65 protein-coding genes (2 of these 65 running past the window's edge) are annotated in these 56,714 nt (G+C 39.1%); 48 read left to right on the top strand and 17 right to left on the bottom strand.

Features of this window, described 5'->3' with window-relative positions; all coding sequences use genetic code 11:
- Positions 1-72 carry the 3' end of a dihydrolipoamide acetyltransferase family protein gene (locus ACFS5O_RS16290; RefSeq protein WP_205726001.1) on the top strand. It extends 1,242 nt beyond the left edge of the window, so 72 of the gene's 1,314 nt are visible here — the last part of the coding sequence; the start codon falls outside the window, past its left edge; it ends in the stop codon at positions 70-72.
- Positions 73-76: 4 nt separating this feature from the next.
- On the top strand, positions 77-1,489 hold the full coding sequence (gene lpdA, locus ACFS5O_RS16285; RefSeq protein ID WP_205726002.1) for a dihydrolipoyl dehydrogenase: 1,413 nt from the start codon (positions 77-79) through the stop codon (positions 1,487-1,489).
- A gap of 656 nt (positions 1,490-2,145) precedes the next feature.
- Here the strand turns inward: lpdA and ACFS5O_RS16280 are convergent.
- Together ACFS5O_RS16280 and ACFS5O_RS16275 are read right to left on the bottom strand one after the other, a co-directional pair.
- Complete coding sequence (locus ACFS5O_RS16280) at positions 2,146-3,639, bottom strand: glycine betaine uptake BCCT transporter (protein ID WP_205726003.1); 1,494 nt, start codon at positions 3,637-3,639, stop codon at positions 2,146-2,148.
- A 135-nt stretch (positions 3,640-3,774) separates the two neighbouring features.
- The gene (locus tag ACFS5O_RS16275; protein ID WP_205726004.1) at positions 3,775-4,197 is read right to left on the bottom strand and encodes a DUF1885 family protein; all 423 of its coding nucleotides are present in this window, start codon (positions 4,195-4,197) and stop codon (positions 3,775-3,777) included.
- Positions 4,198-4,408: 211 nt separating this feature from the next.
- Between ACFS5O_RS16275 and ACFS5O_RS16270 the strand changes: the two genes are divergently transcribed.
- Positions 4,409-4,708: a DUF3055 domain-containing protein gene (locus ACFS5O_RS16270; RefSeq protein WP_066393310.1), complete on the top strand. Its 300-nt coding sequence runs from the start codon at positions 4,409-4,411 to the stop codon at positions 4,706-4,708.
- 113 nt (positions 4,709-4,821) lie between these two features.
- A complete protein-coding gene (locus tag ACFS5O_RS16265) occupies positions 4,822-4,944 on the top strand; it encodes a GapA-binding peptide SR1P (RefSeq protein WP_082861350.1) in 123 nt (40 codons plus the stop codon).
- A 41-nt stretch (positions 4,945-4,985) separates the two neighbouring features.
- Here ACFS5O_RS16265 and ACFS5O_RS16260 read toward each other — a convergent pair whose 3' ends face one another.
- Positions 4,986-6,461, bottom strand: coding sequence for an aminotransferase class I/II-fold pyridoxal phosphate-dependent enzyme (locus ACFS5O_RS16260; protein ID WP_066393313.1), 1,476 nt, complete (start codon positions 6,459-6,461; stop codon positions 4,986-4,988).
- Between the two features lie 118 nt (positions 6,462-6,579).
- On the opposite strand from ACFS5O_RS16260, the gene ACFS5O_RS16255 reads away from it, so the two are divergent.
- Positions 6,580-7,545 (top strand): NAD(P)H-dependent flavin oxidoreductase, encoded by a 966-nt coding sequence (locus ACFS5O_RS16255; protein WP_205727252.1) that lies wholly within the window; start codon positions 6,580-6,582, stop codon positions 7,543-7,545.
- A gap of 104 nt (positions 7,546-7,649) precedes the next feature.
- Here the strand turns inward: ACFS5O_RS16255 and ACFS5O_RS16250 are convergent, their stop codons facing one another.
- Positions 7,650-8,279 carry a YktB family protein gene (locus ACFS5O_RS16250; protein ID WP_205726005.1) on the bottom strand — a complete coding sequence of 210 codons (630 nt, stop codon included), beginning with the start codon at positions 8,277-8,279 and terminating at the stop codon, positions 7,650-7,652.
- Between the two features lie 167 nt (positions 8,280-8,446).
- Here ACFS5O_RS16250 and ACFS5O_RS16245 point away from each other — a divergent pair, with 167 nt between their 5' ends.
- The gene (locus ACFS5O_RS16245; protein WP_066393326.1) at positions 8,447-8,635 is read left to right on the top strand and encodes a hypothetical protein; all 189 of its coding nucleotides are present in this window, start codon (positions 8,447-8,449) and stop codon (positions 8,633-8,635) included.
- Positions 8,636-8,745: 110 nt separating this feature from the next.
- Entirely contained in the window at positions 8,746-9,540 is a 795-nt protein-coding gene (locus tag ACFS5O_RS16240) for an inositol monophosphatase family protein (protein ID WP_205726006.1), read from the top strand.
- A 26-nt stretch (positions 9,541-9,566) separates the two neighbouring features.
- Here ACFS5O_RS16240 and ACFS5O_RS16235 read toward each other — a convergent pair whose 3' ends face one another.
- The gene (locus ACFS5O_RS16235; RefSeq protein WP_318300201.1) at positions 9,567-9,737 is read right to left on the bottom strand and encodes a DUF5325 family protein; all 171 of its coding nucleotides are present in this window, start codon (positions 9,735-9,737) and stop codon (positions 9,567-9,569) included.
- 152 nt (positions 9,738-9,889) lie between these two features.
- Here ACFS5O_RS16235 and typA point away from each other — a divergent pair, with 152 nt between their 5' ends.
- The 3 genes from typA (at position 9,890) to ACFS5O_RS16220 (ending at position 12,382) form a co-directional block, all read left to right on the top strand.
- The gene (gene typA / locus ACFS5O_RS16230; protein WP_205726007.1) at positions 9,890-11,725 is read left to right on the top strand and encodes a translational GTPase TypA; all 1,836 of its coding nucleotides are present in this window, start codon (positions 9,890-9,892) and stop codon (positions 11,723-11,725) included.
- An 84-nt stretch (positions 11,726-11,809) separates the two neighbouring features.
- A complete protein-coding gene (locus ACFS5O_RS16225; protein ID WP_228116289.1) occupies positions 11,810-12,088 on the top strand; it encodes a YlaH-like family protein in 279 nt (92 codons plus the stop codon).
- A 15-nt stretch (positions 12,089-12,103) separates the two neighbouring features.
- Positions 12,104-12,382, top strand: a complete 279-nt coding sequence (locus tag ACFS5O_RS16220; RefSeq protein WP_205726008.1) for a hypothetical protein — start codon at positions 12,104-12,106, stop codon at positions 12,380-12,382.
- Here the strand turns inward: ACFS5O_RS16220 and ACFS5O_RS16215 are convergent, their stop codons facing one another.
- The 3 genes from ACFS5O_RS16215 to ACFS5O_RS16205 form a co-directional block, all read right to left on the bottom strand.
- Positions 12,383-12,829, bottom strand: a complete 447-nt coding sequence (locus ACFS5O_RS16215) for a hypothetical protein (protein ID WP_205726009.1) — start codon at positions 12,827-12,829, stop codon at positions 12,383-12,385.
- Positions 12,819-13,019 (bottom strand): YlaI family protein, encoded by a 201-nt coding sequence (locus ACFS5O_RS16210; protein ID WP_082861351.1) that lies wholly within the window; start codon positions 13,017-13,019, stop codon positions 12,819-12,821. Before ACFS5O_RS16210 ends, ACFS5O_RS16215 begins: the two co-directional genes overlap by 11 nt.
- 307 nt (positions 13,020-13,326) lie before the next feature.
- Positions 13,327-13,956, bottom strand: a complete 630-nt coding sequence (locus ACFS5O_RS16205) for a YhcN/YlaJ family sporulation lipoprotein (RefSeq protein ID WP_205726010.1) — start codon at positions 13,954-13,956, stop codon at positions 13,327-13,329.
- 142 nt (positions 13,957-14,098) lie between these two features.
- On the opposite strand from ACFS5O_RS16205, the gene ACFS5O_RS16200 reads away from it, so the two are divergent.
- Positions 14,099-15,433, top strand: coding sequence for a PhoH family protein (locus ACFS5O_RS16200; RefSeq protein WP_205726011.1), 1,335 nt, complete (start codon positions 14,099-14,101; stop codon positions 15,431-15,433).
- Positions 15,434-15,493: 60 nt separating this feature from the next.
- Here ACFS5O_RS16200 and ACFS5O_RS16195 read toward each other — a convergent pair whose 3' ends face one another.
- Complete coding sequence (locus ACFS5O_RS16195; protein ID WP_205726012.1) at positions 15,494-15,997, bottom strand: peptidyl-prolyl cis-trans isomerase; 504 nt, start codon at positions 15,995-15,997, stop codon at positions 15,494-15,496.
- 143 nt (positions 15,998-16,140) lie between these two features.
- On the opposite strand from ACFS5O_RS16195, the gene ACFS5O_RS16190 reads away from it, so the two are divergent.
- The 4 genes from ACFS5O_RS16190 to ACFS5O_RS16175 all read left to right on the top strand — a co-directional run bounded on the left by ACFS5O_RS16190 (position 16,141) and on the right by ACFS5O_RS16175 (position 21,543).
- Positions 16,141-16,410, top strand: a complete 270-nt coding sequence (locus tag ACFS5O_RS16190) for an Fpa/YlaN family protein (protein ID WP_370630111.1) — start codon at positions 16,141-16,143, stop codon at positions 16,408-16,410.
- A gap of 289 nt (positions 16,411-16,699) precedes the next feature.
- Positions 16,700-17,857, top strand: a complete 1,158-nt coding sequence (gene ftsW / locus ACFS5O_RS16185) for a putative lipid II flippase FtsW (RefSeq protein WP_205726013.1) — start codon at positions 16,700-16,702, stop codon at positions 17,855-17,857.
- A gap of 22 nt (positions 17,858-17,879) precedes the next feature.
- A complete protein-coding gene (gene pyc / locus ACFS5O_RS16180) occupies positions 17,880-21,323 on the top strand; it encodes a pyruvate carboxylase (protein WP_205726014.1) in 3,444 nt (1,147 codons plus the stop codon).
- 73 nt (positions 21,324-21,396) lie between these two features.
- Positions 21,397-21,543 (top strand): hypothetical protein, encoded by a 147-nt coding sequence (locus ACFS5O_RS16175; protein WP_205726015.1) that lies wholly within the window; start codon positions 21,397-21,399, stop codon positions 21,541-21,543.
- A 40-nt stretch (positions 21,544-21,583) separates the two neighbouring features.
- On the opposite strand, the gene ACFS5O_RS16170 is transcribed toward ACFS5O_RS16175, so the two are convergent.
- Positions 21,584-22,471, bottom strand: a complete 888-nt coding sequence (locus ACFS5O_RS16170; protein WP_205726016.1) for a COX15/CtaA family protein — start codon at positions 22,469-22,471, stop codon at positions 21,584-21,586.
- A gap of 390 nt (positions 22,472-22,861) precedes the next feature.
- On the opposite strand from ACFS5O_RS16170, the gene cyoE reads away from it, so the two are divergent.
- The 7 genes from cyoE (at position 22,862) to ACFS5O_RS16135 (ending at position 29,779) form a co-directional block, all read left to right on the top strand.
- Positions 22,862-23,755, top strand: coding sequence for a heme o synthase (cyoE, locus tag ACFS5O_RS16165; protein WP_066399927.1), 894 nt, complete (start codon positions 22,862-22,864; stop codon positions 23,753-23,755).
- A 263-nt stretch (positions 23,756-24,018) separates the two neighbouring features.
- Positions 24,019-25,038 carry a cytochrome c oxidase subunit II gene (coxB, locus tag ACFS5O_RS16160; protein WP_066393351.1) on the top strand — a complete coding sequence of 340 codons (1,020 nt, stop codon included), beginning with the start codon at positions 24,019-24,021 and terminating at the stop codon, positions 25,036-25,038.
- Between the two features lie 31 nt (positions 25,039-25,069).
- Positions 25,070-26,914 carry a cytochrome c oxidase subunit I gene (gene ctaD / locus ACFS5O_RS16155; protein ID WP_066393353.1) on the top strand — a complete coding sequence of 615 codons (1,845 nt, stop codon included), beginning with the start codon at positions 25,070-25,072 and terminating at the stop codon, positions 26,912-26,914.
- Positions 26,914-27,534 (top strand): cytochrome c oxidase subunit 3, encoded by a 621-nt coding sequence (locus ACFS5O_RS16150; RefSeq protein WP_066393359.1) that lies wholly within the window; start codon positions 26,914-26,916, stop codon positions 27,532-27,534. Before ctaD ends, ACFS5O_RS16150 begins: the two co-directional genes overlap by 1 nt.
- Positions 27,535-27,538: 4 nt before the next feature.
- Positions 27,539-27,883: a cytochrome C oxidase subunit IV family protein gene (locus ACFS5O_RS16145; RefSeq protein ID WP_066393364.1), complete on the top strand. Its 345-nt coding sequence runs from the start codon at positions 27,539-27,541 to the stop codon at positions 27,881-27,883.
- 135 nt (positions 27,884-28,018) lie between these two features.
- Positions 28,019-28,891 (top strand): cytochrome c oxidase assembly protein, encoded by an 873-nt coding sequence (locus tag ACFS5O_RS16140; RefSeq protein WP_205726017.1) that lies wholly within the window; start codon positions 28,019-28,021, stop codon positions 28,889-28,891.
- A gap of 171 nt (positions 28,892-29,062) precedes the next feature.
- On the top strand, positions 29,063-29,779 hold the full coding sequence (locus ACFS5O_RS16135; RefSeq protein ID WP_205727254.1) for a nucleotidyltransferase domain-containing protein: 717 nt from the start codon (positions 29,063-29,065) through the stop codon (positions 29,777-29,779).
- Positions 29,780-29,808: 29 nt separating this feature from the next.
- Here ACFS5O_RS16135 and ACFS5O_RS16130 read toward each other — a convergent pair whose 3' ends face one another.
- Positions 29,809-30,159 carry a YugN family protein gene (locus ACFS5O_RS16130; protein WP_066393368.1) on the bottom strand — a complete coding sequence of 117 codons (351 nt, stop codon included), beginning with the start codon at positions 30,157-30,159 and terminating at the stop codon, positions 29,809-29,811.
- Between the two features lie 159 nt (positions 30,160-30,318).
- On the opposite strand from ACFS5O_RS16130, the gene ACFS5O_RS16125 reads away from it, so the two are divergent.
- Together ACFS5O_RS16125 and ACFS5O_RS16120 are read left to right on the top strand one after the other, a co-directional pair.
- On the top strand, positions 30,319-30,747 hold the full coding sequence (locus tag ACFS5O_RS16125; protein WP_205726018.1) for a CBS domain-containing protein: 429 nt from the start codon (positions 30,319-30,321) through the stop codon (positions 30,745-30,747).
- 121 nt (positions 30,748-30,868) lie between these two features.
- The gene (locus ACFS5O_RS16120; RefSeq protein ID WP_205726019.1) at positions 30,869-31,900 is read left to right on the top strand and encodes a CAP domain-containing protein; all 1,032 of its coding nucleotides are present in this window, start codon (positions 30,869-30,871) and stop codon (positions 31,898-31,900) included.
- A 60-nt stretch (positions 31,901-31,960) separates the two neighbouring features.
- Here ACFS5O_RS16120 and ACFS5O_RS16115 read toward each other — a convergent pair whose 3' ends face one another.
- On the bottom strand, positions 31,961-32,440 hold the full coding sequence (locus ACFS5O_RS16115; RefSeq protein ID WP_205726020.1) for a PaaI family thioesterase: 480 nt from the start codon (positions 32,438-32,440) through the stop codon (positions 31,961-31,963).
- A 172-nt stretch (positions 32,441-32,612) separates the two neighbouring features.
- Between ACFS5O_RS16115 and ylbD the strand changes: the two genes are divergently transcribed.
- The 4 genes from ylbD (at position 32,613) to ACFS5O_RS16095 (ending at position 34,369) form a co-directional block, all read left to right on the top strand.
- Entirely contained in the window at positions 32,613-33,011 is a 399-nt protein-coding gene (gene ylbD / locus ACFS5O_RS16110) for a YlbD family protein (protein ID WP_205726021.1), read from the top strand.
- A gap of 15 nt (positions 33,012-33,026) precedes the next feature.
- Positions 33,027-33,329 carry a YlbE-like family protein gene (locus ACFS5O_RS16105; protein WP_066393380.1) on the top strand — a complete coding sequence of 101 codons (303 nt, stop codon included), beginning with the start codon at positions 33,027-33,029 and terminating at the stop codon, positions 33,327-33,329.
- Between the two features lie 60 nt (positions 33,330-33,389).
- Positions 33,390-33,821, top strand: a complete 432-nt coding sequence (locus tag ACFS5O_RS16100; RefSeq protein ID WP_205726022.1) for a hypothetical protein — start codon at positions 33,390-33,392, stop codon at positions 33,819-33,821.
- 113 nt (positions 33,822-33,934) lie between these two features.
- Positions 33,935-34,369 carry a YlbF/YmcA family competence regulator gene (locus ACFS5O_RS16095; RefSeq protein WP_205726023.1) on the top strand — a complete coding sequence of 145 codons (435 nt, stop codon included), beginning with the start codon at positions 33,935-33,937 and terminating at the stop codon, positions 34,367-34,369.
- A 2-nt stretch (positions 34,370-34,371) separates the two neighbouring features.
- Here ACFS5O_RS16095 and ACFS5O_RS16090 read toward each other — a convergent pair whose 3' ends face one another.
- Entirely contained in the window at positions 34,372-34,692 is a 321-nt protein-coding gene (locus ACFS5O_RS16090; protein ID WP_205726024.1) for a hypothetical protein, read from the bottom strand.
- Between the two features lie 69 nt (positions 34,693-34,761).
- On the opposite strand from ACFS5O_RS16090, the gene ACFS5O_RS16085 reads away from it, so the two are divergent.
- Positions 34,762-35,037: a YlbG family protein gene (locus tag ACFS5O_RS16085; protein ID WP_066393389.1), complete on the top strand. Its 276-nt coding sequence runs from the start codon at positions 34,762-34,764 to the stop codon at positions 35,035-35,037.
- A 55-nt stretch (positions 35,038-35,092) separates the two neighbouring features.
- Here the strand turns inward: ACFS5O_RS16085 and ACFS5O_RS16080 are convergent, their stop codons facing one another.
- Positions 35,093-35,470 carry a DUF7147 family protein gene (locus ACFS5O_RS16080; protein ID WP_205726025.1) on the bottom strand — a complete coding sequence of 126 codons (378 nt, stop codon included), beginning with the start codon at positions 35,468-35,470 and terminating at the stop codon, positions 35,093-35,095.
- Between the two features lie 338 nt (positions 35,471-35,808).
- Here ACFS5O_RS16080 and rsmD point away from each other — a divergent pair, with 338 nt between their 5' ends.
- Positions 35,809-36,363, top strand: a complete 555-nt coding sequence (rsmD, locus tag ACFS5O_RS16075; RefSeq protein ID WP_066393392.1) for a 16S rRNA (guanine(966)-N(2))-methyltransferase RsmD — start codon at positions 35,809-35,811, stop codon at positions 36,361-36,363.
- Between the two features lie 22 nt (positions 36,364-36,385).
- On the top strand, positions 36,386-36,874 hold the full coding sequence (coaD, locus tag ACFS5O_RS16070; protein ID WP_205726026.1) for a pantetheine-phosphate adenylyltransferase: 489 nt from the start codon (positions 36,386-36,388) through the stop codon (positions 36,872-36,874).
- On the opposite strand, the gene ylbJ is transcribed toward coaD, so the two are convergent.
- Positions 36,871-38,088, bottom strand: a complete 1,218-nt coding sequence (ylbJ, locus tag ACFS5O_RS16065; protein WP_205726027.1) for a sporulation integral membrane protein YlbJ — start codon at positions 38,086-38,088, stop codon at positions 36,871-36,873. The two genes, coaD and ylbJ, sit on opposite strands and share 4 nt — an antisense overlap.
- A gap of 123 nt (positions 38,089-38,211) precedes the next feature.
- Between ylbJ and ACFS5O_RS16060 the strand changes: the two genes are divergently transcribed.
- Entirely contained in the window at positions 38,212-39,006 is a 795-nt protein-coding gene (locus ACFS5O_RS16060) for a patatin-like phospholipase family protein (protein ID WP_205726028.1), read from the top strand.
- Positions 38,996-40,039 (top strand): SepM family pheromone-processing serine protease, encoded by a 1,044-nt coding sequence (locus ACFS5O_RS16055; protein ID WP_205726029.1) that lies wholly within the window; start codon positions 38,996-38,998, stop codon positions 40,037-40,039. Before ACFS5O_RS16060 ends, ACFS5O_RS16055 begins: the two co-directional genes overlap by 11 nt.
- A 95-nt stretch (positions 40,040-40,134) precedes the next feature.
- On the opposite strand, the gene ACFS5O_RS16050 is transcribed toward ACFS5O_RS16055, so the two are convergent.
- Entirely contained in the window at positions 40,135-41,337 is a 1,203-nt protein-coding gene (locus ACFS5O_RS16050; protein ID WP_205726030.1) for a nucleotidyltransferase, read from the bottom strand.
- A 149-nt stretch (positions 41,338-41,486) separates the two neighbouring features.
- Here ACFS5O_RS16050 and ACFS5O_RS16045 point away from each other — a divergent pair, with 149 nt between their 5' ends.
- From ACFS5O_RS16045 to ACFS5O_RS16030, 4 genes are all read left to right on the top strand, one after another.
- Complete coding sequence (locus tag ACFS5O_RS16045; RefSeq protein WP_066393415.1) at positions 41,487-42,005, top strand: YceD family protein; 519 nt, start codon at positions 41,487-41,489, stop codon at positions 42,003-42,005.
- 51 nt (positions 42,006-42,056) lie between these two features.
- The gene (gene rpmF, locus ACFS5O_RS16040; protein WP_066240492.1) at positions 42,057-42,230 is read left to right on the top strand and encodes a 50S ribosomal protein L32; all 174 of its coding nucleotides are present in this window, start codon (positions 42,057-42,059) and stop codon (positions 42,228-42,230) included.
- Between the two features lie 79 nt (positions 42,231-42,309).
- Positions 42,310-43,071 carry an enoyl-CoA hydratase/isomerase family protein gene (locus ACFS5O_RS16035; RefSeq protein WP_205726031.1) on the top strand — a complete coding sequence of 254 codons (762 nt, stop codon included), beginning with the start codon at positions 42,310-42,312 and terminating at the stop codon, positions 43,069-43,071.
- 87 nt (positions 43,072-43,158) lie between these two features.
- Positions 43,159-43,731, top strand: coding sequence for an RsfA family transcriptional regulator (locus ACFS5O_RS16030; protein ID WP_205726032.1), 573 nt, complete (start codon positions 43,159-43,161; stop codon positions 43,729-43,731).
- Between the two features lie 32 nt (positions 43,732-43,763).
- Here the strand turns inward: ACFS5O_RS16030 and ACFS5O_RS16025 are convergent, their stop codons facing one another.
- Positions 43,764-44,243 (bottom strand): N-acetyltransferase, encoded by a 480-nt coding sequence (locus tag ACFS5O_RS16025; protein ID WP_066393419.1) that lies wholly within the window; start codon positions 44,241-44,243, stop codon positions 43,764-43,766.
- Between the two features lie 165 nt (positions 44,244-44,408).
- Here ACFS5O_RS16025 and ACFS5O_RS16020 point away from each other — a divergent pair, with 165 nt between their 5' ends.
- From ACFS5O_RS16020 to ACFS5O_RS15970, 11 genes are all read left to right on the top strand, one after another.
- Entirely contained in the window at positions 44,409-45,752 is a 1,344-nt protein-coding gene (locus ACFS5O_RS16020; RefSeq protein WP_205726033.1) for an acetyl-CoA carboxylase biotin carboxylase subunit, read from the top strand.
- 22 nt (positions 45,753-45,774) lie between these two features.
- Positions 45,775-45,987, top strand: a complete 213-nt coding sequence (locus ACFS5O_RS16015) for an acetyl-CoA carboxylase biotin carboxyl carrier protein subunit (RefSeq protein WP_144700945.1) — start codon at positions 45,775-45,777, stop codon at positions 45,985-45,987.
- A gap of 54 nt (positions 45,988-46,041) precedes the next feature.
- Positions 46,042-47,580 carry an acyl-CoA carboxylase subunit beta gene (locus tag ACFS5O_RS16010; protein WP_205726034.1) on the top strand — a complete coding sequence of 513 codons (1,539 nt, stop codon included), beginning with the start codon at positions 46,042-46,044 and terminating at the stop codon, positions 47,578-47,580.
- Positions 47,581-47,669: 89 nt separating this feature from the next.
- Positions 47,670-48,557, top strand: a complete 888-nt coding sequence (locus tag ACFS5O_RS16005) for a ketopantoate reductase family protein (protein WP_205726035.1) — start codon at positions 47,670-47,672, stop codon at positions 48,555-48,557.
- Positions 48,558-48,561: 4 nt separating this feature from the next.
- The gene (locus tag ACFS5O_RS16000) at positions 48,562-48,945 is read left to right on the top strand and encodes a DUF3397 domain-containing protein (protein ID WP_205726036.1); all 384 of its coding nucleotides are present in this window, start codon (positions 48,562-48,564) and stop codon (positions 48,943-48,945) included.
- A gap of 80 nt (positions 48,946-49,025) precedes the next feature.
- Entirely contained in the window at positions 49,026-50,648 is a 1,623-nt protein-coding gene (bshC, locus tag ACFS5O_RS15995; RefSeq protein WP_205726037.1) for a bacillithiol biosynthesis cysteine-adding enzyme BshC, read from the top strand.
- Positions 50,649-50,775: 127 nt separating this feature from the next.
- Positions 50,776-51,207, top strand: coding sequence for a division/cell wall cluster transcriptional repressor MraZ (gene mraZ / locus ACFS5O_RS15990; protein WP_066393436.1), 432 nt, complete (start codon positions 50,776-50,778; stop codon positions 51,205-51,207).
- A gap of 31 nt (positions 51,208-51,238) precedes the next feature.
- Positions 51,239-52,171 (top strand): 16S rRNA (cytosine(1402)-N(4))-methyltransferase RsmH, encoded by a 933-nt coding sequence (rsmH, locus tag ACFS5O_RS15985; RefSeq protein ID WP_066393439.1) that lies wholly within the window; start codon positions 51,239-51,241, stop codon positions 52,169-52,171.
- A 14-nt stretch (positions 52,172-52,185) separates the two neighbouring features.
- Entirely contained in the window at positions 52,186-52,551 is a 366-nt protein-coding gene (gene ftsL / locus ACFS5O_RS15980; RefSeq protein WP_066393441.1) for a cell division protein FtsL, read from the top strand.
- A gap of 15 nt (positions 52,552-52,566) precedes the next feature.
- A complete protein-coding gene (locus tag ACFS5O_RS15975) occupies positions 52,567-54,780 on the top strand; it encodes a penicillin-binding protein (protein WP_205726038.1) in 2,214 nt (737 codons plus the stop codon).
- Between the two features lie 63 nt (positions 54,781-54,843).
- Positions 54,844-56,714 carry the 5' portion of a stage V sporulation protein D gene (locus ACFS5O_RS15970; RefSeq protein ID WP_205726039.1) on the top strand. Its footprint extends 64 nt past the window's final position, so only the first 1,871 of its 1,935 coding nucleotides appear in the window; it begins with the start codon at positions 54,844-54,846; the stop codon falls past the right edge of the window.

Here is a 56,714-nt window from a genome sequence, read left to right as displayed (position 1 = left end):
ACAGCTCAAAATGCATTGAATCACATTAAGCGTTTATTGAACGATCCACAACTATTAGTAATGGAGGCGTAATTCGATGGTAGTAGGAGATTTTCCAATTGAGTTAGACACACTTGTCATAGGTTCAGGTCCTGGGGGATATGTTGCAGCAATTCGTGCAGCACAATTAGGACAAAAAGTGGCTATTGCGGAAAAGGCAGAAATGGGCGGCGTTTGTTTGAACGTTGGTTGTATTCCATCAAAGGCTTTGATTAATGCAGGTCACCGTGTAGAACATGCTAATCACTCTGAAGATATGGGGATTACTGTTGATAACGTAACAGTTGATTTCAGCAAAGTTCAAGACTGGAAAGCAGGCATCGTTAAGAAGCTTACTGGCGGAGTTGAAGGACTTTTAAAAGGAAATAAAGTTGAAATCATTCGTGGTGAAGCTTATTTCGTAAACGAAAACACTGTACGTATCATGGATGAGAAGAACTCTCAAACATACACGTTCAAAAATGCGATCATCGCTACTGGCTCACGTCCTATTGAAATCCCAGGTTTTAAATGGAGTGACCGTATTATCTCTTCTACAGGAGCTCTTGCTCTTAAAGAGATTCCTAAGAAGATGGTAGTGATCGGTGGCGGTTATATCGGTATGGAGCTTGGAACAGCATATGCGAACTTCGGTACAGAAGTAACAATCCTTGAAGGAAGCAAACAAATCCTTCCTGGTTTTGAAAAGCAAATGAGCCAAGTCGTTTCTAAACGCTTAAAGAAAAAAGGCAATGTAGAAGTATTTACAGAAGCTATGGCTAAAGGCGTTGAAGAAACGAAAGACGGTGTTACTGTAACAGCTGAGATCAAAGGTGAGTCTAAGACTTTTGAAGCTGACTATGTTCTCGTAACGGTTGGTCGTCGTCCAAATACTGAAGAACTTGGTCTTGAGCAAGTTGGTGTTGAAATGACTGAACGCGGTCTGATCAAGATCAACAAAAAAGCACAAACAAACATTAGCGGTATCTACGCGATCGGTGATGTAGTTGAAGGTCCAGCTCTTGCTCACAAAGCTTCTTACGAAGGTAAGGTAGCTGCGGAAGTAATCTCAGGACATGCTGCAGAGATCGATTACATGGCTATCCCTGCTGTAGTGTTTACAGATCCGGAACTTGCTACAGTTGGTTACGACGAAAAATCTGCTAAAGAAGCAGGATTTGATGTGAAAGCATCTAAATTCCCGTTCGCAGCAAATGGTCGTGCTCTATCTATGAACGAGACAGATGGTTTCATGAAACTGATCACTCGTAAAGAAGATGGACTTGTACTAGGAGCTCAAATTGCTGGTGGAAATGCATCTGATATGATTGCAGAACTAGGATTGGCAATTGAAGCGGGTATGACTGCTGAAGACATCGCTATGACGATCCATGCTCATCCGACATTCGGAGAGATTTCTATGGAAGCAGCTGAAGTTGCTATCGGACTTCCTGTACACATTGTAAAATAAATATACAATTGAAACCCCTTGTGACTGTTCGCAGTTCACAAGGGGTTTTTTTGTTCAATCATATATAAGGAGAAGCGTCATAATCTTTATTTAAAAGCACTTGTCTAAAATATATAAAGAAAACTATGCATTTTTCCTAATTGTTGAAACCGATCAAGATTATTAATTACATGGAGGAAGCGATGAGAGTTTTATTATGCACTGTCATTCAGATTGTCATGTGGTGCGGTTATTCGATCGTACTTTTTCTCTCACATCACGACCATAATTTTTATGAAACAATATTAATGTTGATGTTTGGATATTTCAACTTTCTGGTAGCCCAGCGTTTGAACATTAACAGATCAGTTGCTTTAAACATGACCATATCATTAACCCTTATATATGTGACCGGTAAAATGATAATTGGATAAATCCTAACTATTATTTATGCTTTTTTCTAATAATGTTCCTCATGAATGTTGATTTTCCTTACCATTTGAAAGGAGCAACTCCTAACAGGACGAGCGGTCTGTACGAGGGTGTAAATGACTCTTTCAACCTAAACAGCAAAAGATGAATGGCTAAGAAGAGGTCTTCTTAGCCATTCATCTTTTGATTTTTGGAAGGTGGAAAAAACTACTTCCCAAGGGCGATATGAGATATCATAATCAATCTTATTTTAATTTTGTCTCTTCAGAAAGTGCCTTTTTAAGAGAGATCATCATAAAGATCAATACAAATGCAAAGGGAAAGGCTGCAATGATTGACGCTGTTTGTAATCCTTCTAATCCACCTGTATACAATAGGATGGTTGCAGAAGCAGCTATAACGATTCCCCAAATGAATTTGGTCATAGAAGAAGGGTTCAAACGACCGTCACTTGTCTGCATACCTAAAACGAACGTAGCAGAATCTGCTGATGTAATAAAGAACGTACTGATTAAGAAAATAGCTAAGACCGACATGATGGTTCCGAACGGAAGATGTTCAAACAGTGCGAAAAGCGCCACCTCTGTACCTTTATCCGAAATGATTTTGTTAAGACCAACGTTATTAAAGATTTCTAGATGTAGAGCTGCTCCTCCAAAAATGGAAAACCAGAGTGCTCCAAATATAGTCGGGACGAGCAATACACCCATAATAAATTCACGAATGGTTCTCCCTTTTGATACACGAGCTATAAATGTACCAACGAATGGTGCCCATGCGATCCACCAAGCCCAATAAAAGACTGTCCAGCCTTGAATCCAGCCTGCTTCACTAGGTCTGAACGGACTGAGTTTTAAACTCATGCTAGGAAGGTATTGCAGGTAGTTCCCAAGAGATTGTACGAATACATCCATGATGAAGTTCGTAGATGACGCGAAAAGCAAGAACGCCATGAGTAGAACGGCTAACATAATGTTCAAGTTACTTAAATATTTTATTCCTTTGTTTAATCCTGTTTGAGCAGAAAGAGTGAATAAAACAGTAACGATGGCGATGATAATCAATTGTGTGGTGAAGTTATTTGAGATGTTCGTTAAATAAGAAACACCACCACTAATTTGAACGGCACCAAGTCCTAAAGAAGTTGCAACTCCAAAGATCGTGGCAAAAACTGCAACAATATCGATCGTTTTACCAATGGGGCCATTAACTCTATCTCCTAACAATGGGGTGAAGATCGCACTGATCAATCCTGGTGCGCCTTTTCTAAATTTAAAATAAGCAAGTGACAATCCGATTAACGTGTATATCCCCCAAGGGTGCAATCCCCAATGAAAGAAGCTGTATCGTAGCGCAGCTTGAGCAGAGGCGGCATTTTCTCCTTCGCCTGATGGAGGTGTATAAAAGTGGCTGATTGGTTCAGCTACACCCCAAAAGACAAGGCCAATACCCATACCAGCACTAAACAGCATAGCAAACCATGTGATCGTTGAGTACTCGGGCTTATCATCTGGTTCACCAAGTTTAATTCTACCGTACTTACTAAATGCTAGATAAAGCACAAAAATCAAGAAGCTCGTTGCTGAAAGCAGGTAGAACCAGCCAAATTTCTCTTGTAAGAAATTTTGAATATCGGTTGCCTTATCTTGGAATTCGGCAGGGAATAAACTTCCTATGATAACAAAAACGACAGAAATTATTAACGAAACGATAAAAACAATGTTCGGTTGTTTTTTCATCTCTTCACATCCTTTCATGATATGTATTCTTTTTATTTTTCCCTAAGGGCCCGAAAGTTTACATTGTAGTAAAAATAAAATAGGAAGTCCAATCATATGATTGGACTTCCTATTCAATAAAAGTCTTTATTTGTCTTACTTTTTAGGATAATAATACATCACCCTGCCATTAAAAAGGTGAAGTTCACCTTTTAATTTGGAAGCGATAAACTTACAGAATTCATTGGCTTTACCTTTATCACCATGAGTGGAAATGTCGGTAAGTGTAAATTGTATGTAATGTTGTTCATTGTCACTATCATCTTCTTTTCCGATACCAACTAAAATATATCTATTTTTTCTTTGATCTAAACCTTTTAAATAAAACCATTTTCCTTTCGCTTCTTCCTTTTCTTCGATCGTGTAAGGAAAGGCTGCTTCTGCATATCCCCATGATAATTGTTCACCTGTTTTTGTTGTAATGGAACGGTAATACAGCAGAAGGTCTTTTAGTTCATCTATTGTGATCACTTGTTGTATAGATGCGGGAACAAGCTTAACATAGGCGCTTTGAGACATGTAATCCACTCCAATTTGTAATTTTTATCGTCAACTACACATATGAATAGTATATCATATTTTAAGAAGATTTTGACAAATTGAGTTTGAAACTTCTGAAATAAGGGAATTACTCTTACATTCAATGACACTTCCATTAGTATAACTTATTTAGTTCCAGTAAATAGACGACCCGATCGATGAACGAGGTAATCATACGAGGAGGGGTAATATGGAATGGTTTGAAAAATTGTACGACGAGAGTGAGTCCGTAAATGTCAGGTTTGTAGGATTTACTACAGATACTGTCAGGTATGATTTTGGCATTGTTTATACGAATATGTTTTTTGGTAAGCCGTTAGTTGTATGCATGCAAACAGGAAGATCAGCGTTATTAGATTCAAATGATATGAGAAATCTTGAATACATCAAGCAGGTGTTTCACATAAAAACACTTAAAGAAGCTGAAGATCTAGCGCTTTTCTTTGAAGAAGCAGTACCAAATATTCAAACGATCGAACAATACGATTAAATAACATATTTTTTTAAATGTGTTATACTAAATGTGTTGACAAATTAAATGTGACATAATAATATAAGAGTATAAACGTAAGCGCTTTCAAAATGTGAAGGGAGATGGGACGGATGGGAGTAATCATTTGCCAAACGTGTGAAACAACAATTGAGCATTTTGAAGAGGAAAAAGTAACCACTTTATATTCAAACACATGCCCGCATTGCCATGAGCAAACGAACTTAGATAAGTAAGAAAAAAGAAGACCTCCTAAGGTCTTCTTTTTTATGGTTGATTATCGAATAGCAACTTGTTCTTGAATAACCTTCAAGTATTTTAAATCTGCATTCTCTGGGCCTTGAACTGGGAGACCCGCTTCGAGGTTTTCTTTAATATAATCCAAATTTTCTTTCGTGATGATTTCTCCAGGGATGAAGATCGGAATTCCTGGTGGATAGACCATGACGAATTCTGCGATGATTCTACCTGCAGATTCTTCGAACGGTACACTTTCTGTATTCGCGTAAAAAGCATCACGAGGTGAAAGTGCAAGCACAGGTATATCAGGGACATGTACAGGTAGTGCCTTGATCTCCTCATTCTTTGAGTGGCTTAACTCATCAGAAAGTTGAGTTAACGCTTTAACGAGGATCATCGTATCTTTTTCATGGTCAGCCGTTGTGATCAAACATAATATGTTGTACAGATCAGACAACTCTACCTCAATATTGAAGTTTTGGCGCAGCCATGTTTCAGCTTCATATCCTGTAATACCGAGATCCTTTACTGAGATTAAGAGCTTAGATGGGTCATAATCAAATGTAGCTGAAGTGCCGAGCTTTTCTTCACCTACACAGTAGAGATTAGGAATATCATTGATCTTTGCTCGCGTTTCATTAGCAAGTCGGATTGTTTTTTCAATCAGTGTATACCCTTCAGTAGCGAGACGACGACGAGCAGCATCCAATGAAGCAAGAAGGATATAGGATGTTGATGTCGTAGTCATCATACTAAGAATGGTTTGCACACGTTGTGGCGATACAAGACCTTCTTTTACATTTAGGATTGAACTTCCTGTAAGTGAGCCACCTAATTTGTGAACACTCGTTGCGGCCATGTCTGCTCCAGCTTGCATCGCAGATAGTGGCATGTGATCATGAAAGTGAATCAATACTCCATGTGCCTCATCTACTAGTACAGGTACATCAAATCTATGAGCAATATCTACAATACCTTTTAGGTCAGCTGCAAATCCAAAATAAGTTGGGTTGATCACAAGTACCGCTTTCGTATCAGGGTGTTGATTTAAAGCTTTTTCAACGCTATCAGGCGTAATTCCATGTGAGATCCCTAGCTCAGGATCGATCTCAGGGTGGATAAAGATTGGTGTTGCACCTGAAAAAACAATAGCTGTCATGATTGACTTATGCACGTTTCGCGGCACGAGGATCTTATCTCCTGGTGACACGACAGACATGATCATCGTCATGATGGCACCACTTGTTCCTTGTACAGAAAAGAACGTGTGATCGGCACCAAAAGCTTGTGCGGCAAGGGCTTGTGCTTTTTTAATCATGCCTTTAGGATGATGCAGGTCATCTAATGGAGTAATGTTAATCAGGTCGATTGATAGTGCGTTCGGTCCAATAAAATCTTTAAATTCTTCATCCATTCCTTGTCCTTTTTTGTGACCCGGAATGTGAAACTGCAATGGGTTCTTGTTTGCATGTTCACGCAAACCAGTGAATAAAGGAGTTTCGTGTTGAGACAATGTATTCTACACCTCATCTATCGTTAACTTATAATAAATTTCCCTTTTTATAAAACAAAAGAAGTATAACAGAAAATGCATGAAGATGTAAGTAAATGATTTAATTTTCAGGGAGGAAATAAAAATGAAAACTAGACTTACAGAACTATTACATATTAAGTTTCCGATCATTCAAGGAGGACTCGCATACCTAGCATATTCAGAACTTGCTTCAGCTGTTTCTAACGCTGGTGGTCTTGGTCAGATTACGGCCATGTCATTACCAGATTCAAATGCCTTAAAGTCTGAAATTCAAAAAACAAAAAAATTAACATCTCATCCTTTTGGAGTTAACTTTGCGATCGGACAACATGGAAGACCGTATGAAGACATGCTTGAGGCCGCAATAGAAGAAGGGGTTGAAGTAATCAGTGTAACAGGAGGTAACCCTGCGCCTATATTAGATCGGTTAAGAGGTACAGGAATTAAAACATTAGTACTCGTGTCAAGCGTCAGACAAGCTATGAAAGCCGAACAATTAGGTGCTGATGCAGTAATGGCAGTAGGGCAAGAAGGTGGTGGCCATATCGGGAAAGAGGACACCGGAACATTTGTATTGGTTCCTAGAGTTGTTGACAATGTTTCAATCCCAGTGATCGCTTCAGGAGGTATAGGGGATGGGAAAGGACTGATGGCCGCACTCGCGCTTGGGGCAGAAGGAGTTGAGATGGGAACAAGATTTATCGCTACAGAAGAATGTGTTCACGCACATCCTTTATATAAACAACTTGTTGTTGAAAGTTCAGAATTAGATACTGTGGTCATTAAGAGGACATTAGGTGCACCTGGCAGAACGCTTCGAACGGATTTCACATTAAAAATTTTAGAAGAAGAAAATAAGGGTGGTACATATCAACACTTAAAAGATTATATTAGTGGAGAGGCGAATCAAAAATTAATCTATGAAGGAAGAAGAGACGAAGGATTTGGATGGGCTGGACAAATTATCGGTAAGATTAACGATGTGCCTTCAGTAGAAGCGTTATTCAAAAGGATGAGTGCGGAAGCTGAAACCATTAAACAAAGATTAAACAACCTTTTCTAACACTTTTCTAACAATGAGGATACATACCCATACATTTCTGTTGTACGGCAATATACTAGTGGTAAGAAGCAGCGAAACTTCTGCTTCCTGCCACTATTTTTTATTTATAGTTTCTTTCTTAGTTCATAAAGAGGTAACAGTGTCTTGAACGTTTCATCGATTCGTTCGTACCAGTCACTCTCACTCATCGTAGCTGCCTTATCTCTTTCAATACGAACGCCACAAAGTAATTCTGCTTTTTTTATCGTGCTAAGACGGGTTGCCATTTCTTTTAGACGATCCTTTTTCACTTCACGATGTGGAGTGCTATCAGGCTTCATATGATCATCAGACCATACAAAATCATTAGGTATGTCCTTCTTGATCTTGTTTAAGTTCTTAAGAATAATCTTTCCGTAAGCATCCTTAATAGGTGCTTCGTAGATGAGTGCGAACCACAGAAATACATGCGTTTCCCAAAGTCCTATTTGAAAATGTGGCAACATCTTATAGCCCCTTTTGTTAGGTGCAAAAGCTACCCAAGTATCTTTTGGAGGATTTACCGTTCTTCTTGCATGTTTTGCAACATGAAAGAACATCTCTTCTCCAGTAAGTGCACTTAGTTCTTCTGCATATTTATTCCCTAAGGCCTCGAGTTTTGGGCGAATCCGGTTGATGATTTGCTCCATACGCTCATCAAGACCTTGTGTTTGGAAAACCTTAAAGTCTGAATCATTGAATCCGTTAAATGTCATTTAGAAATCCTCCTGGTCATCAAGTGCTACAAAGAATTTTAACATAGGAAAAGCTTTATAAAAAAATGTTTGCATTAGATTCCGCAAAGTGCCGTTTCCATATACATGGCTGCTTCATAAAATGAAGAAAAGAAGATAACGAGAAAAAGAAAGGATGTGCCGGTGAAATGAAACAAGTAATGAACACATTGAAAAGAACGGATGCAGAAAGAAGAATTCCAGTATTAAAACTTGAGATTGATTATGAACTAGCTACTTTGTTTGATGCTTTAAAAGCGAAAGATCAGAAACAGATCAACGAATCAAAGCGTAAGCTCGAACGATTAAGGCTGGAGCTCGTGAGATTAGAAGCATGATCCAAGCTGATAGCGGATAACAAAAACGAATCCATCATGAACGGATGGTTCGTTTTTTTGTGAAGAGAATGAAATTGACTTATACTATAAGAAAGGTAAGGAGTGAAAACATGACGAACGAAGAATTGATGAGTATTGAGAAACATTTGAAGACATGGACACTTGAATCCGCACAGCTCTTAAAAGATTCTTTTCAGAACACGTTAACGATTACATATAAATCACATATCGCAGATCTTGTCACCGATATGGATAAGAGTATTGAAAAATTCTTTATAACGAAAATCCAACAAACTTTTCCAGATCATAAAGTGCTTGGAGAAGAAGGCTATGGAGATGAGATTAAAGGGAACTCCAAAGGTGTAATATGGATTATCGATCCGATCGATGGCACGACAAACTTTATTCATCAACAAGCTAACTTTGCGATCTCAGTTGGAATTTATGAAGATGGTATTGGGAAATTAGGACTGATTTATGATGTGGAGGGAAGTAACCTTTATTTTGCTAAAGAAGGTGAAGGCGCTTATTTAAATGGTAAGAAATTACCGAGATTAGAGGAAGTGACATTATCTGAATCTGTGGTAGGAGTTAATGCTACGTGGGTTAGTCCGAACAGACGCATCAATCATGAGCATGTACAGCAGATCATCAGAAAATCCAGAGGGAGTCGATCATATGGATCAGCTGCGATCGAACTCGCTTATGTTGCATCCGGTAGACTAGACGCTTATATGACTCTGCGACTTTCACCGTGGGATTTTGCGGCGGGTTTGATCCTTTTGAATGAGGTCGGTGCTATTGTAAGCCGAACGGACGGTGAACCTGTTCAACTTCTCGAACAAAATAGCATTCTGGCAGCAAAGCCTGGATTGCATAAAGAAATGTTAGAGCACTTAATATAAAACACAGAAAAAAGGAGAACGTTCGATTATGAACGTTCTCTTTGCTTCTTTTTAAGAGTAAAACCATATCCCATAAGTAAAAATACAGAAACGATCGATATTAGAAAGATCAACCAGCTTTTTTCACCAATTGCTATACCTATGCCGCATATGGCGAATGCCGTTAATAGAGCTATAAAAAAGAAAATGATATTCATGATGACCTCCAAAGCCAAAAACTTGTCTATACTGTATTAAGTGTACCGAATTTACATAAAAAGAAAAAGCCTTTCTGTAAATTTGTGATATAATAGTCGAGTTGAACAAAAAATGATAAGAAAAAGAGATAGGATATAAGGAGAGAATACATTTGAATAGAAGAGATGATTTACGCAATATAGCAATTATCGCCCACGTTGACCATGGTAAAACGACATTGGTGGACAAATTGTTACATCAGTCAGGAACTTTCCGTGACAACGAACAAGTTAATGAACGTGCTATGGATTCCAATGCTCTAGAACGCGAGCGCGGAATTACAATCCTAGCTAAAAATACAGCAATTAACTATAACGAGAAACGCATTAATATCATGGACACTCCAGGACACGCCGATTTCGGTGGTGAAGTAGAACGTATCATGAAAATGGTTGATGGTGTTCTACTTGTTGTAGATGCATATGAAGGTTGTATGCCGCAAACGCGTTTCGTTTTGAAAAAAGCGCTAGAGCAAAAGTTAACACCAATCGTAGTTGTAAACAAAATTGACCGTGATTTTGCACGCCCTGAAGAAGTAGTAGATGAAGTGATCGATCTATTCATCGAACTAGGTGCTGAAGAAGATCAATTAGAATTCCCTGTTGTTTATGCATCTGCACTTAAAGGGACTGCTTCAATGGACCCAAGCAAGCAAGATGAAGATATGACAGCTCTACTTGATACGATCATTGAAACAATTCCAGCACCGGAAGATAACAGTGCTGAGCCACTTCAGTTCCAAGTTACAATGCTAGATTACAACGACTATCTTGGCCGTATCGGAATTGGTCGTGTATTCCGTGGAACAATTAAAGTAGGTCAAGCTGTTTCACTAATGAAGCTTGATGGATCCGTGAAAAAGTTCCGTGTTACAAAACTTTTTGGTTTCTTAGGCCTAAAGCGTATTGAAATTAACGAAGCAAAAGCGGGAGACCTTATCGCTGTATCTGGAATGGAAGAAATCAACGTTGGAGAAACAGTGTGCCCTGAAGGTCAAGAAGAAGCACTTCCTGTTCTTCGTATCGATGAGCCAACTTTGAAGATGACGTTCTTAGTTAACAACTCACCGTTCGCTGGTCGTGAAGGTAAATATGTAACGAGCCGTAAAATTGAAGAGCGTTTGATGTCTGAGCTTGAAACAGACGTAAGTCTTCGTGTTGAAAACACGGATTCTCCAGATGTTTGGACAGTGTCTGGTCGTGGAGAGCTTCATCTTTCAATCTTGATTGAAAATCTTCGCCGTGAAGGATTTGAGCTTCAAGTATCAAAACCTGAAGTAATCGTTCGTGAAATCGATGGCGTAAAATGTGAGCCAGTAGAACATGTTCAAATTGACATTCCTGAAGAGTACACAGGTGCGATCATGGAATCTTTAGGAGACCGTAAAGGTGAAATGAAGAACATGGTGAACAATGGTTCTGGGCAAGTGCGTCTTGAATTCATGGTACCTGCTCGTGGTTTGATCGGTTACACAACTGAGTTCTTAACACAAACACGTGGTTACGGGATCTTAAACCACACGTTCGACAGCTATCAGCCGATGGTCGCTGGAAACGTTGGTGGACGTCGCCAAGGTGTACTCGTTTCAATGGAAAACGGGAAAGCTTCTCAATACGGAATCATGGGTGTTGAAGACCGTGGTACGATCTTCGTTGAGCCAGGAACAGAAGTATACATGGGTATGATCGTTGGGGAACATACTCGTGAGAATGACATTACAGTTAACATCGTTAAAGTCAAGCAGATGACTAACATGCGTTCTGCGAACAAAGACCAAACAGTAAGCATGAAGAAGCCTCGTATCATGTCACTAGAAGAAGCATTAGAATACTTGAACGATGACGAGTATTGCGAAGTAACACCTGAAAGCATCCGTCTTCGTAAAAAAGTGCTTGATAAGAACGAGCGTGAAAGAGTAGAAAAGAAAAAGAAACTTGCTCAAGGCTAAACATATTTCTTAACAAAACGATCGGGAGTGGGAATCGTGGAGGAACAAGAAATCATGAAAGCGACAGGGGAAGATTCGTCCTCCATGGCATTGCTGCTAGGGATTGAGAACGACCCCGTCAGAGCTTTTCTGCTGTTATATCTCATCATAACAGTGTTAAGCATCATTGTTTTTAAGTTAGGATTTGCAAAGAAACTACCGCCGTTAAAAGCGGTAGTAATCTATTTGTTTTTGATTATCGGATGTTTGCCACTAGCATTTTTCGGCATTGGACTGCCAGTTGCTGAAGGTTTGATGGTAGCCGCACTCATCTTGATCATTTACAAAGTCCGACTTCATCAGAGTAAGAAAGAAAAAGGCTGATAGGGGGGGGCTTATATGCAGCTTGTTGACGCTCTATCCAATTGGTTGAGCATTAGGAAAGTACATGAAAAAAGACCCCATGACCTAGCAGCTAAGGAGACTTTTGAATTTTTCACTGAGATTCTTACTGAAGATCATCACGTGAACATCGTTGCTGTAACAATTTCAGGTCCTTATTATGAGGTAAAATATGAAGTGAACGGCACAGAAAGCTCGGAAAAGTTTTTTATAGACAGTATTGATGCTTTATACGAAGGAATTCAAAGTGAACCAAGATTTAACGAGGAGTGCTGATTAATCAGTACTCCTTTTTTTGTTAAGTTGAGCTACGAAATATGCAATGATAATCGCGAAGAGTATGTGGCCGAGTAACCAAAGTAAGAATGGTAACGTTAATGAGTCTGAAAAAGGCTTTTCCACAGCTAAGTAGTAAAGAGGGAAAAAGGTGATCGACATGACTCCATTGATGGCTAAAGAGATCTGGTAAGGGTGATTATAGATTTTGCAAAGTATATCTACAACTGCGATAAGGATAATCGCAATGATAATATGAAGAAAGAACTGAAAGGGTTCATTATAGATAATGGAATCAGGAAGAGGCAGAAAATCGATATTTAATAAAAATGTGTAAAGTTTCATCCCAAATAATAGTTCTAGCATGTAAAAAAAACAAGCCAGCAGAACGCCGGCGATGGTACCAAATAAAATCCATGAAATAATCCTTTTGTTATTACCAATCATTGTTAGTATCCGGACTTCGGTACAATGTAAAATTACCGGTAGCTTCACGCTCCGCAGTTTTTCGCGTTATGCGTTCTCTGCAAGATTCGCACATAAACGTGTGTATAGGACGGTTTCTTAATTTTTTTGCAAGGGAGCATTCATTTTCAATAACTTCAATATTATCGCATAATACGCATTTTACACGCAATGTTTTTCACCTCTTTCAATTAGTATACCATAAAGAAATTGGAAAATTAAACGAACGACGCTTAGGCTTTGAGTAGATAGCTAATTTTCAGGTGAACAAAATAAACGGATTGTCTTTCGATAGCGAACACACATCCTTTTATAGGAGGTGATTTGTATTTTATCCGAAGAAAGCTCCCTTATTTACGTGTAATTCAAAATAATTACGAGCATAAAATATTTTATCCGATTTTCGACAAAACCTCTGTGTTAACGTATAAAAAAGACTCATGAGCTAAGGCGTCATGAGTCTTTTCCATTCTAAAAAATCACGTTTCATTTAATCGTTGAGGCTGATTCTTATCTGATTTTTCTTGTTTTTGCTGTTGATTTTTTAGCTCTTGTTGTTCTCTTTTTGATAATTGGCTATCGTTCGTTTCCGTTGGAGAAGGCTTTTTGGTCTGAATGCTGTGAGGCACTTGTGGCATTAATCTTCCAACAATACCTGCTAGCTCTTTCATAATTCCGCCTATCGGATGGCCTTGACGAATTTGTTTACCCATCTGACGAAGTCTTTCTACTGTATCAGGGTCAGCTGTAACGAGAGCATTCTTCCCGTTAGGGTCATTCTTTAAGGATTCAGCAACCGAATATTTGATAGATCCTACTTTCGAATTATCTAGCTTGCGATCCACATCTATCCCCACGACAGCATATGGACCTAATACAACAGCTGTTGCATCTTCTACACCTGGAATACCAGTAGCTAATCCTACTAGGTGCCTTGATATCTCTTGAGAACCTTTTGGCTGGTGAGGTTTTTTACTGTTTGCGGTTTGGTTCACTTTTGTGAGCCTAGGAGTATTTTGGTCATTCTGAGCGTTATCTTTATTATTGTTCATGCAGCCAAAAAGTACGAATATGGCACTAAGGACGGCTATGATACGAAATATTTTCAATGAAATTCATCCTTCCAGTTCATTTTTCGTTATTTTTTGTACATTCTTCTAACTTTATTCCTTTGTACATACATTTTTAATAGGCAGTCCCTAAACACTTTGCATTTAATGATTTCAAGAACACATTAAGTCAGGAGGCTGAATGTTGAATAAACGATACGTCCTAGATACGAACGTACTGTTGCAGGACCCATACTCCATACAATCTTTTGGAGATAGTGAAGTAATTATTCCTGCAGTTGTGTTAGAAGAAGTCGATTCAAAAAAACGTTACATGGACGAAATTGGAAGAAACGCACGTGAGGTTTCTCGTCTGATCGATAGAGTCAGACAAAATGGACAGCTGCATAAAGGAGTTCCTCTTGAAAATGGTGGAACCCTTCGAGTCGAACTCAATCATAAATCCTTTAAAAGACTTCAAGAAACATTTGTGGAACAAACGAACGATAATCGAATACTCGCTGTAACCTTGAACCTTCAACAAGAAGAAGAAGAAAAGAAAAGTGGCATCAAAGTTATACTTGTCTCAAAAGATGTCCTCGTTCGAGTAAAAGCTGACGCGCTTGGTATTGAAGCAGAAGATTTTCTGAGCGATCGCGTAATAGATAAGAATGACCAAACGTATACAGGATACAAAGAAATATATGTACAAGGTGATCTGTTGAATAAATTTTACGAAAAAAATGAACTTCAATTGATCGAGTTGACGGGTCATTCTTTCCATCCTCATCAATTTGTAATTCTAAAAGATGTGTTCAGGTCATCTGTCTCTGCTCTTGGGAAAGTGGATGAACACGGTAAGACGCTAAAGCCTCTTCGGTACGATTCAGAACAGATATGGGGAATTCGAGCGAGAAATGTTCAGCAGAAGATGGCGTTTGAATTACTTCTACGCAAAGACTTGCCACTCGTGACTTTAATCGGTAAGGCAGGAACAGGAAAAACACTGATCACCCTCGCTGCAGCACTGCTTCAAACAGAAGACTTAAAAGATTATATAAAGCTCTTTATCGCTCGGCCAATTGTTCCGGTGGGAAAAGATATCGGATACTTACCAGGGGAAAAGGAAGAAAAATTAAAACCATGGATGCAACCAGTCTATGACAACTTAGAATATTTATTTAATACAAAAAAATCCGGTGAACTTGAAAAGATACTAGCTGGCATCGGTTCTATTCATGTTGAAGCCTTGACGTATATCAGAGGAAGAAGTCTGCCAGATCAGTTCATTATCATTGATGAAGCACAAAATTTAACGAAACATGAAGTGAAGACTATATTGACCCGTGTAGGAGAAGGTAGTAAGATCGTTCTCTTAGGAGATCCCCAACAGATCGATCATCCTTATCTTGATGAGTTTACGAACGGATTAACGTATGTGGTAGAGAAGTTTAAAGATCAAGCATTGAGTGGTCATGTTCGTTTAGAAAAAGGTGAACGTTCATCTCTGGCCCAGATTGCTGCGGATCTATTATAAATAGTGTGAAGAAGAATAAGTAAAAAAAGACAGCCCATGTATGAGCTGTCTAATTTTGAATTAGAGAATCGTTACGGCAGAAATGTGTTTGATCGGATTTTCTTTGTTACGACCATCGCCAAAATAGAAATGAACAGGACCGTCGTCTTTGAGTGGTTTTCCATTATTCGAAAAAGCAAAGTAGCCGTTTTGAGCTTCTTCAAGTGTGATCTCAACGCTACCGTCCCCTGACTCTATCCTCACTTTTTCTGCGTCAGGGTGCGGTTGTGCATTATAGATAAAATACGAAAGAGAAATAGCGAATGAACTTGTTAACAGTGTTTCTTTTAATGTGCTCTTAGAGCTTTGTTTTTTTTGTTCTGATGGAGGGACAGCACCTTCTTGTAATTCACGGTCCCAGTGTGCAGACACTTCTTTTAAGTATTTTTCTTGTTCGTTTTCCTTCGATTTATCTAAATCGAACAATGTGTGTAAATCCTCTTTTCTATCATCAAAAATCCATACACCTGGATCTAATGTAAGGGGATAGTTTACTTTTCCGTTTAATGCAACGATGAATTCCATATAAACCTCCTTGAATTTAAAAACGCTATGAAAAGCATAGCACGATTATAAGAATACTGTAATATGTTGATTTTTTTTATGCAAACCTTTATATTTAAAGGTAGAAATCGTGTCGAACGGAGGGATGATCATTGTCAGCTGAGATGGCAACTGGACATCGGGAAAGGGCATTTGAACTATTAAAAGCAGATGCAGACAAAATCCTGAAACTAATTGAAGTTCAAATGGAAAACTTAACAATGCCACAATGTCCCCTCTATGAGGAAGTATTGGATACGCAAATGTTTGGTTTATCCCGTGAAATAGATTTTGCAGTCCGTTTAAACCTGGTCGAAGAAGAGACAGGTAAGAAGTTATTAGAATCACTTGAAAAGCAGTTAACTGCTTTGCACGATGCCTCAATGAAAAAATGATCGACAACCAGTCCGAGAATAAAATTTGGACTGGATTTTTTTATATACATACAATTGCTTGCATTTTCTTGTGAGTTGCTGATCTCTTTTACAGGTTTCTGCTTTCCAAAGGGTCATTTACATTTATGAGAGGATGTTCATCAAAAAGCCGACATATCATTCGAAATACTATAAGAAGCAGGAGCTGTAGTGTTGTATCATAAATAAAAAAGGTTTATGTGTTACAATATCTAATAATTATAAAGATGCAGTTTTTAAGACTTCATAAGAGAGGAGAAAGGTGAACAACGTGAAAAAAGCAGTAAGACCCTATGACTATTCTTTGATAGTAGCCGTACTATTATTGTGCAGTGCTGGATTAGTCATGATCTACAGCGCGAGTATAGGGGTAACGATCAACAAATACGATTATAGCAGCAGCTTTTTCTTTACAAGACAACTAATCTTTCTTTTAGTTGGGATAGGACTCATGTATTTTACCATGAGGTTTAACGTTCAAATCTATAAAAAGCTAATGATGCCTATCGTCGTCTTTTCTATTCTTATTTTAATATTTGTATTATTGTTCGGACGAGAAGTGAACAACGCAAAAAGCTGGTTATACATAGGTCCGATCGGTATTCAGCCTGCTGAATTCATCAAGCTAACACTAGCCATCTACTTAGCAGCTATCTACTCTAAGAAACAAGGAAAAATGCAAGATTTCAAAAAAGGAGTCATTCCTCCGTTAACGATTTTCGCCATTATGTTCCTTTTAATCTTAAGGCAGCCGGACTTAGGGACAGGCATTATCGTTTCGGGAGTAGCCGGAGTTATTTTGTTTTGTTCGGGTATTAAATTCAAACATATTTTCTCTATGGCAGCATTTGCGGGTATCGTAGGATTAGGAATATTCCTTCGTTTGACACCTGAACAACTTTCCCGTTTTGATGCAGCATTTGCACCTTTTAAAGATCCTGCCGGTGATGGATATCAGCTTGTTAATGGCTATATCTCAATCGCTGCAGGTGGAATTACAGGATCAGGCTTAGGCGAGAGTATACAAAAATATGGGTTCCTTCCTGAACCACACACAGATTTTATCATTGCCATTATTGCAGAAGAGCTTGGTTTTATTGGAGTATTTTCAATAATCGCTTTGTTAGCGTATATCGTTTTAAAAGGATTCTGGATTGGCATGCAGAGTAATGATACATATTCAAGTTTATTAGCATTTGGTATTGCTGGAATGATTGGAATTCAAACAGTGGTCAACCTCGGTGCGGCAGTAGGGTTATTACCTATTACTGGTGTTCCGTTACCATTTATTTCTTACGGGGGCTCATCCCTTCTATTGTTTCTAACATCGATGGGGATTCTCATAAATATTTCTGCAAAAGTAAATCTGAACAAAAAAGTGCCTGATCGAAAGCCCGAAGTAAACAGAAAGATAAAAGCTATCATGTAACGGTAAAAGGAGAGGAACTTGTATGAGTAGAAAAATCAGCAAAGTCTTAGTAGCAAACCGAGGAGAAATTGCAATTCGAATTTTCAGAGCCTGTACCGAACTAGATATACGAACAGTAGCTATTTATTCAAAAGAAGATACGGGATCTTATCATCGTTATAAAGCTGATGAAGCCTATCTTGTAGGAGAGGGTAAGAAACCGATCGATGCTTATCTTGATATCGAAGGCATTATTGAGATCGCTAAGACGAATGGTGTTGACGCGATTCATCCAGGATACGGCTTTTTATCAGAAAACAAAGAATTTGCAGAACGTTGTGATGAAGAAGGAATTATTTTCATTGGTCCGAACCAAAAACACCTCGATGTTTTCGGAGATAAAGTCAAAGCTAGACAAGCTGCTATCGATGCCAACATCCCAGTTATTCCGGGTAGTGATGGACCTGTTAACAGTCTTTCAGAAGTGAGAGACTTTGCTCTGAGCAACGGTTTTCCTATCATTATCAAAGCTTCTATGGGTGGCGGCGGACGTGGAATGCGCATCGTGAGAAGTGAAAACTCCCTTGCGGAAAGTTATGACCGTGCAAAATCAGAAGCTAAAGCTGCGTTTGGTAAAGATGAAGTATATGTCGAAAAGTTTGTTGAGAACCCTAAACATATCGAAGTACAGATACTAGGAGATCATGAAGGCAATTTGGTACATTTATATGAACGCGACTGTTCTGTACAAAGAAGGCATCAGAAGGTAGTTGAAGTTGCACCAAGTGTTTCTCTATCTGAAGAGCTACGTCATGATATCTGTCAATCCGCTGTATCTTTGATGGAGCATGTAGGTTACATCAATGCAGGTACAGTTGAGTACCTAGTAACACCAGATGGCAAATTTTATTTCATTGAAGTGAATCCAAGGGTTCAGGTAGAGCACACGATTACGGAAATGGTCACTGGTATTGATATCGTTCAATCGCAGATTCTTATCGCAGAAGGATACCCGCTACACGGAAAAGAGATTGGTATTCCAAAGCAAGAAGATATCTATTGTCACGGCTATGCGATTCAATCCCGTGTAACTACAGAAGATCCTTCTAATCAGTTCATGCCTGATACGGGTAAGATTATGGCCTATCGTTCTGGTGGAGGCTTTGGCGTTCGTTTGGATGCTGGAAATGGATTTCAAGGTGCTATTATCACGCCTTTTTATGATTCTTTACTCGTTAAGGTGTCAACGTGGGCTTTATCTTATGAGCAAGCAGCTTCTAAAATGTTAAGAAACTTAAAAGAGTTTCGGATCCGTGGTATCAAAACAAACATTGCCTTCCTTGAGAACGTAGTCACACACGAAAAGTTCTTGTCAGGTGATTATGATACCTCTTTCATTGATACAAGCAGTGAACTCTTCGTTTTTCCAAAGCGTAAAGATAGAGGGACGAAGATGCTTTCGTATATTGGGGCGACAACCATCAATGGATTTCCAGGACTTAGTAAGCAGGACAAACCTAACTTTGCTAAACCAAGGATTCCGCAGATTAAACATTCTGAGCCGATTCCGAATGGGACGAAGCAATTGTTAGATGCTGAAGGGCCAGAAGCAGTATCTCGTTGGATAAAGGATCAAAAGAAACTACTTCTTACGGATACGACATTCCGCGACGGTCACCAATCATTATTAGCTACTCGCGTTCGTACGAATGATCTTCTTCATATTGCTGAGCCGACTGCAAGATTATGGCCAGAGATGTTCTCACTTGAGATGTGGGGTGGAGCCACATTTGATGTTTCTTATCGTTTCCTAAATGAAGATCCATGGGACCGCCTGATTAAGCTGAGAGAAAAGGCTCCGAATGTACTGTTCCAAATGTTACTGAGAGCTTCTAATGCGGTAGGGTACAAAAACTATCCAGATAATGTGGTTGAAGAATTCGTTAAAAAGTCAGCTATGGCAGGTATAGATGTCTTCCGTATCTTTGATAGCTTAAACTGGGTAGAAGGTATGAAAGTAGCAATTAGAGCGGTTCGTGAGACAGGAAAGATCGCTGAGGCTGCTATTTGCTATACAGGAGATATTTTAGATCCGAAACGAACAAAATATGATCTGAATTATTATGTGAATCTAGCAAAAGAGCTTGAAGCTGAAGGGGCACATATACTAGCGATTAAAGATATGGCTGGTCTTTTAAAACCACAAGCTGCTTACGATTTAGTATCAGCGCTCAAAGAATCCATTAATATTCCAATCCATCTTCATACGCATGACACGAGCGGAAACGGAATCTATACGTATGCTAAAGCGGCTGAAGCAGGTGTGGATATCGTAGATGTTGCTGTAAGTTCAATGGCAGGTCAGACATCACAGCCGAGTGCAAATTCCCTTTACTACGCGCTAGCAGGAAACGAAAGACAACCTGAAATGAACATTGACCATGTTAAAGACCTCTCTTCTTATTGGGAAGATATCAGGAAATATTATTCTGGGTTCGAAAGCAACTCAGCTGCACCAGACCCAGAAGTATATGAGCATGAGATGCCAGGCGGTCAGTTTAGTAATCTTCAACAACAAGCAAAGGCAGTCGGCCTTGGTGAACGTTGGGATGAAGTAAAACAGATGTATCGTAGAGTGAATGATATGTTTGGTGATGTGGTTAAAGTTACGCCATCTTCAAAAGTTGTAGGTGACATGGCTCTTTATATGGTTCAAAACAATTTAACCGAAGATGATGTATATGATCGAGGAGATTCTTTGGATTTCCCTGACTCTGTTGTAGAATTCTTTCAAGGGTACCTAGGACAGCCGTATGAAGGTTTTCCTAGAGCACTGCAGCGCATCATCTTAAAAGGAAGAGAACCTCTGTCAGTGAGGCCTGGAGAGCTTTTAGAGGCGGCTGATTTTAATGACATGAAGGAAACGTTATTCCACAAGATAAATCGTCAAGTAACTAGTTTTGATGTGCTGGCGTATGCCTTATATCCAAAGGTATTCTTAGATCGAGAGAAGATGTATTCCCAATTTGGAGATATCTCAGTTCTTGATACTCCAACGTTCTTTTATGGGATGAAGCTTGGAGAAGAGATTGAAGTAGAGATCGAGCAAGGTAAAACGTTAATCGTGAAACTCGTTTCAATCGGTGAGGCACAGAATGATGGATCAAGAGTTCTTTATTTTGAACTTAACGGTCAATCACGTGAAATCGTAGTTATCGACGAAAGTGCTAAAGTCACGGTATCTGCAAAGCAAAAGGTAGATCCTTCAAATCCTTCACAGATTGGTGCAAGTATGCCAGGAACTGTGATCAAAGTTCTAGTTGAAAAAGGGGAGAAGGTTAAAAAAGGTGACCACCTCATGATAACTGAGGCCATGAAGATGGAGACGACGGTTCAAGCTCCATTTGATGGAACCGTTAAAGAGATCTCTGTTCAAAACGGAGAGGGAATCGCTGCCGGCGATCTATTAATAGAGTTGATTAAGTAAAAATAAAACGGTCTTTTCTAAAAGATTGTGCTCTGACCTCCTTGTCACCTTTGACAATTGATTGGAGTGGAAGGTGCGAGACTCCTACGGGACAGGCGGGCAGCTGAGACACTTAAGAGTGAAACGTACGAATGTGGCTCAGCGTCTGCCCCGTGGAAAGCGAGCAGCCTGGAACGGAAATCAATACTTCCAAAAGCAACATACGATAACAGCAAAATAAAAAACCCAAGGTGCAAACCGTGCACCTTGGGTTTTTTGATTTACTTTCGATATACGATTAAAGCTAAGTAGCTCAGTGTTCCAAACAAGAAAGAGATGATCAATCCATGCCCAAGGGCTACGAATAAGTTTAAGTTTGAATAAACGATCAATGCTCCTGATACACCTTGGAGGATGACGAATAGGAGAGCGAACTGAAATCCTTTTGTTACTACTTTTTGATCGCTGTAGTACTTTCTCGCGTGATACCAAGAATATACGATCCAAATAAAAAGTACGATAGCCGCAATACGGTGCAACAAATGAATGCTAGCTTGAGATCCTATCGTTGCAAATATGGTTCCGTTACATAACGGGAACTCTGGACCACATCCCATGCTTGAGCCGGTATGTCTTACGAGTGCACCCGTATATACAACCGCATATAGATACGCAAATAACCAATAGATATTTTTCTTGAATCCTGGTGATACTTTCGCTATAAATGGGCGATCAGGATCTTCAAAAGAAAGAATCGCGATCAACAGAACACTTGCAAACGAAACGAGTGAAAAGCCAAAATGAGAAGCAAGAACAGCTGAAGATTGACTCCAAACAACTGCAGCGGCTCCTAAAAGGCCTTGAAGGATAATAAAGAATACCGCTGATCCAGCTAGAATCTTTATTTCTTTTCTATGCGGGTCTCTTCTCCATGCCCAAATCGCGAGTATGATAACGAGAAGACCAAGCCATGCTGACACAAACCGGTGACTTACCTCAATAATCGTTTCAAGTTTAGGTGCTGTAGGCAAGATCTCTCCATAACAGAGGGGCCAAGAATTACCGCATCCGTCTCCCGAGCCTGTTTTTGTTACAACAGCTCCCATTAGCAATACGAGCAACATTCCTAGTGAAGTAATAATAGAATAAATCTGATAAAATCTTTTCAATTCATTCACCTGCTTTTTTTGTCCTATAACCGTTCACAAATTTGTAATAATTTCAACAAGTATTCCAAACACTTCCATCGTACAAATAATATAAGATAGTGTCTATATTAGTCGAAGTATACAAAGGACTTGATTTGTTTTATAATGTTAGAGGACATTTTCTTTATATATTCTTTATATATCACTATCCTATCATATAGGTAAAACGTTCTACTTTACATATTGTGAACAGATGAAGACATTTTTTTACCGTTGATTTTAGAGTCAAGCCCATATAGAATGAATGAGGGCTTAAATAACAGCAAAAGCAAGATTTGGAACATTTTACTCTAAAAGGAGGTGTATCTGTTGAGCAAAACTCCAACTGCATATGAAGTCGCTAACAAAGTAATGGAACCTGGACCTCTATCTGAAGCGAATCCTACAGGCACCTGGAAAGATTTTTTGACCATCGCGAAGCTCGGGATCGTTATGAGTAACTTGATTACGACATTTGCTGGATTCTTTCTAGCTTTAAAATATAACAATCTTTTATTTTCCGACAAGATTGGTGATTTAGTTCTTTGTATTTTAGGTGCAGCACTCGTTATCGCAGGTGGTTGCTGCTTAAATAACTATATTGATAGAGATATAGACCAACTGATGGAACGTACGATTGAGAGGCCGACAGTTACAGGCAGGATTAGTGCGAATCAAGTTCTTTGGGTAGGTATTATTCTTTCCGCAATCGGAACAGTTATGCTTGCCATGACAACATTAACCGCAGCCGTAATGGGATTGATCGGACTTTTCGTATATGTCGTTGTTTACACGATGTGGCTCAAACGAACGCATTCTATTAATACGGTAGTCGGAGGTATATCTGGGGCGGTACCGCCATTAATTGGTTGGGCGGCTGTAGATGCAAACCTTCATTGGGTTGCGTGGATCTTATTCTTGATCATGTTTTTATGGCAACCACCACACTTTTTGGCGCTTGCGATGAAACGTTGTGAAGATTATCGAAAAGCGGGAATTCCGATGCTTCCTGTTGTATCCGGTTTCGCATTAACGAAACGTCAGATGATTTGGTATGTAGCCGCATTACTTCCTGTGTCTCTTTACCTTTTTGAATTTGGTATCGTCTACTTGATCTTGGCTGCTGTGTTAGGAACAGGTTGGCTGATTCTAGCATTATCAGGGTTAAAGACTAAAGATGACATGAAGTGGGCTCGTATGATGTTCGTGTATTCGTTGAATTATATGACCATTATGTTTGTTGCTATGATCTTAGTGAACATATAGATTTTTATGCTGGAACAGCGCAATTGTGCTGTTCCTATAATCGCCTTTACATAAAAGGGCTTTCATAAAAAAGTATGGATGAAGCCTAATTCTTTGTAATCACTCAATAGAGAGTGAGACAACTAGTTGATCGAGAACAATTTAGTGTTACAGCGTAAGATTTACTTTTGCTATTTCCATTCAAATAACCTATTTATTTGAATTGAATAGATAGAACATTCAGTCAAAACAGACTACAACGAGAAAGTGGGGTATATGTAGTGATGAAAAAATGGCTACAAAAAGGGCGTTTTCTTTCCTTATTTGCCATGTTGGCTCTTCTTTTGATGGGGTGCGGAGATCCGACTCTATCAACTTTAATTCCGCAAGGTGAAGTTGCTGACAAACAGTTCCAGCTGATGCTGATCTCTATTAGTATTATGATCCTGGTCCTGGTGGTAGTTTTCGTTCTTTATGCATTCGTATTATTGAAGTTTAGAAAGAGAAAAGGTGACGAATCTACACCTAAGCAAGTGGAAGGTAACCACATGCTTGAACTATTATGGACAGTTATTCCGATTCTTTTGCTTATCATCTTGGCTGTACCAACTGTTATGAGAACGTTTGAATTCTCTGCAGATGCAAAACCAGCTTCTAAGAACGAGCTAAGCATCAAGGTTACTGGACACCAATATTGGTGGGAGTTTGAGTATCCGAAAGAAGAATTAATCACTTCTCAGGAATTGGTTCTTCCAGCAGATACGAAAGTACACGTTGAATTATCATCTGCTGATGTCATTCACTCTTTCTGGATTCCTTCACTAGCTGGTAAGACGGATACGAACCCTGGTGATAAAAACAAGAACTACATGTGGTTTGATACGGGAAGCAAGACAGATGTAGTGTACAAAGGGAAATGTGCTGAGCTTTGTGGTGCATCCCATGCTTTAATGGATTTTAAAGTAAGAGTTGTTTCTAAAGAAGACTACAAGAACTGGGTTGCGGGCTATAAAGCGGCTGACGAAAAATCTTCTGCTAATGCTGATGGACAACAAGTCTTTGAAAAGAACTGTTTATCTTGTCATGCTGTCGGACAAAACGGCGGGAACACAGGACCTAGCTTAACTGGTTTTGGGGATAAAGACCGTGTAGCAGGTATCTTAGAACATGATAAAGAAAATCTGAAAAAGTGGATCAAGGATCCTCAAGAAGTGAAACCAGGTAATAACATGCCTAAAGTTAATCTTTCTGATGAGGAAATTGATGCTGTTTCAGATTACTTGTTAGGTCTTAAATTGAAATAGTCTTAAGCATTGCAAAAAAGGAGGTTACACCGTGGCAACTCACGAAAGTCACAAAAAGAGAAGTGGGTTAATGGATTGGCTCACTACCGTTGACCATAAAAAGATCGGGATTCTGTATCTTTTGGCTGGTGGCTTCTTCTTCTTAATCGGAGGACTTGAAGCAGTTTTAATGCGTATTCAACTTATGGAACCAGACAGCAAGATTTTCACTGGTGAACTTTATAATCAATTGTTAACGATGCATGGAACAACGATGATCTTCTTGGCAGCTATGCCGATCATCTTTGGTTTTATGAATGCGATCGTTCCCTTACAGTTAGGTGCTCGTGACGTAGCGTTTCCTTATGTGAACGCAGTCGGATTCTGGTTATTCTTCTTCGGGGGAGTGCTTTTGAACTTAAGTTGGTTCTTAGGTGGAGCTCCAGAAGCTGGATGGACAGCTTATGCACCTTTATCCACGGTAGCAGAAGACACGGGTGTTGATTTCTATGTACTGGGTCTTCAGATTGCCGGAGCAGGTACTCTTGCAGGAGGAATTAACTTCCTTGTAACGATTATCAACATGCGTGCCCCTGGTATGACATTCATGCGTATGCCATTGTTCACGTGGGCTTCATTTGTTACTTCAGGACTTATTCTTTTCGCGTTCCCTGCACTTACAGTAGGATTCTTCTTACTAATGTTCGAACGTGTATTTGATGCAAATTTCTTTAATCCAGATATGGGTGGTAACATTTTAATCTGGGAACACATTTTCTGGATCTTTGGTCACCCGGAAGTTTATATCTTAATTCTTCCAGCATTCGGTATTATCTCTGAAGTTATTTCTACATTCTCTAATAAGCGCTTGTTCGGTTATAGCGCAATGGTTTTTGCAACAGTACTTATCGGTTTCCTAGGCTTCATGGTTTGGGTTCACCACATGTTCACGGTTGGTTTAGGACCTGTAGCTAACTCAATCTTCGCTGTAGCAACGATGGCGATCGCCATTCCAACAGGTGTTAAGATCTTTAACTGGATCTTTACGATGTGGGGCGGACAGATTCGTTTCTCGACAGCTATGCTATTTGCAGTAGGTTTCGTACCAACGTTCGTAATGGGTGGAGTAACAGGGGTTATGCTTTCTGTACCTGCTGCTGACTACCAATACCATGATAGTTATTTTGTAGTAGCTCACTTCCACTACGTAATCGTAGGTGGTTTGATTTTAGGATTATTCTCAGGTTTATACTACTGGTACCCTAGAATGTTTAACCGCGTATTAAATGAAACACTTGGAAAGTGGAACTTTTGGTTGTTCTTTATTGGTTTCCATTTAACGTTCTTCCCTCAACACTGGTTAGGACTAATGGGGATGCCTAGACGTGTTTATACATATATGTCTGGCCAAGAACTTGACGGAGCAAACTTTGTAAGTACGATCGGTGCAATCCTTATGGGAGCTGGAACAATCGTACTTTTAATCAACATCATTATTTCAGCATCTTCTAAATATGCAACAACAAAAGATCCATGGGATGGTCGTACACTTGAATGGTCTATGCCAGTACCAACTCCAGAATACAACTTTGCTCAAACACCACTCGTTCGTGGTCTTGATGCATTGTATGTTGAAAAAACAGCTGGAAACGGCGAGATGACACCTGCAGAACCTGTAGGAGAGATTCATATGCCAAACGGATCAATTCTACCGTTCATTTTATCTTTAGGCATGTTTATTGCTGGTTTTGGTTTTATCTACTCAAACTGGTACGTAGCAGGAGCAGGACTCGGGCTTGTATTGATCACCATGTTCCTACGTTCTATTATTGATGATCATGGGTATCATATTCATAAAGAAGAAGTTGAAGCAGACATTAAAGGGGGTAGAGCTTAATGAATGCTGGAGAACGTTTAACAGATGCTAATTTCCCTGCTCATCCTGAAAAAGCTACCCTTGAAGGTAAGAATAAATTTTTAGGATTCTGGTTATTCCTTGGTGGAGAAACGGTGTTGTTTGCAACACTTTTTGGGACATATCTTGGTCTTAGAAACATGCATTTAGATGGTCCTTCTGGGGAAGAACTATTTTCACTGCCATTAGTATTTCTAGCTACAATGCTGCTACTTACTAGTTCACTTACGAGTGTGTACGCAGTACTTTCTTTAAAGCAGAACAAAGTACGCTCTTTACAAGGCTGGTTCCTGGTAACCTTATTATTAGGTCTTGGGTTCTTAGGCCTAGAGATTTATGAGTTCATACATTATGTTCACGAAGGTCATACGTTTACTAGTTCTGCATTTGGTTCAGCTTTCTATACATTAGTTGGTTTCCACGGAGCTCACGTATTGTTCGGAATTCTATGGATCACTACGTTGTTAGCAAGAAACTGGAACAGAGGAATCACATTATCTAATGCTCCAAAGTATTATTTGTTTGCTCTATATTGGCACTTTGTCGATGTTGTATGGGTATTCATTTTTACTGTTGTTTATCTAATGGGAAAGGTAGGCTAAACTCATGGCTAATCACACACAAAACCCTGAAACTACCGTTCATCGTCACGAAGAGATTCAGCGTAAGCTTGCCTTGAAAGAGGAGCGTAAGCATCATAACGTTTCTTTTGTCATGATGATTCTTTTAACGATCGTTGCATTCTTTGCGATCTGGAGCGACAAGATCAGTGATTCGTTTGCTGTTTTGTTTATCCTAACATTGGCAGTTGTTCAAGTATTCTTCCAGCTGTATGTTTGGATGCACTTAAGCCACAAAGGACATGACTTCCCAATCTGGGGTATGGCTAGTGGTATATTGGTTGCAGCTATAACAGTAGCTTCCTTAATGGGACTTATTTGGACATCGTAAAGAAGGAAGGGCTGCATCTTGTATGCAGCCCTTTTTATTTGTTACAATATTACGAATTGTCACTAACATTCCGTACAAGTACCAACTATGATTGATATAGTGGTTATGGGTACTTTTATAAAGGAGATGACAGACATGCATCATAATCATCATGTTCATCATACTAGTTTGAGTGATTATAACTGGTACGAGCTTTTTCCGCCTTCTATATATGTTCTAGCCATCATTCTAGCGTTCGTTTATTTTCGATTCGTTGCCCGAGACAAACAGGGTAAGAAGCTCGCGACAAAATGGCAGCAAACTTCAATGATCGCTTCACTCTTGTTACTGATCATTATAAAAGGGACTCCTGTTCAGGTTTTAGGACACAATTATTTATTTAGTGTTCACATGGTGCAGATGGCAGTGCTTTATTTAATGATTGCACCACTCATGATCCTTGCGATTCCTGAGGTGAAATGGAAGAATTGGTTAAACAAAAAAACATTTCTCACTCGTGTTTTTCATTTCCTTACAAAACCGTTGCTTGCACTGCTGATCTTTAACGCTGTATTTTCCTTGTATCATATTCCATTAGTGTTTGATGCCGCCGTTTCAAATCCTATCATCCATTATGGGTATCATGCTTTGTTATTAATAACAGCTTATACGATGTGGTGGCCGGTTCTTTGTCCGGTTAAAGAGCTTGATACGCTATCAGATATTAAAAAGATCGGATACGTTTTTGCGAATGGAGTTCTAATGACTCCAGCTTGCGCATTGATCATGTTTGCAGATTTTCAACTCTATGAAACATACAGAAATGTACCACAATTATTTGAAACGATGACACCGAAAGAAGATCAGCACGTAGGTGGAGTAACGATGAAAATCTTCCAAGAGGTTATCTACGCATTTGTACTCGGTTTGATCTTCACAAGATGGGTGAAAAAAGAGCGACTGCGCGATAAAGCAGATTTAGAGTTAATTAAGAGACAAAATAATCAATTGAAACCTGAATTAAAGTAACCGGCATATTGCGGGTTATTTTTTTGTGTAAAAGTGATGAATGAGATCCTTGTTCAATACGCACCTTTTCTGAGATGAGAGGTAGTAAAATATAAGAAAAAAAAGAAATGGGACAGTGTATGTCGAATAATAAAAGTAAAAGCTCAATAGAAAGGAAAGAAGATCATGAGAATCAGTGCCAGACAAGCAGCTAAAGAATTTATAGAATCTCATTATCCAAACTGTGATGTTGCCTATTTGGCTGGAAGCGTAGTTAGGGGAGAAGAAACAGAGAGCTCTGATCTAGATATTATCATCATCGATCGTTCTGTTAGTGAATCATACCGAGAATCACTTACTGAGTATGATTGGCCGATAGAGGTCTTTGTTCACAATATGTTTACGTACAAACATTTTTTTAAACAAAATATCGATCGAGCTAGACCCTCTCTTCCTCAAATGTGTGCTGAGGGGATCATTCTTCGTGACACAGGACAGGCATCACGAATCAAGAATGAAGCTTTACAGCTGTTAAAAGCAGGTCCAACACCTTGGAAAACGATTGAGATTGAACAAGCACGTTATTTCTTAACCGATCTATTAAACGATTTGGAAGGGTCAACGAATGTTTTAGAAGATTTATTCATCGTTTCAAAACTCGCTGATCGGACACATGAATTTGTATTACGTGTTAATGGGCACTGGATCGGAGAAGGGAAATGGATTCTACGTGCTTTAAAAGAATACAACGAAACGTTTGCAGAACAATTTGCATCTGTATTTGATGATTATTATTCCAATCGCATCAAATCAAATGTAATTGAATTTGTTGACGAAGTAATCGCTCCATATGGTGGCAGACTGTTTGAAGGGTATTCCTCTCAATCTCCAGAAAGAGCTGCTGAATAAGAAAAACCCCTCATGTTAGAGGGGTTTTTTTAAACGTGTAACTCACTATGAAGTGCTTCGATTAATTTGTTGCATTGATTAACAACGTGTTTCGGAAATACTTCATCATATTCCACACCGTGAGGGTAATAATGTTTCCCTACATAAGGTGTTCCAAGTTCAACTTTAGCATGTGGTGTTTCTGTTTCAGCTTCAATAACATGACAAGGGAATCGGAAATAATAAACATCGCCATTCGTCATGTCTTCAAATTTGTAATCATATGTAATACGTTCATAATCCCATTGGCCAGCACGGATCATGCCATGGTTTTCCATTACATGTTCTAAAAGTGAAAACTCAACAACCTTCCCGTTTAAGCCGCTTTCTTCAAATTTCATTGTGAAACCTCCTAGGAATTCAATAAAAAAATAATAATCACTTCTTAATGATATTATGAAAGCGCTAAAGATGCAATCATTGTCAAAAGTGCGTATATTTGTTTTTCTTTCGTAAAGCATAAGGAAGAATAGATTTCCATTTTAGAGGAGGTAAAGATTTTGAAAAAGGTAAGTGAGATCATGACGCGGGAAGTAGATTTTGTAACACCTCTAGACAATGTTTATGAAGTGGCCGTTAAAATGAAGAATGACAATGTAGGTGTTATTCCAGTGTGTGAAAATGAACAAATAATAGGAGTCATCACGGACCGAGATATTGTCGTTCGAGGAGTTGCTGAAAAACGTCCAGGTTCTACAAAAGTAACAGATGTTATGAGCGATGAATTATACACAGGCTCTGCAGATATGACAGCTGAAGAAGCCGCAGACCTTATGGCAGATAAACAAATTAGAAGGTTACCTATCGTTGAGAACAACAAGCTTGTAGGGATTATTTCTTTAGGAGATCTATCTCTTGCAAAAGAGAGTGACTCTGCTGCTGGACATACTCTTTCACAAGTTTCAGAGCAGCGGAATCAAATTCAATAACCAGTAGTAGTATAAAACAGTTCTATTTAAAATGGAGCTGTTTTATTTTTGAAACGGTTCATCCAAACACATACCCTCTATGCTAAACTAAGAAGAGAAGAAAGATATAGGGGGAACCATTATGCGAGGATTGGTTACTTTTTTCCTATCCGTTTTTATTTTGATCGGTTTGTTTTTTTATGATGTTCTGCCAGAATTTAAGGTCGAGAAAGAAAAGCCTGATACAAAAGTAGAGTACATAGAGGAAACATTAAAGATTCCTGATGATGCTGTTTCTAACTGGGTAGGTAAAGATATAGGTGCATTTAAGGAGCAATGGGGAGAACCTGAAAGGATCGATCCATCAAGTTATGGTTATGAATGGTACATTTATGGCAATAAGAGTCCAAAAGGTTATCTTCAAGCCGGAGTAGAAAACGGGAAAGTTGTTACGTTGTTCGTCATTGGATCTGACGTGAACACCTCACCATTTACAATTGGAGAGAATTCAAATAAGATCATTCAGAAGTTTCCCATAGAGAGTGATATCACCATTAATGATGGCGAAGATTTTTTTAGATTCGAACTATCTGAGCAGGAAGTCATGTTACGTCCACTCATTAAATTGAAAGATAACGTTTGGGTACAACTGTATTTTGATAAGTTCACAAATCAGCTCTCTAGTGTCAGGTACACGACTTCAGATGTATTATTAAAACAGAGACCTTATTCAATCGTTTATCGGGGTGATCTGCCTCCGCTTGGACAATTGAGTGAGGATGAACAGAAAAAAGTAGATCAATCTGAAGAACAACAAGTTTTTGAGTTAACCAACATCATACGTCTCAAATACGAAAAAAACCCGTTAGAATGGGATGAAAGAACTTCAGAAGTAGCATTCTTGCATTCAAAAGATATGTTGGATCAGCAATATTTTTCCCATGAGAGTAAGGATGGAAGGACGCTCTCTGACAGGCTACAGCAAAAAGAAGTCACATTTTTGCAAGCAGGCGAAAACATAGCCGCAAACTACACGGACGGGATCGCAGCTGTAGAAGGCTGGATGAACAGTGAAGGACATCGAAAGACGCTGTTAAACAATGAATATACTCACTTAGGAGTAGGTGTAGATCATAAGTATTACACCCAGAACTTTTTAGTACCCATGAAGTAGATTGTTGAAAAAAGGCTGAACCTTAGAGGGTTCAGCTTTTTTTTTTGATGAACTTGGGTGTTACTCAGCAAGTTTAAAGAATGTACCTGAAGCCGAAGCGATTAACGTACCGTGTTCGTTACGCACTTTTCCATCCATACGTACTAATTGTCTGCCATTATGAACAACTTCAGCGCGGCAGATAAACAATTCTCCAACACCTGGTGTTAAATAGTCCACTTTTAGTTCTACCGTTACAGCCCCTCTTTTGTTACCTGGAACAAGACTGGCCATTGTGCCCATCGCTGTATCTAATAGGGTTGCTGTTAAGCCCCCATGTAAGATCCCGATTGAATTATCAAGAAGTGGGGAATTAGGCATCTCCATTTCAAGGGTATGATCATCGATTCTAGTTGTTTTAAAGTTTAATAAAGAAGCAATGTGTGTCATATGGTCCTTTTCTCTTTTTGTTTTTAAACTGTCTAAGAAAAGTTTCATGACTTGTTGTTCTTGTTCCGTACTCGTTTCAAAGAAATCGTTCCACTCGTCCTTAATATCCAATATTCTCTCCCTCAATCTTTTTTTATTTTTATTGTACCTTTTTGGGCGGATGAGAATAAAGTAAACAGAATTAACTTTGCACCATTTATAAAAAATGGGCGCACCAATTTATGGGCACTTATGTATCATGTAGTAAACATCATTCGTCAGTGGATGGCTGGGGGTGGATTCTGTGGTAAAGACTGATATTGAAAGTTTCAAGGAGTTCGTTCATAAACATCCTGATTTAATTAAGGAAGTGAAGAAGAATAAGAGGCCTTGGAAAGAAGTTTATCAAGATTGGATTGTTTTAGGAGAAGAACATGAAAGCTGGAATCAGTATGCAAAAGACAAAGAAAATAAACAAGAAGATCGCTCTAAGTCCGATAAGACGAGAACAGAACTTACAGTTGGAGACATCGTAACGGGTTTAAGTAAGCTTCAAATCACGGATGTACAAAAATATTTATCGCAATTTGGTAGTTTGATGGATGCGGTACAAGAGCTATTACAGCAATTTAACAATCAGTCTGACAGACCGAACCAGCTGCCGGAAAATAAAATGAATGATTATCCTTCTTATAGGGACTAAAAGGATGTGTGCGGAGTGCGAAGAGAAATTCTTGAATATTTAAATACAAGACCTGACTTGAAATATTATATAAGAGAAAAGCCGGAGTGGTATAGAAAGTTAAGCAGAAACCCTTTTTCAGTATCAGAGCTGGAAGAGGGTGCAAAAGTGTTTTACGGACGTACCTTTGGGCAAAGAGTAGATAAATTTCATCAACAAGTACAAAATTTTGGTTTGTTGATGGAGTTAATCTCTGTCATGGGAGATGAAGTTAAAGGCGGCAGTGCTCCCGTACAGAATGATTTTCCACCGATGCCAGACTCTATGAACAACGGGTAAGGATGAGGGATAATAAACATGTAAAAGGAAAAAACTACTTCTATAAGGAGTGGTTTTTTTATGAAAAGAAATAGACGGATCTATTCAGGTGCTCTATTAGTGATCATCGTTCTCACACTATTTACGGTAACCAAATTATACGAAGGACCTTCTGAGACCAAACTTCAAGAATCAAAAGCCGTTGAGGTTTCCGCTTCGTATCCATTAATGGATAAAGACTGGGCGGTCAACTATCATGTGAAAAAGCAGCGAATATATTTTGAAAATATTATTTCAAGGTTTTCCTTCCAAGGGGGTCTTACCAAGACACCCGGAAATAAGGATGGGTATATTGCGGTTTTTGTAAATAATAAGTGGAGAATGAATGCGAATCAATCTATGTTTATCTTAAAAGATATGAATCCTGGTAAACACACAATTACTTTACAGCTGAAGAAAAAGGATGGTTCTGATTACGGTTTAAAGAAAAATATAGTCGTTCAAGTTCGATAACTCTTCGATTTTTGAAGAGTTTTATTTTTTGTATAAGGCTCCTATGCTTTTAAGTACATCCAATATCCGCTATAATGGATAAGAAACCTCATACCTAAAGGGAGGTGTGACGTATGAGTATAGACCAAAGTGTATTGCTGGAACAGTCCTTAGCATTAGCAGATATGGTTGCTGATTCCAGTGTTGCAATAGCATATAGAAAGTCAAAATATCACCTAGAGCAAGATGAAGAAGCACAGAAATTGATTGCTCGTTTCGCTAAGATGAAAGAACAGTATGAAGAAGTTCAGCGTTTTGGTAAATATCATCCTGATTTTCATACCGTTTCAACACAAGTTCGAACACTTAAACGAGAGCTTGATTTTCATGAAAATATCGCTCAATTTAAGAAAGCAGAAAAAGAACTTGAAAATTTATTGATGGAATGCAGCAAAATCATAGCATATAGTGTTTCAGAACAAATTAAAGTTCCAACGGGTAATCCGTTCTTTGATGAAAGCTCTTGCAGTGGTGGATGTGGTTCTGGTGGATCTTGTGGCTGTGCTTAATTTCAGTCTTTAAACCGAATGCAATCAAAACATAGATTGCCACAGCAGAACATTTTCTCTTGCGGAACTAAAAAACGCATGCGGTACACATGAAGATTATCTTCATATCTTACAAATGTAAGATTCAATGTTAGCCGTTTCCCTTTCATAGCTTTTACGGCATGTTTTTTTACAGAATCAGTTGATTGTTCGATTGTAAACTGCGAAGAAACCGTTACATATATGAAAGGGATACCGGCCATCATTTTTTTCTCAACATGAATGATCGTTGGATCTTGGTTCATACGATACAAGAACTGTTCCCAAATGTTATCTAAGTCCAAAATTCATCACTTCCTAATAAGGAGTATTCATTTTATTTTCAATTTTAGTATATAAAAGGGGCTTTAATTATGATAGGTAATCGTCGTGGGCTATCTGTTTTTCTCCATTCATTAAAGTTTTCAAAACAGTTAAGACGCTATGGAAATGTACACTATGTTTCTAGAAGGTTAAAATACGCTGTTCTTTATTGTGATGGAAACAAAATAGAAGAGATCGCAGCAAAGCTTGAATCCCTGCATTTTGTAAAAGAAGTAAAAAGGTCTCATAAACAGGAGATCAAGACAGAATATGAAAGTAAGATCGTTGATAAAGCAAAAGAGTATGATTATAAGATGGGGATTTAAAAGACAGGCCGCTAATACAAATAGCTGCCTGTTTTTTTATTTCGTTACTCTGTCTCTATGTTAATGGTGGGATGAGATAGTTCAAGCGAAGAATCCCTGTTAAATAGTGAAAAAATAGTTCGGTTTCAGCAAAATCTGTTGATGGTTTCACATCAAAAGTTATCACTTCTTTATTCAGTTCAGCGGATTTTGTTTCGAACAGGTCTATTCGTTTCGAAGGATAAGGCACTCCTTCTCGGCAAATGTATAGCGGCTGAAACTTCCCTTCAGAAGCAGGGTGAAGTACCGCAACAAGTGACGCATACATTTTATCTTCTTTCTTGACTTTTAGACATAATAGCTGTGAGATGCGTTCTTTGTTTGTTTCCATGATTTCCAGAAGTTCATAAAGATCTGAATACCCTTCCCCAAGCTCAATAAATCGTTGAATCATGATTCAATCCCCTTTCTATAAAACAATGTAGCACAATCATCTATGAGCTTTAAAGGATTTTCAGCATGAAAAAAAACCTGCAGCAAAAACTGCAGGTTGCCTTTAAAACAAAATCACTTCTGTTCAAAGGCGATGGGAGAGGAGAAACCGGATGAAGAACTTATGGGGAGTAAGTCTTCTCCGCGGTTGGCAACAACATCGTTCGTTGATGTTGTTATAAATAGTATGACCGCATTTAATTTGCCTTATACTTATAAGAAAAAGATTTGATGTTTGATTACAGGAATACTTGTGATAGGATAAGTAAGGGAAAACGGATAAAGAATTGAGTGAAGAACGTGAGAGTAATAGCTGGAGAATGTAAAGGAAGACCACTAAAAGCAGTACCAGGTACAACTACTCGTCCAACTACTGATAAGATCAAAGAGTCCATCTTTAACATGATCGGTCCTTTCTTTGATGGAGGTACGGGTCTTGATTTATATGGTGGAAGCGGTGGCTTAGGTTTAGAAGCATTAAGCCGAGGTATGGAGCATTTCATTTTCATTGACAAAGATCAAAAAGCGATACATACGATCAAAGAGAATATTAAACAATGCAACTACGAAGACAAAACAGAAGTCTTTCGGAATGATGCGAAAAGAGCATTGAAAGCGCTTCATAAAAGAGAGATGCAATTCGATATGATATTCCTTGATCCTCCTTATGCGAGACAGATGTTGTTAAAGGACATGGAGGAGATTGATAAACTCGAACTTCTATCTCCAGAAGGAAGTATAGTGACTGAACATGGTACAGATGTAACACTACCAGAGGAGATCGGGAACTTTTATCAGGTCAGACAGGAAACATACGGTAAAACAACTACAATAACGATCTACAAACGCGATTAACATAAAGTATGAGGTGAAGAAAATGCCAACAACTGCAGTCTGTCCTGGTAGCTTTGACCCCGTTACTCGTGGTCATCTGGACATTATTAAACGTGGAGCAACTGTATTTGATGAAGTAATTGTCGTAGTAGCCAACAATCAGAGTAAAGACCCATTGTTCACAGTGGATGAGAGAATTGTGCTTTTAAAGGAAGTCACGAAACAGTTTCCAAATGTGAAAGTTGATTCGTTTAATGGACTATTGATCGATTACGTAAAGAATATCGGAGCAAATGTTATTCTTAGGGGACTTCGTGCGGTATCAGATTTTGAATACGAGATGAAAATCGCTTCTATCAACAAAAAATTAGATGACGAAGTTGAAACATTCTTTATGATGACTAACAATCAATACTCATTCCTAAGTTCAAGTATCGTTAAAGAAGCAGCAAAATATCATGCGAACGTTTCAGACCTTGTCCCTGAAGTTGTAGAAGAAGCCTTAAAAGTAAAATACAACAGCCCCCGTTAAGTACGGAGGCTGTTTTTTTTCACAAGGTTTCTGTTCCAAATGAGGATTGAAAGAATCAAGAATCCGAGTGTTACATAATGGCTATGCATGAGTGCATACATACCGAACTCACTAATATGCACCGTTTTCTCTGTAAGAAATGCAAATGCAGGAGCTGTAGTACTTTTAACGTGATACAAATAGGGGAATACTAAAAGACAAATGGTCGCAGATAAAAAACCATGAAGTATTCTTGCGAAAAAGAAAGGTTTGAACTTGATATCTGTATCTGCAAGGATACTAGCAACTTGAGCTTGTACGGAAAAACCGCTAAAAGCTAATATAAAACTTACAATCACTGCCTGTTGTAAAAGGGGTGATTGTGCGAGACTCGTTAAGTTGCTGCCTAACGTAATTTCGAAGATTCCTTTAATAAGAGGAAGGCTTAACTGTTCAGAAAGCGATAGCGTTATAAAAAAATAATTGATGATGCTTGAAAGCAGTTCTGCTACGTGAAGAAGATCCATCATCTTACTTAGTACAGAGAAGAGAATAATGAACCCACCGATCATAAGCAGTGTCTTTGTAGATTGTTGCACGGCATCTCCAAGAAGCTGTCCGATGGGGCGATTATCCGCTAGTCTTGCTTCATGCATATGTTTAAACGCGTTGGTCAAACCTTTTCCTCTATACCGTATCTCTTTTTCAACGGGTTCTTTTTTCCAACCATGGAACCTCATGATCAGTCCTACGAAAAAATTGCCTAAATAGTGGCTTGCCGCAAGAACGATGCCGAGAGCTGCATTATGAAAAAAGCCAACTGCAATCGCGCTGAACATGAACAAGGGGTTTGAACAATTCGTAAAAGATACAAGGCGTTCTGCTTCTAGTGTCGTAATCTGTTTTTGGTGCCATAGTCGGGCTGTTAGCTTTGCGCCAGCAGGAAACCCAGAAGATATGCCCATCGCCCAAACGAACCCTCCAGCACCAGGCACACGAAAAAGCGGTCTCATGAGTGGTTCGAATAAAACACCTATAAGATGTACCACACCAAATCCCATTAATACTTCTGATAAGATAAAAAAGGGCATTAAAGATGGGAAAACAACGTCCCACCACATCTTCAGACCGTTAACAGATGCGATATATGTTTCTTTTGGGTATATTATTATTGAAACTGCTAAGATGATGGCTGATGCTGACAAAAACAAGGTTTTGAAATAGGCTTTGTTCATAAGGGGGGTCTCCTCTCGCAAAATACACTATACTTACTTGTCCTCATCCTTATTTATACGTATAGCCTTACTCTTTAGACCATATGTTAAAAAAAGACGGTGCTTCTAAAGGAGGAGCAAAGGATGAAAGAACCGAAAATCGGACTTGCTCTAGGATCTGGTGGTGCCAGGGGGTTTGCACATCTTGGTGTTGTTAAAGCAATAAGAGAAGCTGGGATTCCTATAGATATGGTAGCCGGAAGCAGCATGGGAGCATTAGTGGGTGCGATGGTAAGTATGGGTCATAGCGATGAAAATCTTTACCGTATGGCAACGCTTTTTAAACGTAAATATTATATGGATTATACAGTCCCTAAGATGGGATTTATTACAGGGAAGAAAATCAAAGAACTCGTAAGGCTTCTTACTAAACAAAAACATATTGAACAAACGGATATTCCGTTAGCGATTGTAGCAACTGATCTACTGTTAGGAGAGAAAGTGGTATTCAGAACTGGTCCGATTGCAGATGCAGTTCGTGCTAGCATCTCGATCCCTGGAATATTAGTACCTGAAAAAATAGATGGCAAACTTTTAGTGGACGGTGGAGTCATCGATCGAGTACCTGTTTCAGTGGCAAGAGAGATGGGAGCAGATCTTGTGATAGCAGTAGATATCTCTCACTTTAAAGCGGAACTTCAAGTGTCATCTATTTTTGATGTTATCATTCAGAGCATTGATATCATGCAGCGGGAAATGGTCCGCTGGCATGAAATTTCAGCAGATATTATGATTCGTCCGATGGTTGAACAATTCAGCTCTACAGCATTTAAAGATGTAAATGATATAATCGCTATAGGAGAAGAAGCAGGCACAAAACAGATCCCAAAAATTTTAGAGAAGATCAACAACTGGAAGGAGTCTATGCATGACCACTGAAAAGACAACAAAACGAAAAAACTTTTTCTCGCAAAATAAATTCATTATTCTATTTTTGTTGGTGTTTGCTTTTTTAGCGTTCTATCCACTTCCTTACTACATTACCTCGCCTGGAGATGCAAGGGTATTAGATCCCATCATTAATGTTGAGGGAGGAGACGAAGATACAGGAGTCTTTATGCTGACTACAGTATCTGTGGGTACAGCGAACATTCCGCAATACATATGGGCAAAGCTGAGTGATTACCGCGAAGTCATTCCTGCTGATCAAATCAGAGGAGAAGATGAGACAGATGAAGAGTACAATCAACGACAACTTCAGATGATGGAAGATTCACAACATGCTGCAACGATTGTTGCGTTTCAAGAAGCAGGAAAAAAAGTAGATATTGAATATCATGGTGTTTATGTTACGGGGATCATGTCAGGCATGCCGGCAGAAAAAAAGTTAAAAGTTGGAGATAAGATTATTGCAGTTGACCGTAATCCGGTTATGGAAACAAAAAAACTTCTTGATACACTTGCTCCTAAAAAAGCAGGAGATTCAGTAGATTTAACGATACTCCGCGGCGATAAGAAAATGAATGTGAATATAAATATCGAGGAGTTTCCAAAGAAATATATTCAAGATCAAGGACCTAAAGCGGGTCTAGGCATTACTTCTCCTGTAGCAGATGTTTCAATTGTAACAGATCCTAAAGTGAAAATTGACACTTCACAGATCGGAGGGCCATCAGCTGGGCTGATGTTCACGTTAGAAATTATGGATCAGCTAACGCCAGAAGATCTAACCCATGGAAAGAAGATTGCAGGAACTGGAACCATGGACCTTCAAAAGAATGTTGGACCGATCGGCGGTATCCAACAAAAGATTGTTGCAGCTGATGAAGCTGGCGCCGAAATTTTCTTTGCTCCTGTTGATGGAGAAAACTATAGTGATGCAGTGAAAGCTCAAAAAGATATTGGATCTAAGATGAAAATCGTTCCTGTTAAAACGTTGAACGATGCACTGGATTATTTAAAGAAATTGTAGAGAAAAAGGATGCAGAAGCCACATTTGGCTTTTCTGCATCCTTTTTTCGCTCGTCGGAGCGGCTTTTAACCACGCTAAGAAGAGCCAGCCAATCATCACACCATTACCGGCGGAGTGTTAAATTCTTCTTTCTCAGCTTCTAGAGTATTTCGAGCTGCCCCTTGGGCGTAGACCAAAGATGCCTTAGCCTCCATCCTTAATCCAGATAAGTCATGCTTCGAGACCGTTGTAACAAGAGGAAGATCCAACGATTTTTTTACAGAACCTAGATACTCCCTGCCTCTACCTGTCATCCCTAACACGCGTATGTAGGAAGGGGGAGAGTCTAGAATGGCTAGCATCTCTTCTTTTTGCACCTTATTTAAAATGTGTAAACACGCACGTTGCAGTCTTGTCCAAGTATAACGTTTAGTCTTTAGATGTTTCATGAACGTATCGAATGAGTCAGATTTCTTCATCGCTTCGATCATCCTATATTCTAAACCCTCTTCAACCTCGTAATAACGGTTTATTTCACTAGGAGTTGTAGATAATAGTTGATAACGAAGAAGTGGATAAAAGCGTTCCCAGTTCATAAGTGTACCTTTTTCAACTTGTTCTTGAGCTAACAACTCAAATGTGTAACTAGGCATATACGGTGCTGCTTGTTCGGCATCGCTTGTAAAAATCGCTTCTCTGATAGCCGTGGCGCTAGCGATGTTGCCTGTACCTAGCATCACGTCATGGTAATCAGCATTTTTCCTCTTTATTGTAACAGGTCGAATATGTGAACCTAACTCACGGCTAGCTCTTACATATTCAAAACCTAAGATATTATTGGGCTTACTGAGATCAAGGGCTAATGGAATATCTAGTGATTCGTAAGCTCTTGAAGCTGCTGAAGGATAGGATAGACCTTTGTTCAAGAATGAACGAATAAGTTCTTGATACGTTTCCTGCTTATCGTCCAACCATTCATGTGTCTTGCTAAAAAGTTCAGCATCCCCAGATTCGCTTCCAAAACAAAAAGATTCTGCACCAAGAGACTGCAGCAAATAAATGCTGCCAGAAGCAAAACGAGGTGCATGACTAGTGGCATAAGCATACGGAAGTTCAATAACAAGATCGGCTCCACCTAATAAAGCCATCTTTGTCCTTTTCCATTTGGATAAGAGAGCAGGTTCTCCTCGTTGAAGGAAATTACCGCTCATCACGGCGATAATACAATCAGCACCTGTAGCTTTTTTCGTTTCTTGTAAATGATAATAATGTCCGTTGTGAAACGGATTATATTCTACAACAACACCAGTTGCTTTCAAGTGTTCCACTTCCTTTAAACGTTCGATTATACTTGTTTACATTGTACTAAAAAGAGTTTAGAATCAAAAGTATCAGTGTAAAGATAAAATATTGACATTTTATTTGATGACCGATATAATTACTACTGTTGCCTTGAGGTGATAAAGACATGAAATGGTCACTACAAGAAATTAAAAATTTTTACCGTAAACCGTTAACGTTTGAACAAAATGTTGATGCGAGCGGAGTGATGGAAAAAGACCCGGAGATCAGAAGCGTTGATCCTGTTCACGTAGAAGGACATGCAGATGTAACTCAGCAAAAAGCCACTTTTTACTTAAACATAAAAGGAAAAATGGTGTTGCCATGTGCCAACACATTGGTAGATGTGGAATTTCCATTCTCGGTAAAAACGACGGAAATTTTTATTTTCGATCCGAATTATACGGAATACGAAGATGAAGAGAGCCTTCACAAAGTCGAAGGACATTACGTTGACCTTCTCCCTGTCATCGAAGAGCATATTTTGCTTGAAAAACCGTTGAAAATTACGGCTGCTGATGTGACAGACAGTCCTGCTCCTAAGGAAGGAAAAGGATGGAAGAGGGTTACGGATGAAGACATGAAAAACCGGATTGATCCGCGTTTGGAAGGTCTGGCTAAATTTTTTGACGAAGACAAAAAGTGAAAGAATAGGTTATAATGATTCTTTCTAGAACCTTTAAGGAGGTGGATACAAATGGCAGTACCTTTTCGCAGAACTTCTCAAACTCGCCAAGCGAAGCGTCGTACACACTACAAGCTTTCCATGCCTGGTATGGTAAAGTGTCCACAGTGCGGAGAATACAAGTTATCTCACCGCGTTTGCCGTGAGTGTGGATCTTACAAAGGAAAAGAAGTAGTAAGCAAGTAATGAAAACAGGAAGCTATAGGCTTCCTGTTTTTTCATATACATAAATAAAGCGTTTTCTTTTGTATCGGAGGTGAACATAATGAACGAGCAACCTGTACTATGGGAGAAAAAGAATGGAATAGGATGGATCACATTAAATCGACCTTCTGTACGTAATGCGATTAACTACGATGTGATGAAAGAATTATCAACGCTTTTAAACGTAGCGAAACTGGATAAAGAGGTTAAAGTTCTTATCCTTACAGGAGCAGGTACAAAAGCGTTTTGTTCGGGAGGAGACCTCAGTGCATTTCATTCATTAAAGACTGAAGATCAAGCGTATGGGATGTTATCGAAAATGGGAAACATCCTTCACGATCTATTTTTCTTCCCGAAACCTACTGTCGCTCTTTTAAACGGATCAGCAGTTGGAGGGGGATGCGAGATTGCATCCGCATGTGATATCAGACTAGCTCGTGCAGAGGCAAAAGTGGGTTTTATACAAGGTCGTTTAGGCATTTCAACGGGCTGGGGAGGCGGTACATACCTCTTAGAAAGAATCAACCTGACAAGAGCTATGGATCTCTTATACAGTTCCACTCCTGTTACTGCTAAGCAAGGTATGGATTACGGATTCATCCAATATGTCATTAAAGGAAACAGTTTGAAAGAAACGGAACGCTATGTAAGTCGTTTTACTTCTCAACCTCTCGGAGTCATCGAATCTTATAAAGCTCTTCAGCTTGAAAGATTTGATAAAGAAAAAATAAAGCAGAGCGTACAAAATGAGATCACACGATGTTCAAAGCTATGGGCGTCAGATGACCATCATAAAAGAGTAGAGGCATTCTTAAGAAAATAAGTTTTCCCCATTTTAGTAGAATAAAAAGTCTATCTTATCTAGCACTAGCATATTCTTATTACAAACCACTAAAATGGGGGGATCTAAATGACAAATTTGCGCCAGGATGCCTGGACAAAAGATGAAGATGCTATTCTTGCTGAAGTAACACTTCGGCATATTCGCGAGGGAAGCACACAGTTGGTTGCTTTTGAAGAGGTAGGAGAGAAGCTGACTAGAACACCAGCAGCCTGTGGATTTCGGTGGAACTCACTTATTCGTAAACAATATGATAAAGCGATAACTGAGGCTAAAAAAGTACGCAAAGAGAGAAACAAGCGAAAAGTTAAACAGTTTGCATCTACCATTGAACATCACAATAACGAAGTACTTCAAATGGAGCATTCTAACACCGCGAAAAATGATAAGCCACTATCTTTAAACGAGATTATTTTGTTTTTGCAGCAGCTTCAGGCTGAAAAGCCGGTTTCCAAGAACTTAGAAGCGGAAAATAAAGCACTGATGTTGAAACTTCAAAACCTGAAGAAAGAAAACGGAACGTTGAAGAATAAACTTACTAAAGTGAATAAAGAATATGAAGCCGTACAACGAGATTATCAAGATGTATTGCAGATTATGGACAGGGCAAGAAAGTTAGTAGAAGTACCTGTTAGAAATTAAAAAAAGATGGCTTCCGCCATCTTTTTTATTTTTTATGCAAGGCGTTGTTCACTTACACCTGTTGGGTACCATACGTAAGGATTTTGTCCGCGGTCACGATCTTGATTATAGGTTACAGCTTCAAAGCCCATCTTCTCCCAAAAACCGCCAGACTGTTGTCTGCCATTCGTCTTGATCGGAAGCTGGAACGTTTTTGCGAACTCTACTAAAGCTTTCCCTAAACCTTTTGTCTGATGGTGAGGCAATACCTCTAACTTCCAAAGCTCTAAATAATCTTGTGGAGGATCAAAGTATTGATCATAAGCAGCTTCGATCTGATACAGACTCATACGTGCAACTAGTTTATCACCATAGTAAATTCCGTAGAATGGAGACTCACTGTCGTTTTCGATCATATTTTCTTGAAGATCCTCAAGCATTGACAGTTCTTGTACGCCGTATTCCTTGAACTGCTTAAATTCTTCAAGCGTTTTATAGTTAACTAATAATTTTTTTACTTCATACTTAAACATATGTTCTCCCCCAGTCTTTCTGTACTTTTCTCTATATTTATAGTATATACTAATTATACAAAAAATTCTTTAAAAATAAAATATTCGTTTAGTTTACGCTTACAAAAAGGAATTTTGGTTTTTATGTCGAAAAACGTAATGTTGACAACAGGAAGGAGGATGAACATGAAAAAAATATTAATCGCTAATCGTGGTGAGATTGCACTGCGTATTATTCAAACGTGTAAAGAAATGGACATTCAAACGGTTGCTGTATATTCTGAAGCAGACAAAGACCTCCCTTTTGTAAAAGCTGCGGATGAAGCGGTACATATTGGTGAACCTCCAGTAGCAAAATCTTACCTGCAGAGTGATGTAATTCTAGAAGTCGCTCTTAAACATAAGGTAGATGCTATTCATCCGGGTTACGGATTGTTATCTGAGAATGATGAGTTTGCCAAAAAGATAGAGAAAGCTGGAATAGCATTCATAGGTCCGTCGCCACAAACAATTGAATGGATGGGCGATAAGATCATGGCGAGAAAAACGATGCAGCAAGCAGGTGTACCTATCGTACCTGGTACGATCGAGCCTATCGAAGATGTTGAAGAAGGTGTGAAACTTGCTGAGCAGATCGGTTATCCCGTGATGCTTAAAGCGAGTAGCGGTGGTGGCGGAATCGGTATGGTAAAATGCGATAACCGCGAAGATCTTCATAAACATTTTGTCTCATCGCAACAAAGGGCAAAGAACTACTTTGGTTCTGGCAGAATGTTTATTGAGAAATGTATCGAGAATGCTAGACATATTGAAGTTCAAATCATGGGTGATACTCATGGAAATATCGTTCATCTTTTTGAACGAGATTGCAGCGTTCAGCGACGAAATCAAAAAGTTGTTGAAGAATCACCATCACCATTTCTAACAGAAAGCCTTCGTTCTAAAATTACGGATTCTGCTGTTAAAGCAGCTGAAGCTGTGAATTATGTGAATGCTGGAACGGTTGAGTTTGTCGTAAGCGAGAATGGAGATTTCTATTTTCTAGAGATGAACACACGACTTCAAGTCGAACATCCTGTTACAGAGAGTATTACAGGGCTTGATCTAGTAAGATGGCAGATCGAAGTAGCTAGAGGTGAAAAGTTACCATTAACTCAAGAGGAAATCATGAGTAATGGCCATGCGATAGAGTTTAGGCTTTATGCGGAAGACCCGATCACGTTCTTCCCATCCCCTGGTAAGATTGAAAAACTTATATGGCCAAGTTCTGAGAAAGTAAGGATCGATTCTGGTTATGAGAGTGGAAATGCTGTTACACCTTTTTATGATCCGATGATTGCGAAAATAATTGTAAGCGATTCCAATCGTGAGAAGTGTATAAAGAATGCGGTTGAATTCTTTGATGCACTTGAGATAGAAGGCCTAAAAACAAACACACCGCTATTTCAAATGATCTTGAAGGAAGAGGATTTTGTAAAAGGTGACTATACCACGAGTTATTTAAGTAAAAAGAAAGTATCAAAACCATAAATTAAAAAGAGGAGAGAGAGAAATGAAAGAAATTACAGCATCTATGGCAGGCACAGTTTGGCAAGTATTGGTTAGTGAAGGTGACGAGGTAGCAGCAGGACAAACCGTTATCATCTTAGAATCTATGAAAATGGAAATTCCCGTTGACGCTGTTGATGCGGGAACAGTAGAAAACATTAAGTTTGCATCTGGAGACTTTGTGAATGAGGGTGACGTACTGGTTACACTTAAATAGAATTAGCGTGCAAACAATCTGAACGAGCGCTCACTCTCTTGAAGGAGGTATATCATGGTAGCAAAATTAGAAAATCAATTAAAAGAAAAGATCGACGAGATTGAAGCTGGTGGTGCACAGAAATATCATGAAAAGAACAGTTCTCAAAATAAGATGTTCGTTCGTGACCGACTAAGACTTCTTTTTGATAATGGTGAATACACCGTAGAGGATGCAAAATTTGCAAACAACCAAGCAGGAGACCTTCCAGCTGATGGAGTTGTAACGGCGATTGGAAAACTTGGCGGAAAGACGGTCTGTGTAATGGCCAATGATTCGACTGTAAAAGCTGGATCTTGGGGAGCTAGAACAGTTGAAAAGATCATTCGCATACAGGAGACAGCACAAAAGTTAAAAGTTCCGATGCTTTACCTTGTTGACTCGGCAGGTGCTAGAATTACGGATCAGATCGACATGTTTCCGAACCGCCGTGGAGCAGGAAAGATTTTTTATAATCAAGTAAAGATGTCTGGGATGATTCCACAGGTTTGTATTCTATTTGGTCCATCAGCGGCAGGTGGCGCTTATATACCCGCTTTTTGTGATATCGTGATCATGGTCGATCAAAATGCTTCTATGTACTTAGGAAGTCCGCGAATGGCTGAAAAAGTAATTGGGGAAAAAGTGACGCTTGAAGAAATGGGCGGAGCAAGAATGCATTGTTCGGTTAGTGGATGCGGTGACGTTTTAGCAGTGGATGAAACAGAAGCCATTGAAGAAGCGAAAAGGTATCTATCTTATTTCCCTAGTAACTATAAATTAAAAGCTCCGAATGCTGATGCTATTGCTCCGAAAGCGGGGAGAGAGTTAGAAGCAATCGTGCCAGAAAATCAGAATGTTCCGTTTGATATGTATGAATTTATAGATGGACTCATCGATGAGGGTAGCTTCTTTGAGATGAAAAAATTATTCGCGCAAGAGATCGTGACGGGTTTTGGTCGAATTGATGGAAAACCAGTTGGTATCATTGCGAATCAACCTAAAGTTAAAGGCGGCGTACTCTTTGTTGATTCTGCGGACAAAGCAGCACGATTTATCACGCTTTGTGATGCTTTCTCCATTCCGCTTCTTTTCTTATCAGATGTTCCAGGATTTATGATCGGGACGAAAGTAGAGAGAGCGGGTATCATCCGTCATGGAGCAAAGTTGATAGCAGCGATGAGTGATGTAACGGTACCAAAAATTTCAGTGATCGTCCGAAAAGCATACGGTGCCGGTCTATACGCGATGGCAGGTCCAGCGTTTGAACCTGATTGTTGCATCGCTTTGCCTACGGCTCAAATTGCAGTAATGGGACCAGAAGCAGCAGTGAACGCAGTATATTCAAATAAGATCAATGAGATTGAAGATGTGAAAGAACGTATTCAATTTGTTCAGCAAAAGCAACAAGAATATAAAGAACATATCGATATTTATAAACTTGCATCGGAAATGATCATTGATGATATCGTTTCACCTTCATTCTTAAGAGATGAACTAATAAATCGTTTTGCATTCTATGAAAATAAAGAAATGGTATTTAGTGAACGAAAGCATCCTGTTTATCCTGTTTAAACACATGAACCTCCCGTATTCGGGAGGTTTTTTTAGTATCCCTTAAGAATATGATAATATCGAGAAAGAGAATATGGGGTGAGCTATATATGAGAGTAAGTGTCATTGGCGGCGGGGCAATCGGGTTATTGGTTTCCTACTTTATAAAAAAAAATGGGGGAGAACCTGTAGTTTATACAAGAAGCTTTGAACAAGCGGAGGAACTTAGAAAGTTTGGATTAACGTACAAAAACGTTGATGGTTCTGAGACAACTGTAATGGTCGATGCAAAACCTTTTGCACAATATTCTGGTGAAGAATCCTCGTGTGTGATTGCAGTTAAACAAAATGCTATGCATGAATTAAGGGGATTGAATAAATACCGAAACGTTTCCTATCTCTTTTTACAAAATGGAATCAGTCATCTACCATTTTTAAAAAGAATGCCACAAAAACAAATAGTCATTGGTGTTGTTGAACACGGATCGGTTAAGAAAGATGATACGACCGTTCATCACCTCGGAGAGGGCAGGATTAAACTCTCTTCATATCGAGGGGATTCTGAACAGAGATGGAGCGACCTTCTTCATTCAAGTCATTTTCCAATTCTTTTAGAGGCAGAGTGGGAACCAATGGTTTATGAAAAACTAATTATGAATGCATCCATCAATCCTCTTACAGCGTTATTAAGAATAACAAATGGAGAACTTTTAACAAATTCGCATGCGTTATCCATGATGAGAGAGCTTTTTGAAGAAACCATTGCTGTATTGAATATGACAGAGCAGCGTGAAGTATTATGGAAGGAATTGTTAGTCTTGTGCAGAAATACTTCATTAAACCGATCCTCTATGTTAAAAAGCGTAGAGAGCGGCAAGCAGACGGAAATAGAGAGTATTACGGGTGAGATTATTAAGCGAGGATTCGAGTTAAAGGTCCAAACCCCTTATTCTCGTTTTGCGTATGAAGCGATTCGTGCATTGGATTGGAGAGGATGAATGATTGACTAGTGTTGTAGGTGCGATTGTTGCTACATTGATAACCGTTCCTTATATTGTCTTTTTTCTTGTTAATAAGAGTATGCTGAAAGTTACGAAAAAAAGGAGAAAAGCCTTTAAGGCGGGTGTTGATAGTACAACGTTATTTTTATTTTTTGCTATTGAAAGAATGACGGTGGAAATTTGGGGACACTCTTATTATTGGATTCTTATACTCGTATTTTTATTCGGTTGTTTGTTTTTTACATATGTGATTTGGAAAAATGATTTAGAACTGTCTATCGGAAAAATACTTAGGTTAAATTGGCGTCTACATTTTCTTGTTCTTTCGATCGGTTACTTTTCGTTGATGACATATGGAATCATTTCACGTATTTTGGACATTTAGAGCATATTTTTTATGTTCTTTATTCGTTCTTTGCTATACTCGTTAAGGATGTAATTGATACGTAGAAAGGAAGTTCATAAATGAGACTGGAGGAAATGCAGCTTCATACATCGCCTTTTTTAGAAGGGTACTCCAACGGAGATGCGGAGATTGTCCGTTTTTTTGATTATAAATCTCCTTATGATAAACACGAATGGACAAAGAGACAACAGGAATTGAAGCGTTATTCGTTTCCTAGAAAGGGTCTAACGGATTATCTGACTACTTATAATCAAAAGATCGGTTCCTCTGCCAAAACAATAGAGAATATACAAAAACTGAATGCAGAAGAGAGTTTGGCTGTGGTTGGTGGACAACAAGCGGGACTTCTAACCGGACCGCTCTTAGTCATCTACAAGTGCATCAGTACCATTCAACTAGCAAAACAAGCTGAAAAAGAATTAAATGTTCCCGTTGTTCCTGTTTTCTGGATAGCTGGTGAAGATCATGATATGGATGAGATCAATCATGTTATGGTCTCTAGGAACAATACAGCTAAAAAAGTATCATTAAAGTCAGCGAGCAGCGTGAAGTCTTCAGCCTCCCTATGGGAGTGGGATTGTGATGAGGTTCAACCTTGGTTGAAGGAAGTATTTCGTTCCTTCGGTGAAACAGCTTTTACAAGTGATTTAGTCGCAGAGACTGAACGTATCTTAAAAGACTCAGACTCTATCGTTACGTTCTTCGCGAAGCTTCTATCCAAATGGTTTTCTGAAGAGGGGCTTATCGTTTTAGATTCTGGAGATCCTTCGTTTAAAAAACTGCAATCTTCCATGTTAAAAGAGATGATTGTTCAAAACAAAGCGATAGATAAAGCTTTTAACGTTCGAACTGAAGAACTGTGTAAAAGTGGCTATTCAGCTCCGATCGAGATTCAAGAAAACAATGCGCACCTCTTCTACATGAAGAATCAAGAACGGATCTTACTGTATCGTGATAAAGAGGGATTCTCTTCTAAAGAGAAAGACTTCACGATCTCTGAATCAGAACTTCTTGAGGAAGCGATTAACCACCCAGAAAAATTCAGCAATAATGTAGTGACACGACCATTGATGCAAGAATTTCTTTTACCGGTATTATCGTTTGTTGCTGGACCAGGAGAGATTGCGTATTGGGCTGTACTAGGAAAGGTTTTCAGTCAATTTAATAGAATGATGCCTATACTGACACCAAGGCTATCTTTTACTCTCGTTACGACTGGCGTTAATGAATTGCTTCAATCAAAGGAAATAACGGTGAAACAAGTTCTAGAGAATGGAACAGAAGAATATAAGCGTGAGTGGTATGCAATGAACCGGCCGATTGAGACTTACGACACCGTGCAATCTGTTAAAGCAGATTTCACTTCTTCCTATGAAAAGTTGATTCGATTAGCCGAAGATATCGATCCAAAACTCCTTTCGGTTGCAGATTTGAATTTAAAACGAATCTTATCTGAGATCGACTATATGGAGAATAAGTTAGAACAACGCGTTCGAAAAAAGATAAAAGAGCCACTTGCCGAATTTGATGAAATCATGCTTCAATTGAAACCGACTGGAATCTTGCAAGAGAGGGTATGGAACATCTATCAATTCATAAATGGAGAAGGTCCTTCTCTTATGAACAAACTTATACAATACCCTTATCAATTCAATGGGAAACATAAGATTGTATATGTTTAAAACCTTAAAATATTTTAGAAAAAATCCTGTGCTACAGCAGGATTTTTTTTTTTGTACACGAATAATACTTGTAGTGGTGAAAAGTGGAGCGTTGTGGTAGATTTAGGGGAGAAAGTGGGGTGATCATATGTTCATGGGAGAGTATCAGCACAGCATCGACGAAAAAGGACGTATGATCATTCCCTCCAAATTTCGTGAAGAACTAGGCACAGAGTTTATCTTAACTCGCGGATTGGATCAATGTGTATTCGGCTATCCTTTAAATGAGTGGAAAGTCATCGAGGAAAAACTGAAGAGTTTGCCATTCACTAAAAAGGATGCACGTGCATTTACTCGTTTTTTCTTTTCTGGAGCTGCTGAGTGTCAGTTAGATAAACAGGGAAGAGTAAACATTGCATCTCCGCTCAGAGACTATGCAAAACTAGAAAAGGATTGCGTAGTAATAGGTGTGTCGAATAGAATTGAAATTTGGAGTAAATCAATTTGGGAAGAATACTTCTCAAAGTCAGAAGACTCATTTGGAGAAATTGCAGAGAGTCTGATGGATTTTGATTTATAACCCTTAAGTTTATAGCAGAGAGGAATTTTCCATGTTTGACCATATAACCGTTTTAAAACAAGAATCAGTAGACGCTTTACACGTGAGACCAGATGGAATTTATGTTGATTGTACGTTAGGTGGGGCAGGTCATAGTGCACTTATCCTGTCTCAATTAGAAACTGGCCATCTATACGCATTTGATCAAGATGACATAGCTATTGAAAACGCCCGTCAGGTTCTAAAGGAACATGAAGGAAAGTATACGATTATTCGCAGCAATTTCCGTCATATTAAAGAAGAGCTTTCTAAACGTGGCATACATAAAGTAGATGGCATCCTGTTCGACTTAGGTGTATCATCTCCACAACTAGATGAAGCGGATAGAGGGTTTAGCTACCAGCATGACGCTGAGCTTGATATGCGAATGGATCAATCAAGTGATCTTACAGCAAAAGAAGTTGTGAATGAATGGTCGTTCAATGAGCTGATGAAGATCATCTCAAGATATGGCGAAGAAAAATTCGCTAAACAGATCGCTAGAAAGATTGAGGCGGCTCGTGAGAAAAAAGAGATTCAAACAACTGGTGAACTTGTCGAAATAATAAAGGACGCTATACCTGCTCCTGCAAGAAGAACAGGTGGTCATCCTGCTAAACGAACGTTCCAAGCCATTCGTATCGCTGTAAATGATGAATTGAACGCTTTTGAAGATGCATTGCAAGATTCCATTGAACTATTAGATGTAGGTGGCAGGATTGCAGTTATCACCTTCCATTCTTTAGAAGATCGTGCGTGTAAGAATATACTAAAAAAAGCAAGCACAGGTCCGGAACTCCCTCCAGGTCTGCCGGTTATACCAGAAGAATACAAACCAGAGTTAAAACTCATCACAAGAAAACCAATCGTACCTACAGATGATGAGCTTGAAGAAAACAGAAGATCACGCTCAGCAAAATTGAGGGTCGCTGAAAAACAAAAATAGAGAGGAGAGCTAAAGTGAGCAATTTAGCCTATCAAGTTCAAAAACAACAAGTACAGTTACAGCCAGAAAGAAATCCAAAGCCGGTACAGCAACCATCACCATCTCGAAAGATATTTACAAAAGGTGAAGTCGTTTTATGGGGAGCTATGGGGGTCGTCTTAATTGCTGGATTGATTTGGCTCATTTCTCTATACGCGTCTGTTTATCAGGCCACTGCTAAAGTTGAGAGTATTCAAAAGGACCTTACTGCTGAAACAAAGATCGTTGAAGATTATCATCTTCAAGTTACAGAACTAAGTAATCCGGAACGCATCATGAAATTGGCAAAGAAACAGGGGTTCATCTTTGACGATAAGAACGTCAAAGTGGTTCAGGACTAAAAAGCAGGTGTTGTTATGAAATTAAAAAGAAAAAATGTTGGAGCAGGTATTCTGATGGTTGTGTTTACCGTGCTCTTTTTTGTATTAACGAGTAAGTTCTTTCTAGTGGCTTCTTCTCAATCTGCAGAAGGAGTAGATCTAATCGAATATGGCAAAAGGAAATGGATGAAGAGCGATGTTTTAGATGCAAAACGAGGAACCATGTTTGATCGAAACGGTGAAGTGATAGCGCAAGACATTCCTTCATACAGCGTAATAGCAATACTCGATAAAAAGTATCCAAATCATATTAAAGATCCAGAAGAAGCAGCAGAAAAACTTACAAAAGTCTTGGATTCTGATAAGGAAGACCTAGAAGAACTATTGAGTAAAGAAGGAAGATTTCAAGTAGAGATTCCGTCTGGAAGAAAAGTGTCTTATCGAAAAAAAGAACAGATCGAAAAGATGAAGATTCCTGGTGTTGATTTCTTAAGAGAATCTAGACGCTATTATCCTAACCAAAGCTTCGCGGCTCATGTATTAGGGTACACGGGTAATGGTGAAGAAGGTGTTCAGACCGGTCTGATGGGACTTGAAAAATCACTAGACAAGTATCTAAAAGAAAAGGATGGCAAGATTTCCTTTGTTGGGGATGCTTTCAGTCGAGCGATTCCAGCGAATAAAGAGTCGATCACACCACCAAAACATGGTCAGGATGTTTATTTAACACTTGATGAAAAGATCCAACTTTATTTAGATGAAGCGGTCCAAGAAGCGGCTAAAAAATATAAACCTGAAAAGATTACTGGTATTGTTGCTGATCCAAAAACAGGAAGAATTCTCGCGATGAGTAATTCACCTAGTTTTAATCCGAACAAAAAGGACATAAAAAACTATACGAACTTTGCTGTTTCTTATCCTTTTGAGCCAGGATCCACTATGAAGATCTTTACTTTGGCAGCCGCCATCGAAGAAGGTAAATATAACGGTAATGAGGTGTTCCAATCTGGATCGTATAAGCTTCCGAACATCGGAAGACCGATCTATGACCATAATAAAAGAGGATGGGGACCGATCACTTATAACGAAGGAGTTCAAAACTCTTCTAACGTTGCCTTCTCTAAACTTGTACGTGAAAAACTAGGTTATGAGAAATATAGAAGTTATCTTTCTAAATTTGGTTTAGATCAAAAGACGAATATTGATCTGCCGAATGAGAAGAGTGGATCCATTCTTTATAACTATGAGATAGAAAAAGTAACGACTGCGTTCGGACAAGGAACGACGATCACGCCAATTCAACAGATTCAAGCGGCAACAGCTATTGCCAATGGCGGTAAGATGATGCGACCATACGTGATCGACAAGATCATGGACCCAGAAACGAAGAAGACGGTGTTATCGAATGAACCGAAAGTAGCAGGTAAACCGATTTCCGAAGAAACTGCGAAACAAGTAAGAGATATATTAGAAACAGTAGTAACAGATGGAACGGGTAAACCTTATATGATCGACGGTTACAGCGTAGCCGGAAAGACAGGAACAGCACAGATCGTAGGGAAAGACGGGAAATACATTTCTGGTTGGGGGGAGAATGTGTTCTCTTTCTTGGGGATGGCTCCTAAAGATGATCCTAAATTGTTAGTCTATGTGGCTGTGGAGCGTCCAAAGGTTGAATTCCCTGAGATGGGTTCTACACCTGTTGCGAATATTTTTACAAGTGTAATGAAAAGCGGGCTTCAATATTTAAACATTCAGCCTGAAGTCAAAGTAAACGATAAGTCCTCTAAAGTTAAAAAATCGTACGGCAAAGAATTACCAGATTATACGGGTCAGTCGGCTGAAAAAGCCAAGAGCGATCTAGAAAAACTCGGCATGCAAGTTTCAGTCATTGGTTCAGGTAATGAGATCATCAACCAAGAACCTTATGAAGGTGCTTATGTGATGAAAGGTGAAAGAGTCATCTTAAGAACATCTGGGGATGCGAAGATGCCTGATGTTAAAGACTGGTCTTACATGGATATCTTAAGAATCAGTAAACTTCTTGGATTGAAAGAAACGATTACAGGAAGTGGATTTGCAGTAAAGCAAAGCATTAAACCTGGAAACCCTGTTAAAGAAGGAGATTTCTTTGTTGTTCAACTAGAACCTCCTAAAGTGACAGAAACAGATGCTGAAGAAGAGAACGTGGAAGAAACAGGATCTACAGAAGAACCGTCAGAAGATGAAGATCTGCCGGTAACAGACTAAATGTTCTAGGCGCTTGTGTACAAGCATATATTTGAAACGAGACATACAAGGGAGGTATTGTGTGTGCGAGTTTCGAATGTAACTGTACGCAGGCGCTTAATTTTTGTTCTTGTTTTTGGGGTAGCTTTCTTTTTTGTCATTTCTGTAAGGCTCGGCTATGTTCAATTTGTGCTTGGAGATATGTTGACAGATCAAGCGCTTGATTCCTGGAGCAGGGACATACCCTTCGAACCGAAAAGAGGGAAGATCTTAGACCGAAATGATGTGGTACTCGCAACAAATATTAGTGCTCCGACCGTTTTTGTTGTTCCAAGACAGATAAAGGAACCAGATGAAACAGCTGAAAAATTGGCTGCTTTGTTAAATATATCAAAAACAGAAGTGTATCAAAGACTTACGAAGAAAGCCTCAATTGTGAGGATTGATAATGGAGGACGAAAAATCAGCAATGCGAAAGCAAAAGAAGTGGAAGCATTGAACCTGCCGGGTGTCTTTGTTGCAGAAGATAGTAAAAGGCATTATCCATATGGTTCTTACCTTTCTCATGTGTTGGGTTTTGCAGGTATTGATAGCCAAGGGCTCACAGGCCTAGAACTATACTATGATGAGCAGCTGAATGGGGAAAAAGGTCATATCTCTTTCTTCTCGGACGCAAGGGGACGGAGGATGCCATCGTTATCGGACAAGTATGAGAAACCGAAAGATGGATACGACCTTAGATTAACGACAGATTCACGTGTTCAAACCATTATTGAAAGAGAGCTTGATATCGCTCAAGCTACTTATGACCCAGATGGAGCGATCGCTATAGCGATGAATCCGAATACGGGCGAAATTCTTGGCATGAGCTCACGCCCCGATTTTGACCCAGAAGAGTATAAGCGTGTTTCACCAGAAGTCTACAATCGAAATCTGCCAGTGTGGGCACAATATGAACCTGGTTCTACCTTCAAGATCATTACACTTGCTGCTGCACTCGAAGAAGATAAAGTTGACTTAAATAAAGATCATTTTCACGATCCTGGATCGATCGAAGTTGCAGGGAGAAAGCTTAAATGCTGGAAAGCAGGTGGTCATGGCAGTCAGAGCTTTTTAGAAGGCGTTCAGAACTCTTGTAACCCGGGATTCGTGATTCTTGGTCAACGATTAGGTAAAGATAAGCTCTTTGAATATATTAAAGACTTTGGGTTTGGGGAAAAGACAGGTGTTGATTTGGCTGGGGAAGGTAGAGGAATCTTATTCTCATTAGATCGAGTTGGTCCACTTGAGCTTGCTACTACCGCGTTCGGACAAGGGGTTTCTGTTACTCCGATTCAACAAGTAGCTGCCGTGTCTGCGGCCGTAAACGGTGGTTATCTGTACGAACCCTATATAGCTAAAGAATTAGTGGATCCTATAACAGGAAAAGTAGTGAGTAAGCAGACTCCAAAACTGAAGAGAAAAGTGATCTCTGAAAAAACGTCAAAAGAAGTTAGACGTGCATTAGAAAGTGTTGTAGCTCAAGGGACGGGGAAAAATGCATTTGTAGATGGTTATCGTGTTGGAGGGAAAACGGGAACTGCTCAAAAGGCAGAAGGTGGTGTCTATTTAAAGAACAACCATATCGTTTCCTTTATCGGGATGGCTCCTGCTAATAACCCTGAGATCGTTGTTTATGTTGCAATAGATAATCCGAAAGAAACCCTTCAGTTTGGTGGAATCGTGGCAGCACCAATCGTAGGAAATATTATTGAAGACAGTCTCTCTGCCATGGGAGTTAAAAAGCAAAAAGATCAGATAGAAAAAGAGAAAACTTGGCTCGATGCTCCAGAGATAGTTGTTCCAGATTTAGTTGGAAAACAAACGAAAGAGCTGACGAACCTATTGTATAACCTTAAAATTGAAACTTCCGGAAAAGGGAATTACATCGTAGAGCAAGCTCCAAAAGCTGGTGT

Source organism: Fictibacillus nanhaiensis (genome assembly GCF_042686385.1).
GTDB classification, from domain to species: domain Bacteria; phylum Bacillota; class Bacilli; order Bacillales; family Fictibacillaceae; genus Fictibacillus; species Fictibacillus nanhaiensis.
Note: the sequence above shows the minus strand (reverse complement) of the source record. Positions and strands in the feature narration are given on the sequence as shown.

What these genes read in the sequence shown, in the direction of transcription:
- lpdA (WP_205726002.1), top strand. Translation starts at nt 77, where the DNA reads ATGGTAGTAGGAGATTTTCCAATTGAGTTAGACACACTTGTCATAGGT.
- ACFS5O_RS16280 (WP_205726003.1), bottom strand. Translation starts at nt 3,639, where the DNA reads ATGAAAAAACAACCGAACATTGTTTTTATCGTTTCGTTAATAATTTCT.
- ACFS5O_RS16275 (WP_205726004.1), bottom strand. Translation starts at nt 4,197, where the DNA reads ATGTCTCAAAGCGCCTATGTTAAGCTTGTTCCCGCATCTATACAACAA.
- ACFS5O_RS16270 (WP_066393310.1), top strand. Translation starts at nt 4,409, where the DNA reads ATGGAATGGTTTGAAAAATTGTACGACGAGAGTGAGTCCGTAAATGTC.
- ACFS5O_RS16265 (WP_082861350.1), top strand. Translation starts at nt 4,822, where the DNA reads ATGGGAGTAATCATTTGCCAAACGTGTGAAACAACAATTGAGCATTTT.
- ACFS5O_RS16250 (WP_205726005.1), bottom strand. Translation starts at nt 8,279, where the DNA reads ATGACATTTAACGGATTCAATGATTCAGACTTTAAGGTTTTCCAAACA.
- ACFS5O_RS16245 (WP_066393326.1), top strand. Translation starts at nt 8,447, where the DNA reads ATGAAACAAGTAATGAACACATTGAAAAGAACGGATGCAGAAAGAAGA.
- ACFS5O_RS16240 (WP_205726006.1), top strand. Translation starts at nt 8,746, where the DNA reads ATGACGAACGAAGAATTGATGAGTATTGAGAAACATTTGAAGACATGG.
- ACFS5O_RS16235 (WP_318300201.1), bottom strand. Translation starts at nt 9,737, where the DNA reads ATGAATATCATTTTCTTTTTTATAGCTCTATTAACGGCATTCGCCATA.
- ACFS5O_RS16225 (WP_228116289.1), top strand. Translation starts at nt 11,810, where the DNA reads ATGGCATTGCTGCTAGGGATTGAGAACGACCCCGTCAGAGCTTTTCTG.
- ACFS5O_RS16220 (WP_205726008.1), top strand. Translation starts at nt 12,104, where the DNA reads ATGCAGCTTGTTGACGCTCTATCCAATTGGTTGAGCATTAGGAAAGTA.
- ACFS5O_RS16215 (WP_205726009.1), bottom strand. Translation starts at nt 12,829, where the DNA reads ATGATTGGTAATAACAAAAGGATTATTTCATGGATTTTATTTGGTACC.
- ACFS5O_RS16200 (WP_205726011.1), top strand. Translation starts at nt 14,099, where the DNA reads ATGTTGAATAAACGATACGTCCTAGATACGAACGTACTGTTGCAGGAC.
- ACFS5O_RS16195 (WP_205726012.1), bottom strand. Translation starts at nt 15,997, where the DNA reads ATGGAATTCATCGTTGCATTAAACGGAAAAGTAAACTATCCCCTTACA.
- ACFS5O_RS16190 (WP_370630111.1), top strand. Translation starts at nt 16,141, where the DNA reads ATGGCAACTGGACATCGGGAAAGGGCATTTGAACTATTAAAAGCAGAT.
- pyc (WP_205726014.1), top strand. Translation starts at nt 17,880, where the DNA reads ATGAGTAGAAAAATCAGCAAAGTCTTAGTAGCAAACCGAGGAGAAATT.
- cyoE (WP_066399927.1), top strand. Translation starts at nt 22,862, where the DNA reads ATGGAACCTGGACCTCTATCTGAAGCGAATCCTACAGGCACCTGGAAA.
- coxB (WP_066393351.1), top strand. Translation starts at nt 24,019, where the DNA reads ATGAAAAAATGGCTACAAAAAGGGCGTTTTCTTTCCTTATTTGCCATG.
- ACFS5O_RS16150 (WP_066393359.1), top strand. Translation starts at nt 26,914, where the DNA reads ATGAATGCTGGAGAACGTTTAACAGATGCTAATTTCCCTGCTCATCCT.
- ACFS5O_RS16145 (WP_066393364.1), top strand. Translation starts at nt 27,539, where the DNA reads ATGGCTAATCACACACAAAACCCTGAAACTACCGTTCATCGTCACGAA.
- ACFS5O_RS16140 (WP_205726017.1), top strand. Translation starts at nt 28,019, where the DNA reads ATGCATCATAATCATCATGTTCATCATACTAGTTTGAGTGATTATAAC.
- ACFS5O_RS16130 (WP_066393368.1), bottom strand. Translation starts at nt 30,159, where the DNA reads ATGAAATTTGAAGAAAGCGGCTTAAACGGGAAGGTTGTTGAGTTTTCA.
- ACFS5O_RS16120 (WP_205726019.1), top strand. Translation starts at nt 30,869, where the DNA reads ATGCGAGGATTGGTTACTTTTTTCCTATCCGTTTTTATTTTGATCGGT.
- ACFS5O_RS16100 (WP_205726022.1), top strand. Translation starts at nt 33,390, where the DNA reads ATGAAAAGAAATAGACGGATCTATTCAGGTGCTCTATTAGTGATCATC.
- ACFS5O_RS16095 (WP_205726023.1), top strand. Translation starts at nt 33,935, where the DNA reads ATGAGTATAGACCAAAGTGTATTGCTGGAACAGTCCTTAGCATTAGCA.
- ACFS5O_RS16085 (WP_066393389.1), top strand. Translation starts at nt 34,762, where the DNA reads ATGATAGGTAATCGTCGTGGGCTATCTGTTTTTCTCCATTCATTAAAG.
- ACFS5O_RS16080 (WP_205726025.1), bottom strand. Translation starts at nt 35,470, where the DNA reads ATGATTCAACGATTTATTGAGCTTGGGGAAGGGTATTCAGATCTTTAT.
- coaD (WP_205726026.1), top strand. Translation starts at nt 36,386, where the DNA reads ATGCCAACAACTGCAGTCTGTCCTGGTAGCTTTGACCCCGTTACTCGT.
- ylbJ (WP_205726027.1), bottom strand. Translation starts at nt 38,088, where the DNA reads ATGAACAAAGCCTATTTCAAAACCTTGTTTTTGTCAGCATCAGCCATC.
- ACFS5O_RS16060 (WP_205726028.1), top strand. Translation starts at nt 38,212, where the DNA reads ATGAAAGAACCGAAAATCGGACTTGCTCTAGGATCTGGTGGTGCCAGG.
- ACFS5O_RS16055 (WP_205726029.1), top strand. Translation starts at nt 38,996, where the DNA reads ATGACCACTGAAAAGACAACAAAACGAAAAAACTTTTTCTCGCAAAAT.
- ACFS5O_RS16045 (WP_066393415.1), top strand. Translation starts at nt 41,487, where the DNA reads ATGAAATGGTCACTACAAGAAATTAAAAATTTTTACCGTAAACCGTTA.
- rpmF (WP_066240492.1), top strand. Translation starts at nt 42,057, where the DNA reads ATGGCAGTACCTTTTCGCAGAACTTCTCAAACTCGCCAAGCGAAGCGT.
- ACFS5O_RS16035 (WP_205726031.1), top strand. Translation starts at nt 42,310, where the DNA reads ATGAACGAGCAACCTGTACTATGGGAGAAAAAGAATGGAATAGGATGG.
- ACFS5O_RS16030 (WP_205726032.1), top strand. Translation starts at nt 43,159, where the DNA reads ATGACAAATTTGCGCCAGGATGCCTGGACAAAAGATGAAGATGCTATT.
- ACFS5O_RS16025 (WP_066393419.1), bottom strand. Translation starts at nt 44,243, where the DNA reads ATGTTTAAGTATGAAGTAAAAAAATTATTAGTTAACTATAAAACGCTT.
- ACFS5O_RS16020 (WP_205726033.1), top strand. Translation starts at nt 44,409, where the DNA reads ATGAAAAAAATATTAATCGCTAATCGTGGTGAGATTGCACTGCGTATT.
- ACFS5O_RS16015 (WP_144700945.1), top strand. Translation starts at nt 45,775, where the DNA reads ATGAAAGAAATTACAGCATCTATGGCAGGCACAGTTTGGCAAGTATTG.
- ACFS5O_RS16010 (WP_205726034.1), top strand. Translation starts at nt 46,042, where the DNA reads ATGGTAGCAAAATTAGAAAATCAATTAAAAGAAAAGATCGACGAGATT.
- ACFS5O_RS16005 (WP_205726035.1), top strand. Translation starts at nt 47,670, where the DNA reads ATGAGAGTAAGTGTCATTGGCGGCGGGGCAATCGGGTTATTGGTTTCC.
- bshC (WP_205726037.1), top strand. Translation starts at nt 49,026, where the DNA reads ATGAGACTGGAGGAAATGCAGCTTCATACATCGCCTTTTTTAGAAGGG.
- mraZ (WP_066393436.1), top strand. Translation starts at nt 50,776, where the DNA reads ATGTTCATGGGAGAGTATCAGCACAGCATCGACGAAAAAGGACGTATG.
- rsmH (WP_066393439.1), top strand. Translation starts at nt 51,239, where the DNA reads ATGTTTGACCATATAACCGTTTTAAAACAAGAATCAGTAGACGCTTTA.
- ACFS5O_RS15975 (WP_205726038.1), top strand. Translation starts at nt 52,567, where the DNA reads ATGAAATTAAAAAGAAAAAATGTTGGAGCAGGTATTCTGATGGTTGTG.